The organism is Citrobacter sp. Cpo126 (assembly GCF_030332445.1).
In the GTDB taxonomy this organism is placed as follows: Bacteria; Pseudomonadota; Gammaproteobacteria; order Enterobacterales; family Enterobacteriaceae; genus Citrobacter; species Citrobacter portucalensis.
Map to the genome: position 1 here is coordinate 228,890 of NZ_JAOWHT010000032.1, position 57,671 is coordinate 286,560.

At 53.3% G+C, this 57,671-nt stretch carries 43 protein-coding genes, 2 tRNA genes and 1 other RNA gene (2 of these 46 running past the window's edge); 28 read left to right on the forward strand and 18 right to left on the reverse strand.

Annotation, left to right across the window (positions count from 1 at the left end):
- A protein-coding gene (locus tag OGY17_RS10380; RefSeq protein WP_286607457.1) for an autotransporter outer membrane beta-barrel domain-containing protein crosses the window boundary here: on the forward strand, positions 1–6,788 show its 3' portion. The gene continues 178 nt to the left of window position 1, outside the view; 6,788 of the gene's 6,966 nt are visible here — the last part of the coding sequence; the start codon falls outside the window, past its left edge; it ends in the stop codon at positions 6,786–6,788.
- Positions 6,789–7,007: 219 nt separating this feature from the next.
- On the opposite strand, the gene ychF is transcribed toward OGY17_RS10380, so the two are convergent.
- Positions 7,008–8,102, reverse strand: a complete 1,095-nt coding sequence (gene ychF, locus OGY17_RS10385) for a redox-regulated ATPase YchF (RefSeq protein WP_003020818.1) — start codon at positions 8,100–8,102, stop codon at positions 7,008–7,010.
- Between the two features lie 115 nt (positions 8,103–8,217).
- Positions 8,218–8,802, reverse strand: a complete 585-nt coding sequence (gene pth / locus OGY17_RS10390) for an aminoacyl-tRNA hydrolase (protein WP_003020814.1) — start codon at positions 8,800–8,802, stop codon at positions 8,218–8,220.
- Between the two features lie 274 nt (positions 8,803–9,076).
- Here pth and ychH point away from each other — a divergent pair, with 274 nt between their 5' ends.
- The gene (gene ychH, locus OGY17_RS10395) at positions 9,077–9,358 is read left to right on the forward strand and encodes a stress-induced protein YchH (RefSeq protein WP_003833480.1); all 282 of its coding nucleotides are present in this window, start codon (positions 9,077–9,079) and stop codon (positions 9,356–9,358) included.
- Positions 9,359–9,484: 126 nt separating this feature from the next.
- Here ychH and lysC read toward each other — a convergent pair whose 3' ends face one another.
- The gene (lysC, locus tag OGY17_RS10400) at positions 9,485–10,846 is read right to left on the reverse strand and encodes a lysine-sensitive aspartokinase 3 (protein ID WP_267458767.1); all 1,362 of its coding nucleotides are present in this window, start codon (positions 10,844–10,846) and stop codon (positions 9,485–9,487) included.
- A 608-nt stretch (positions 10,847–11,454) separates the two neighbouring features.
- Here lysC and OGY17_RS10405 point away from each other — a divergent pair.
- Together OGY17_RS10405 and OGY17_RS10410 are read left to right on the forward strand one after the other, a co-directional pair.
- On the forward strand, positions 11,455–12,840 hold the full coding sequence (locus tag OGY17_RS10405; RefSeq protein WP_008784983.1) for a diaminobutyrate--2-oxoglutarate transaminase: 1,386 nt from the start codon (positions 11,455–11,457) through the stop codon (positions 12,838–12,840).
- A gap of 15 nt (positions 12,841–12,855) precedes the next feature.
- Entirely contained in the window at positions 12,856–14,319 is a 1,464-nt protein-coding gene (locus OGY17_RS10410; protein ID WP_502872496.1) for a pyridoxal phosphate-dependent decarboxylase family protein, read from the forward strand.
- A gap of 96 nt (positions 14,320–14,415) precedes the next feature.
- Here the strand turns inward: OGY17_RS10410 and dauA are convergent, their stop codons facing one another.
- From dauA to lolB, 4 genes are all read right to left on the reverse strand, one after another.
- Positions 14,416–16,098 carry a C4-dicarboxylic acid transporter DauA gene (gene dauA, locus OGY17_RS10415; protein ID WP_071692414.1) on the reverse strand — a complete coding sequence of 561 codons (1,683 nt, stop codon included), beginning with the start codon at positions 16,096–16,098 and terminating at the stop codon, positions 14,416–14,418.
- Positions 16,099–16,222: 124 nt separating this feature from the next.
- Positions 16,223–17,170, reverse strand: a complete 948-nt coding sequence (prs, locus tag OGY17_RS10420; RefSeq protein WP_001518537.1) for a ribose-phosphate diphosphokinase — start codon at positions 17,168–17,170, stop codon at positions 16,223–16,225.
- A gap of 269 nt (positions 17,171–17,439) precedes the next feature.
- Complete coding sequence (gene ispE, locus OGY17_RS10425; protein ID WP_286607180.1) at positions 17,440–18,291, reverse strand: 4-(cytidine 5'-diphospho)-2-C-methyl-D-erythritol kinase; 852 nt, start codon at positions 18,289–18,291, stop codon at positions 17,440–17,442.
- Complete coding sequence (gene lolB / locus OGY17_RS10430) at positions 18,288–18,911, reverse strand: lipoprotein insertase outer membrane protein LolB (protein ID WP_079937420.1); 624 nt, start codon at positions 18,909–18,911, stop codon at positions 18,288–18,290. Before lolB ends, ispE begins: the two co-directional genes overlap by 4 nt.
- Before the next feature lie 211 nt (positions 18,912–19,122).
- Here lolB and hemA point away from each other — a divergent pair, with 211 nt between their 5' ends.
- From hemA to kdsA, 6 genes are read left to right on the forward strand one after another with little or no spacing between them, the layout of a single operon-like run.
- Positions 19,123–20,379, forward strand: a complete 1,257-nt coding sequence (hemA, locus tag OGY17_RS10435; RefSeq protein ID WP_003833420.1) for a glutamyl-tRNA reductase — start codon at positions 19,123–19,125, stop codon at positions 20,377–20,379.
- Between the two features lie 41 nt (positions 20,380–20,420).
- Complete coding sequence (prfA, locus tag OGY17_RS10440) at positions 20,421–21,503, forward strand: peptide chain release factor 1 (RefSeq protein WP_003020786.1); 1,083 nt, start codon at positions 20,421–20,423, stop codon at positions 21,501–21,503.
- On the forward strand, positions 21,503–22,336 hold the full coding sequence (gene prmC / locus OGY17_RS10445; protein ID WP_071446250.1) for a peptide chain release factor N(5)-glutamine methyltransferase: 834 nt from the start codon (positions 21,503–21,505) through the stop codon (positions 22,334–22,336). Before prfA ends, prmC begins: the two co-directional genes overlap by 1 nt.
- Positions 22,333–22,725 (forward strand): invasion regulator SirB2, encoded by a 393-nt coding sequence (sirB2, locus tag OGY17_RS10450; RefSeq protein WP_071446252.1) that lies wholly within the window; start codon positions 22,333–22,335, stop codon positions 22,723–22,725. The genes prmC and sirB2 overlap by 4 nt, the downstream gene beginning before the upstream one ends.
- Before the next feature lie 2 nt (positions 22,726–22,727).
- On the forward strand, positions 22,728–23,537 hold the full coding sequence (gene sirB1 / locus OGY17_RS10455; protein WP_003020775.1) for an invasion regulator SirB1: 810 nt from the start codon (positions 22,728–22,730) through the stop codon (positions 23,535–23,537).
- A 35-nt stretch (positions 23,538–23,572) separates the two neighbouring features.
- Entirely contained in the window at positions 23,573–24,427 is an 855-nt protein-coding gene (gene kdsA / locus OGY17_RS10460; RefSeq protein WP_003020772.1) for a 3-deoxy-8-phosphooctulonate synthase, read from the forward strand.
- A 67-nt stretch (positions 24,428–24,494) separates the two neighbouring features.
- Here kdsA and bdcA read toward each other — a convergent pair whose 3' ends face one another.
- On the reverse strand, positions 24,495–25,208 hold the full coding sequence (gene bdcA, locus OGY17_RS10465; RefSeq protein WP_286607182.1) for an SDR family oxidoreductase: 714 nt from the start codon (positions 25,206–25,208) through the stop codon (positions 24,495–24,497).
- 72 nt (positions 25,209–25,280) lie between these two features.
- Here bdcA and OGY17_RS10470 point away from each other — a divergent pair, with 72 nt between their 5' ends.
- The gene (locus OGY17_RS10470) at positions 25,281–25,874 is read left to right on the forward strand and encodes a TetR/AcrR family transcriptional regulator (RefSeq protein WP_286607186.1); all 594 of its coding nucleotides are present in this window, start codon (positions 25,281–25,283) and stop codon (positions 25,872–25,874) included.
- Positions 25,875–25,995: 121 nt separating this feature from the next.
- A complete protein-coding gene (locus tag OGY17_RS10475; protein WP_238937808.1) occupies positions 25,996–26,253 on the forward strand; it encodes an amidohydrolase family protein in 258 nt (85 codons plus the stop codon).
- 92 nt (positions 26,254–26,345) lie between these two features.
- On the opposite strand, the gene chaA is transcribed toward OGY17_RS10475, so the two are convergent.
- Positions 26,346–27,446 (reverse strand): sodium-potassium/proton antiporter ChaA, encoded by a 1,101-nt coding sequence (gene chaA / locus OGY17_RS10480; protein ID WP_003833407.1) that lies wholly within the window; start codon positions 27,444–27,446, stop codon positions 26,346–26,348.
- Between the two features lie 400 nt (positions 27,447–27,846).
- Between chaA and chaB the strand changes: the two genes are divergently transcribed.
- Both chaB and OGY17_RS10490 read left to right on the forward strand, forming a co-directional pair.
- Positions 27,847–28,077, forward strand: a complete 231-nt coding sequence (gene chaB, locus OGY17_RS10485) for a putative cation transport regulator ChaB (protein ID WP_008784971.1) — start codon at positions 27,847–27,849, stop codon at positions 28,075–28,077.
- 196 nt (positions 28,078–28,273) lie between these two features.
- A complete protein-coding gene (locus OGY17_RS10490; protein ID WP_060682116.1) occupies positions 28,274–28,969 on the forward strand; it encodes a gamma-glutamylcyclotransferase in 696 nt (231 codons plus the stop codon).
- Between the two features lie 54 nt (positions 28,970–29,023).
- On the opposite strand, the gene OGY17_RS10495 is transcribed toward OGY17_RS10490, so the two are convergent.
- A complete protein-coding gene (locus OGY17_RS10495; RefSeq protein ID WP_003020763.1) occupies positions 29,024–29,269 on the reverse strand; it encodes a DUF1883 domain-containing protein in 246 nt (81 codons plus the stop codon).
- 262 nt (positions 29,270–29,531) lie between these two features.
- On the reverse strand, positions 29,532–29,885 hold the full coding sequence (locus OGY17_RS10500) for a DsrE/DsrF/TusD sulfur relay family protein (protein WP_003833402.1): 354 nt from the start codon (positions 29,883–29,885) through the stop codon (positions 29,532–29,534).
- A 73-nt stretch (positions 29,886–29,958) separates the two neighbouring features.
- Here OGY17_RS10500 and nasR point away from each other — a divergent pair, with 73 nt between their 5' ends.
- The 7 genes from nasR to OGY17_RS10535 all read left to right on the forward strand — a co-directional run bounded on the left by nasR (position 29,959) and on the right by OGY17_RS10535 (position 42,457).
- Positions 29,959–31,140 (forward strand): nitrate regulatory protein NasR, encoded by a 1,182-nt coding sequence (gene nasR / locus OGY17_RS10505; RefSeq protein WP_252431199.1) that lies wholly within the window; start codon positions 29,959–29,961, stop codon positions 31,138–31,140.
- Between the two features lie 222 nt (positions 31,141–31,362).
- The gene (locus OGY17_RS10510) at positions 31,363–32,622 is read left to right on the forward strand and encodes a CmpA/NrtA family ABC transporter substrate-binding protein (protein WP_057066736.1); all 1,260 of its coding nucleotides are present in this window, start codon (positions 31,363–31,365) and stop codon (positions 32,620–32,622) included.
- Between the two features lies 1 nt (position 32,623).
- Entirely contained in the window at positions 32,624–33,499 is an 876-nt protein-coding gene (ntrB, locus tag OGY17_RS10515; RefSeq protein ID WP_008784966.1) for a nitrate ABC transporter permease, read from the forward strand.
- A gap of 9 nt (positions 33,500–33,508) precedes the next feature.
- The gene (locus tag OGY17_RS10520) at positions 33,509–34,297 is read left to right on the forward strand and encodes an ABC transporter ATP-binding protein (RefSeq protein WP_286607190.1); all 789 of its coding nucleotides are present in this window, start codon (positions 33,509–33,511) and stop codon (positions 34,295–34,297) included.
- A 10-nt stretch (positions 34,298–34,307) separates the two neighbouring features.
- On the forward strand, positions 34,308–38,372 hold the full coding sequence (gene nirB / locus OGY17_RS10525) for a nitrite reductase large subunit NirB (RefSeq protein ID WP_286607192.1): 4,065 nt from the start codon (positions 34,308–34,310) through the stop codon (positions 38,370–38,372).
- On the forward strand, positions 38,369–40,969 hold the full coding sequence (locus OGY17_RS10530; protein WP_286607195.1) for a nitrate reductase: 2,601 nt from the start codon (positions 38,369–38,371) through the stop codon (positions 40,967–40,969). The genes nirB and OGY17_RS10530 overlap by 4 nt, the downstream gene beginning before the upstream one ends.
- A gap of 102 nt (positions 40,970–41,071) precedes the next feature.
- Complete coding sequence (locus OGY17_RS10535) at positions 41,072–42,457, forward strand: YchO/YchP family invasin (protein ID WP_050592539.1); 1,386 nt, start codon at positions 41,072–41,074, stop codon at positions 42,455–42,457.
- Positions 42,458–42,478: 21 nt separating this feature from the next.
- Here OGY17_RS10535 and narL read toward each other — a convergent pair whose 3' ends face one another.
- The gene (gene narL, locus OGY17_RS10540; RefSeq protein WP_003833392.1) at positions 42,479–43,129 is read right to left on the reverse strand and encodes a two-component system response regulator NarL; all 651 of its coding nucleotides are present in this window, start codon (positions 43,127–43,129) and stop codon (positions 42,479–42,481) included.
- A complete protein-coding gene (narX, locus tag OGY17_RS10545; protein WP_003833391.1) occupies positions 43,122–44,918 on the reverse strand; it encodes a nitrate/nitrite two-component system sensor histidine kinase NarX in 1,797 nt (598 codons plus the stop codon). The genes narL and narX overlap by 8 nt, the downstream gene beginning before the upstream one ends.
- A gap of 340 nt (positions 44,919–45,258) precedes the next feature.
- Here narX and OGY17_RS10550 point away from each other — a divergent pair, with 340 nt between their 5' ends.
- From OGY17_RS10550 to narI, 5 genes are all read left to right on the forward strand, one after another.
- Positions 45,259–46,650, forward strand: a complete 1,392-nt coding sequence (locus OGY17_RS10550; RefSeq protein WP_003833390.1) for a NarK family nitrate/nitrite MFS transporter — start codon at positions 45,259–45,261, stop codon at positions 46,648–46,650.
- A gap of 395 nt (positions 46,651–47,045) precedes the next feature.
- Entirely contained in the window at positions 47,046–50,789 is a 3,744-nt protein-coding gene (locus OGY17_RS10555) for a nitrate reductase subunit alpha (protein ID WP_008784960.1), read from the forward strand.
- A complete protein-coding gene (narH, locus tag OGY17_RS10560) occupies positions 50,786–52,324 on the forward strand; it encodes a nitrate reductase subunit beta (RefSeq protein ID WP_003833388.1) in 1,539 nt (512 codons plus the stop codon). Before OGY17_RS10555 ends, narH begins: the two co-directional genes overlap by 4 nt.
- Positions 52,321–53,031: a nitrate reductase molybdenum cofactor assembly chaperone gene (narJ, locus tag OGY17_RS10565; RefSeq protein WP_048216248.1), complete on the forward strand. Its 711-nt coding sequence runs from the start codon at positions 52,321–52,323 to the stop codon at positions 53,029–53,031. The genes narH and narJ overlap by 4 nt, the downstream gene beginning before the upstream one ends.
- Positions 53,031–53,708 carry a respiratory nitrate reductase subunit gamma gene (gene narI / locus OGY17_RS10570; protein WP_003833386.1) on the forward strand — a complete coding sequence of 226 codons (678 nt, stop codon included), beginning with the start codon at positions 53,031–53,033 and terminating at the stop codon, positions 53,706–53,708. Before narJ ends, narI begins: the two co-directional genes overlap by 1 nt.
- Positions 53,709–54,054: 346 nt before the next feature.
- Here narI and OGY17_RS10575 read toward each other — a convergent pair.
- From OGY17_RS10575 to OGY17_RS10595, 5 genes are all read right to left on the reverse strand, one after another.
- A tRNA-Tyr gene (locus OGY17_RS10575) sits at positions 54,055–54,139 on the reverse strand.
- Positions 54,140–54,175: 36 nt separating this feature from the next.
- Positions 54,176–54,260, reverse strand: a tRNA-Tyr gene (locus OGY17_RS10580).
- 28 nt (positions 54,261–54,288) lie between these two features.
- Positions 54,289–54,430, reverse strand: a non-coding RNA gene (locus OGY17_RS10585) — RtT sRNA.
- A 168-nt stretch (positions 54,431–54,598) separates the two neighbouring features.
- Complete coding sequence (gene purU / locus OGY17_RS10590; protein WP_003020737.1) at positions 54,599–55,441, reverse strand: formyltetrahydrofolate deformylase; 843 nt, start codon at positions 55,439–55,441, stop codon at positions 54,599–54,601.
- 55 nt (positions 55,442–55,496) lie between these two features.
- Positions 55,497–55,952 carry a YchJ family protein gene (locus OGY17_RS10595; RefSeq protein WP_008784957.1) on the reverse strand — a complete coding sequence of 152 codons (456 nt, stop codon included), beginning with the start codon at positions 55,950–55,952 and terminating at the stop codon, positions 55,497–55,499.
- Between the two features lie 111 nt (positions 55,953–56,063).
- Between OGY17_RS10595 and rssA the strand changes: the two genes are divergently transcribed.
- Both rssA and rssB read left to right on the forward strand, forming a co-directional pair.
- On the forward strand, positions 56,064–56,975 hold the full coding sequence (gene rssA / locus OGY17_RS10600; RefSeq protein WP_008784956.1) for a patatin-like phospholipase RssA: 912 nt from the start codon (positions 56,064–56,066) through the stop codon (positions 56,973–56,975).
- 90 nt (positions 56,976–57,065) lie between these two features.
- Positions 57,066–57,671 carry the 5' portion of a two-component system response regulator RssB gene (rssB, locus tag OGY17_RS10605; protein WP_032943688.1) on the forward strand. It continues 408 nt past the right edge of the window, so only the first 606 of its 1,014 coding nucleotides appear in the window; the start codon lies at positions 57,066–57,068; its stop codon lies beyond the right edge, outside the window.

The window sequence follows — 57,671 nt, forward strand, 5'->3', positions numbered from 1 at the left end:
TTGCACTTTTTCCAGCGAAATCACAGGCAACAGATTATGTAGTAGACTCCATGACCCCACAAGATGCCATAGAGATAACAGTGAGTGGACGGGATAATACATTGTCAGGTAGCTTTTCGAATGTTTCGTATGGTAATAGTGGTTACACCAATATGACTCTGGGTGAGGCTTATGATAAAGGTCTTCTAGGTACTAATAGTGAGTATGTTAAGAATAACAACATATTTAACATCGGCTCGCAAAGCAAAGTAATTGACTTTATAGATCCAGTTACCGGGAATACGACATCAATAGCGGTCTACGATAATGATGCGATGGTCATTAACTCTCTCGCCGACTTTAATGTTACGATTTCAAATGCCGTGGGTGCTAACGGCCAGTATATAGATCGTAATCTATACAACGTTAATAGTGGAGCCACTCTTGATGTCAATGTTGGAAGTCAGGATGCCAACTGGATTAATGATAGGGAAAACTTATTTAGCGCTGTTTTCAAAAGTTCAAATACGAGTAGCATAAATAAATCATCAGTTTTTAATGTTTCCAGTGAGTCTGGTGACAAAGCAGAGCTTAATTACCATTCTAAAACAATAGCCCAGTTAGGTAATGATTACAACAATCACAGTGGTGGCACGGCTATTGCGTACCCAGTGATTGACGAATTTACAGGTGAGTTCACCAGCAAACTTGGGCCACAAAATGTGACAAATGTGGAGGAGTTTAAAGCTTACAACGCTGCGTTAATCGCAGCGATTGAAAAAGGTGAGCTCTCAATGACCAGTGCAGAGTACAACGCTGAACTGAATTTGGCGCGAACTACCGGGTCTATCCCTATTTATGCGAATGAGGATGGGATTGCGTCTGATGATGCAGTTAGAGGAACGGTTAATCGTGATACCGTCTCCTACATCCACGGAACCGGCAAAGATGCCGTTATTAACATTGATAAAGACGCTAATCTGCAACTTTTTTGGTCTGATGCATCGCTGGTTAACCTGGAAAATGGTGCAACCTTAATCAATGAGGGCACACTAGGGTCGAATAACAATACGCTTCGTGGGGCCTATGTCGTCGCCGTTCACAGTGGTTCTGTATTTGAGAACAACGGGGTTGTTGATGCAGGGACTAACCCTGACATGGCTGAAAAATTGGGTTCGAGCGCAGCATTAGTCGCAGCAGGCCAGCACACGGCTATCCTGGCAAACGGCACATCCACTGTTAATAACAATGCCACTGGCGTGATTAACCTGGCAACGAGCTCTTCTCAATACAGTAATAAAGGTGTCCTACTCTCTTCGTCTGCGGTGCTGACAAATGACGGCACGATAAATGTCGCATCAACCGCGCAGACGAATACCACTGGCACACCGGTCACAACAGGTGTTGAGGCCGGCCAGCAATCAACATTTAACCATAACGGCATGTTGTACATCGGCCGGGAGGCTCAACGTGAGGGGACGGATGCGACTAACGACCTTCGTATTTCGGGAGACTCCATCGGTGTTCTGTTATCAGGCAGTGCGACGTATAACGGCGATAGGGCCTCAAAAATTGTAATTGGTTCTCAGACAACGAACGCAACAGCCATCGTTGTTAAAAATACCGCGACGTTAAATCAAAATGGCACGATAGAGATCAACGGCGATCTGCCCGGCGAATCCTCGATTGCGAACGTGGGGATCAACGTAAAATCAGGTACCGGTGAAAACCGGGTCGTGAACAACGGCGTAATCAATCAAAACGGGCAAAACAGTATCGGTATTGATGTGGAAGCCGGAGGAAAAATCACGCACGCGGGTGTCATTAACGTCAACTCCGGGGTAGATGAGGGGACGCATTACGCGAACTACGGTATCCGGGCGAGTGGTGAGGATGCCCTCGCCGTGGTATCAGGCGACGTCAATCTCAATGGCGATTATGCCATCGGTGTTCAGGCGCGTGATAAAGGCACCATCACCCTGGTGGATGACGGAACGGTGACCTTCAATGAAGGGAGTCACCAGACGGGGTATTACATTTACGGTGCCGGATCGTCAATTATCGATAATGCCACGAGTAATCAAACGGTTTCGACGACAGATTCGACACTTTATCGCGTCGATGGCGGCGCTGCGTTTGATGGTTCTAGTACCAATAAGTCACAAATGAATGCAACGGGTGATAACTCCACCATTATCCTTACGACGGATGCAGGTAGCAGTTTTAACTCCGGCAAGCTGGCGTTAAGCATTATGGGTGAAGGCTCAACTGGCGTTCGTATTGAAGGCGGTGCTACGGGGACAATCACGGCGGATGCCGATATTGTTAAAGTCGCCGGTAAGGGCACAACGGCGGGCATTGTTGACGGAAACTACTATGGCCTGGATGGTGAAGTCGTTGAAGCCAAAAAAGGTGAGTCGGTATTAACCAGCTATGCCACCCTTGAAACGGCCAACACCGCTGACGGCGCTTTCGGCTATATCGCTCGTAATGGTGGTACGCTGAACCATAAAGGCACTATTGATTTTGATCAGTCGGACAGTACCGGAGTGCTGATTTCCGGCGGTACGCTGAACAACGACGGCGATATTCAGGTGAATGGCGTGGCGGTCAATATTCAGGGCGCAGATTCCGTGGTGAACAATAGCGCGACCGTTTCTGCCACCGATGGCACCGCGGCGTATCTGGTCGAGAGCGACGCAACGCTTAACCTGACCGGTGAAGGGCAAACTACCGCTGACGGCACGGCGCACGCCATTCTGTTGGCAAGCGGGGCGAAAGGGCTGGTCGTTGATGGCGCAACCATCACGATGGCCGCGGGCGGCAGCGGTAACGCCATTGAAAACCAGGCTAACCTTGTCGGTATTCAGCTCAAAGAGACCCACATTACCGTCGGCAACGGCATTGGGGTACATACCGGGGCTTCCATGGCGCAGACCAACTCCGGCACCATCAACGTTACCGGTAGTGGAACCGGCATCCTGTTTGAAAGTATGGACGGTTCGCAAACCGATCAGACCCTGGATATGTCCGACTCGCGCGATCTGGTCATCAACGTCCAGCAGGCGGGTGGTAAAGGGATCGTCACCAATTCCTCCGCAGACCTGAAAACAGGTGCCAGCGTCAACGTGCTGGACAGCGATGGCGCAGAGGCGCTGGTTGTCGGCGGGACCACGAAAAATATTGAACAGTCGGGCGAGCTGACGTCAGTTTCCACTTCGCATGCGGTGGTCGATGCAGATAACGGCTCTCTGGAAAGCTTCCTTAATAAAGGGGTGATCCGCGCGCTGGATGCTTCGCAAAAAGCGCTGGAAATCGTTAAAGGGAAGGGCATTGCCTTTACCAATGCCGCGGAAGCCAGCATCACCGGGATGGTAAATTTACTGAGTGGCGATAACACCGTCACGCTGGAGTCCGGCAGTACGGCAACCGATATCACCACCGGTAACGGCAGCGATCTCTTCTTGCTGAAAGACATCAAGGCGACGGAAACCTCGCTCTTCACCAGCCTGAATGGTGGAGAAGGTGAAGACACGCTCCGGTTGCAGAACGCACAGTACACTCTGAACAGTGCCGACGCCATTACCGGCATGGAGCATATCGATCTGACCAGCAACTCCGTGTTTACCGTCAATAACGTCGACTTCGTCCTGGGTGACGCAAAAGATGATGCAGCGAATACGGGTTACAGCATTGATACGAACAGTACGCTGCAACTGAACGCGACCGGCGATATGGCGTTCAACAGCCACCTCTCGGGAACCGGGACCGTGTCTGTGGATGCGTCCGGCAAGGCGTTTGATTTTACCGCCAACAATGCCGCAGACGGTTTCCAGGGCACGCTTGCGCTGCAAAACAGCACCTTTGAACTGGCCGGGTTAAATATTCAGGCCCTGGCTAAAGCGACGCTGAGCGCGGGTGAAGGCAGCCTCACGCATGTCGGCAAGGGCGAACAGAATATCGGCGGGCTGGCGTTTAACGGGGGCACGGTGAGTTTCGACGGTGTTACGCCGGGCAAAACGCAAGCGGATGGTACGATCCATGCGGGTAAAATGGATCTGAGTGGTCGCGGGACCGTTCAGGTGGATACCGGCAGCGTCAGCAATGATCGTCCACAGGCGGATACGACGCTCTCCCTGCTTGAGCAGGACGACGCACAGGAGTTGATCAAACTGGCCACCTCTGACTCCGCTGTGCAGGGTGGCGCGGGCAACCTGACGTTAACCGACAAAGACGGCAACGTCATCAGCGATGGCGTGGTGGCCGACATCGAGCAGAATGATGAAGTGGTGGCCAAAGGCACTTATGACTACCGCCTGACCGGTGGAGAAAACGACGACGGGTTGTATATCAGCTACGGGCTGACGCAGGTTGAACTGCTAGCGTCCGGCAGTAACGCGCTGGTGCTGGATGCCAACGATAAAACAGGTAATGCCGCTGACCTCAGCGCCCGCGTCACTGGCACCGGCGACCTGGCATTCGACAGCGCCAAAGGCCAGACCGTGTCACTTTCCAATATGGATAACGACTACACCGGCATCACCGATGTGCGTAGCGGCAACCTGCTGATGAATAACAACGACGTGCTGGGGCAGACCAGCGAACTGCGTCTGGCATCTGACACTGGTTTTGATATGAACGGCTACAGCCAGACGGTCGGTAAACTGACGGCCGCTGTCGATTCTTTGCTGAATATCCATGGTGGCAGCCTGACGATTGCGGATGGCGGTGAGGCGAACGGCACCTTAACAGGTAGCGGCGCGCTCAACCTGAACGGAGGAACGCTGACTGTCACGGGTGAAAACAGCACTATGACCGCGAAAACCACGATTGCCGAAGGGGCCACGGCGTTGCTGAACTCTACGCTGGGCCTCGGTACTGGTGACATCGTGGCGGCCGGTACGCTGGCGTTAAGTAATGCCGCAGGCGTGCTGTACAACGCCATCAGCGATAACGGCAGTGTCGAACTGACCGACAGCGATGTGGTGCTGGCCGGTAACAACAGCGAGTTTACCGGAACCTTTGACATTGATGGTGGATCGCAGCTTACCGCGTCCGTGGCTGAACATCTGGGCGATGCGGCGGTGAAAAACGCCGGTTCCCTGGTGCTCAACAGCGCCAGTAGCTGGGAGCTGAACAACAGCATTACCGGCGCAGGCAGTGTCACCAAACTCGGCAGCGGCACCATCACCGTGGGCGACAATGCCGCGTGGACCGGTAGCACACACATTGAGCAGGGCGGACTGCAACTGGGCAGCGAGAGCGCTTCAGTGGTGCTGAGCAGCACGCAGGTCACTATCGCAGATCAGGGGAAATTATCCGGGTTCGGCGGCGTGACGGGTGATATCGACAACGCCGGTCTGCTTCAGGTTGGCACCGCTGAAAGCACAGGCACTCACACCTTTATGGTGGGTGGAAACGTCACTAACAGCGGCACGATGGCTACCGGGGTTTCCGGGAAGCAGGCCGGAAACCAGCTGGTGATTAAGGGTAACTATGCGGGTAACGACGGGCTGCTTTCGCTTAACACCGCGCTCGGCGACGATAAATCCGTCACCGATAAGCTGGTGGTGGAAGGCGATACCTCCGGCAACACGTATGTCACGGTGACAAACGCCGGGGGCAAAGGGGCGGCGACCATCAACGGTATTGAAGTTATGACCGTTGAGGGGGCGTCCGACGGTGATTTCACCCAGAAAGGCCGTATTGTTGCCGGGGCGTATGACTACACCCTGAACCGCGGTACCGGTGAAAACAGCAGTAACTGGTATCTGAACAGCAGCAAAACGGACCCGGGCACGGATCCGGGTGATAAAGAAACGCCGGATCTGCGTCCGGAAGGCGGCAGCTACACCGCAAACCTGGCGGCGGCTAACACCCTGTTTGTGACCCGTCTGCACGATCGCCTGGGTGAAACACAGTTCATCGACGCGTTAACCGGCGAGCAAAAAGTCACCAGCATGTGGATGCGTCACGTGGGCGGCCACAACAACTGGCGTGATGGCAGCGGGCAGCTCAAAACGCAGAGCAACCGTTACGCCGTTCAACTGGGCGGTGATGTGGCGCAGTGGAGCCAGAGTGGTCTTGACCGCTGGCATCTTGGTCTGATGGCCGGTTACGGCAACGACCACAGCAATACCCACACGTCACGTACGCAGTATGGTTCGAAAGGGTCTGTGAACGGCTATTCCGCCGGGGTTTACTCAACCTGGTATGCCAACGACGAGACGCACAGCGGGCTGTATGTCGATACCTGGGCACAGTACAACTGGTTTAACAACAGCGTGAAGGGTGAAGGTCTGCAGGGCGAATCCTATAAATCGAAAGGGGTGAACGCCTCGGTGGAAACCGGCTACACCTGGAAAATGGGGGAATACCAGACGCGTGAAGGTTCGACCAACGAATGGTATATCCAGCCGCAGGCACAGGCCGTGTGGATGGGCGTGAAAGCCGACGATCACCGTGAAAGCAACGGCACCCGCATCACCAGCAGCGGTGACGGTAATGTGCAAACGCGTCTTGGTGTGAAAACCTGGATCAAAGGCCACAGCCAGCTCGATAACGGTAAAGCGCGTGAGTTCCAGCCGTTTGCCGAAGTTAATTGGCTGCACAATACCCGTGATTTCAGCACCCGGATGGACGGCGTTAACGTCAGCCAGGCCGGAACGAAAAACCTAGGTGAGGTGAAAGTGGGTGTCGAAGGGCAGGTCAGCCCACGTTTCAACCTGTGGGGCAATGTCGGCGTGCAGGTGGGTGATAAAGGCTATAATGACAGTGCGGCAATGATCGGCGCGAAATGGAACTTCTGATAATCGTCTCCTGACCTTTTTGCCAGGCAACCAGTGGTTTGCCTGGCAATCCTGCTGGTTGGACTGACCCCACGCTCGTAGACAAATTCTTTCCTCACGACGGGGCCTGTTCAATAAGTTGAGACATTATGAAACGAAAAATCCACGCAATTGCGTGGATTTTATAGGTTTTGTCATTCTCATGAGATTCGTTGAAACCTCACGAGACAGTAGATTTTATTAGACGTTGAACAGGAAGTTCATGATATCGCCATCTTTGACGATATAGTCCTTACCTTCGGCACGCATTTTCCCAGCTTCTTTCGCACCTTGCTCACCTTTATAGGTGATGAAATCTTCAAACGCGATGGTTTGTGCGCGGATAAAGCCTTTCTCGAAGTCGGTATGGATTTTACCGGCTGCCTGCGGAGCCGTGGCACCGACAGGAATGGTCCATGCCCGGACTTCTTTCACGCCAGCGGTGAAGTAGGTCTGCAGGTTCAGCAATTCGTAGCCAGCACGGATAACGCGGTTCAGACCCGGCTCTTCCAGACCCATTTCAGCCATGAATTCTTCACGGTCAGCATCATCAAGTTCTGCGATGTCAGCTTCAACGGCAGCGCAAACGGCAACCACAACAGAACCTTCGGCAGCCGCGATTTCGCGCACTTTATCGAGGTACGGGTTATTTTCAAAACCGTCTTCGTTGACGTTAGCGATGTACATTGTTGGCTTCAGCGTCAGGAAACTCAGGTATTTGATGGCTGCTTTGTCTTCGTCAGTCAGCGTTTTCAGCGCACGCAGCATGCCAGCGTTTTCCAGCTGTGGCAGGCATTTTTCCAGCGCAGCCAGTTCTGCTTTAGCGTCTTTGTCGCCGCCTTTGGCCTTCTTCTGCACGCGATGGATAGCGCGCTCACAGGTGTCGAGGTCGGACAACGCCAGCTCGGTATTGATAACTTCAATGTCGTCAGCCGGATCCACTTTGTTATTAACGTGGATGATGTTGTCGTTTTCAAAGCAACGCACCACGTGGCCGATAGCTTCGGTTTCACGGATGTTGGTCAGGAACTGGTTACCCAGGCCTTCACCTTTAGACGCGCCTTTTACCAGACCGGCGATGTCGACGAATTCCATCGTTGTTGGCAGGATACGCTGCGGTTTGACGATTTCGGCCAGCTGATCCAGACGCGGATCGGGCATCGGGACAACACCGGTGTTCGGCTCGATAGTACAGAACGGGAAGTTTGCCGCTTCAATACCCGCTTTTGTGAGCGCGTTGAACAGGGTGGATTTGCCTACGTTTGGCAAACCGACGATACCGCATTTGAATCCCATGTTTAAATCACCTTAATCTTTTGATATTCAACCTGTTATGGAAAACAGATTGTAGAAATGTAAATAACTTTGCCTATTATACACAGCACGCGAGAAAAATGCCGCACATCGCTGCTTATTGCGCTTTAAAGGTGTGTAACCGGCTCGTCGCTTTGGTCAGGCCGTCTTTGAACAAAATCTCGGTACAACGTGCCGCTTCGTCAATTGCTTCATCAATTAACTTCTGTTCTGAAACAGGCGGTTTGCCTAAAACAAATCCGACAACTTTGTTTTTATCGCCCGGATGGCCAATTCCAACGCGTAAACGATGAAAGTTGGGGTTATTACCTAACTTACTAATGATGTCTTTCAGGCCATTATGTCCGCCATGACCGCCGCCAAGCTTAAATTTGGCCACGCCAGGGGGCAGGTCTAACTCATCGTGTGCGACCAAAATTTCATCGGGGTTAATACGATAAAAACTGGCCATCGCACCGACAGCCTTGCCGCTCAGATTCATAAATGTGGTTGGCACCAGCAGACGGACGTCTTCACCTTCAAGCGTAACTCTGGAGGTGTAGCCGAAGAATTTCGGCTCATCGCGCAGGGGAGCGCGTAATCTTTCTGCCAGCAGATCGACATACCATGCGCCTGCATTGTGTCGCGTTGCCGCATACTCTGCGCCGGGGTTTGCCAGGCCGACAATCAATTTAATCGCCACGTGTTTTGTCCTGAGTGTTTCGATAAACGACGTGTAGTTTACTGTCTGACGCTGCTGTTGACAAAAAACTGCGTGCTTATCGCCAAAAGCTGAATAATTGCACAAATGGACTATTAGAAAATGAGTGTGTTCAGTGGCTTATTTGTAAAGTTTTGTTGCATGAGTGTTTGTAATTGTGATCGCTCCCGCACTTGCGAACGGCAGTGTTGTCTATACTTTACACATAAGGATTAGGGGTATTCCCTGTAACAACCCAAAGTTCCGGAGGTGACACATGAAACGCAAAAACGCTTCGTTACTCGGTAACGTGCTCATGGCTTTAGGGTTGGTGGTGATGGTGGGTGGTGTTGGTTACTCTATTTTAAACCAACTGCCGCAATTTAATCTGCCACAGTTTTTCGCACATGGTGCCGTGCTCAGTATTTTTGTTGGTGGAGTCCTCTGGTTGGCCGGTGCCAGAGTGGGGGGGCACGAACAAATCAGCGATCGTTACTGGTGGGTGCGCCACTATGACAAACGCTGCCGTCGCGGTGATACCAATCATCGGCATAACTAAATAGCTCTCCCAACTCGGAGTGCAGTTGTTTGAACACAAAGTCCTGGTTTAAAAACCAGGGCTCTGCTTGTTCGTCAGTACTGGATTAAACGACTTCTACCCTTGGTGGCATACTACAAAGAAGCGTTATTCGAATAACCGATAATGTAACGCTTTGATCGCGCTGTCTGCATTGTCAGCCGGCAACAGGATACTCAGGTTGTCGTTTGACGCCCCATGGCAAATCATTCGTACCGTATGTTCTTCAAGCCAGGCAAAAACGTCTTTGCAAACTCCCGCAGCCTGTGTGAGTTGATTCCCCACCAAAGTGACCAGTGCCAGCCCGGTTTCCACTTCCACCCGACAGTGGGAGGACAAGGCGGTAAACAATGCGGTGGTCAACACATGGTCTTCACCTGAGGTTGCATGAGTGGCGTCCAGCGCCAGCGCAATACTATTCTCTGAGGTTGTAACCAAATCCACCGTGACCGCATGGCGAGCTAAAATGGCGAAGGACTGCGCCAGGAAAGAACAGGAAGGTTGCTTCTCCAGACTGTGTAACCGCAACAGCGTCTGTTTACGACGCACGGCGAGCGCGCGATAGCGAGGTGGATTATCGGTGGTGTTGTGCACCAGCGTACCTCCGGCGGCAGTATCCTTACTTGAGCCAACAAAGACCGGAATGCTTTTACGCATTGCCGGGAGCAGTGTCGCCGGGTGGAGGACCTTCGCACCGTAGGCGGCCATATCGCTGGCCTCGGAAAATGAGATATGGTCGATTCGTTTGGCCCGCGGCGCAATGCGTGGGTCGGTGGTGTAGATCCCTGCGACGTCGGTCCAGATGTCAACGCGTGTGGCGTGAAGCGCCTCACCGAGAAGCGTAGCCGTGTAATCACTACCGCCGCGTCCAAGCGTTGTGGTGTGTCCTGTGGCATCACGCCCGATAAATCCCTGAGTCACCATAATCGCTTGCTCAAGACGAGGGCGCAGGTGAGTCTCCACCTGGTGGTGCAGTGTGCCAAGCTCGGGTTCGGCGCAGCCGAAGTTCGAGTTAGTACGCATCACGCTGCGGGCGTCAAACCACCCGGCCTCGGCATGCCGTTCACGTAAGACTTCAGTAAACAGTAGCGAGGACATCAGCTCGCCATGGCTGACTAACTCATCGCTTAACGCATCAGACGGCGAAACCATCGCCGTTTGTGCAAGACGACGGATATTGTTTAGAAGATTATCGATTTCCGTGCTGATAACGGACGGCTGCTTCAGGCGGGAAATAATGTTGTATTGGATGGCGCGTAAAGTCTCAATCTTATCTAATTGTTGATGTGTTTCCAGACCTTCAGAAAGCTCAACCAGTAAGTTTGTCACGCCTGCTGAAGCAGACAAAACGACTAAACGGACATCTTGATCAGCAAGGACAATGCTGGCGCTGCGGTTCATCGCATCAAAATCAGCGACGCTGGTGCCGCCAAATTTGGCAACGACGGATGGTGGATAAATGCGAGTCATAACAATCTCATATCAGGGCGCCATAAAAGTATGGCTAGAAAATTTTCATTCTCGGCATAAGGGAACGACGTTCGCCTTACGAAATGTCCGCCCGCGAACATTTCTGCTGACAACCCAGGGAATACCTGTTGTCGATAACGCGTGTCGCCTGTACGCGTTATCGGGTGCTGCGCATTAATTTTATCTACATAGCCTGCAAATAAGCGCGCCATACTAAGTGATTTATATTTAGGGATCGACTTTTTTATTCGATTTATCGACAAATAAGTGAAAAATCATGTCATCACAAGATGTCGCGAGCATCATTAATGGTAAAAACGTGTAAAAAAATAATAAAAACACGAAAATCCCATGGTTTTTATTAGATTGTCTGCGTTGCAATTAGCTACAACATTGTTAATTAAATAGATATATTTCTTTAGGATTTAGTAATGCTAAATAGTTATTACGCTTTGAATTTAAAGGAGAAAGTTGTTATTTTTAATGCCGAAAAATAAATGATTGAGTCCTAAGCTAAAACAACATATATTAGCCGCGCTTTTTTACAGGTAATCCTTATAACCATTTATTCAATCAGGCGTTAATCTACACCTGGTTGTAGGAGTGATATGATGACGGATAAAGTCCGTATTGATACTTTAAGTGCTAATTCATTACCACAGAGCAATGATACCTTTTTAGCAAGACAGGCTGAGTTTGAATCTAATGTCCGCAGCTATCCACGTAAACTGCCATTAGCGATCGCTAAAGCGCAGGGCGTCTGGATTACTGATGTAGAAAATAATCAATATCTTGATTGCCTGGCAGGTGCCGGAACCCTGGCGCTTGGTCATAACCATCCTGAAGTGCTGCAGAGCATTCAAAGTGTCATCACAAGCGGCTTACCGTTACATACGCTTGACCTTACCACGCCGTTAAAAGATGAATTCTCATCATATTTACTTTCTTTATTACCGGGTCAGGGCAAAGAATATTGCCTGCAGTTCACCGGTCCGTCCGGCGCAGATGCTGTTGAAGCGGCACTGAAGCTGGCGAAGAAAGTCACCGGCCGTTCCAGCATCATCAGTTTCTCCGGTGGATACCACGGGATGACCCACGGCGCGCTGTCCGTGACCGGCAACCTGTCGCCGAAAGAAGCGGTCAGCAACATGATGGCGGAAGTGCAGTTTATGCCGTATCCGCATCAATACCGTTGCCCGCTGGGTATCGGCGGCGACGCTGGCGTTAAAGCATTAACCTACTACTTCGAAAACCTGATCAACGACGTTGAAAGCGGCGTGCGTAAACCGGCTGCCGTGATCCTTGAAGCGGTGCAGGGTGAAGGTGGCGTGAATCCGGCTCCGGTCGAGTGGCTGCAACGCATTCGTAAAGTGACGCAGGAACATGGCATTCTGCTGATCATCGATGAAGTTCAGGCGGGCTTTGCACGTACCGGTAAACTGTTCGCCTTCGAACATGCCGGTATTGAGCCAGATATCATCGTGATGTCCAAAGCGGTTGGCGGCGGTCTGCCACTGGCGGTACTGGGCATTAAAAAGCAGTTCGATGCGTGGGCTCCGGGCCACCACACTGGTACTTTCCGCGGCAACCAGTTGGCGATGGCGACCGGTCTGACAACGCTGAAGATCCTCAAAGATGACAAGATTGCCGATAAAGTTGCTGCCCAGGGCGAGTGGCTGAAAGGCAAACTGGCTGACCTGCAGAAACGCTACCCGGTTATCGGCCAGGTGCGCGGTCTGGGTCTGATGATCGGCCTGGAAATCGTGAAGCCGAATGAAGCGCAGGATCACATGGGCTGCTACCCGGCCGATGGCGAGCTGTCCGCGTTGCTGCAGAAAAAATGCTTCGAAAATGGGCTGATTCTGGAGCGTGGTGGCCGCAACGGGTGCGTGCTGCGCCTGCTGCCGTCACTGCTGATCACCAACGCTGAGCTGGAAATCTTCCTCGATAAATTCGAAAACGCCCTGCTGGGCGCTGGCGTGAAGCCGGTTTAAACGGAGTTGGATCGAATGTCAGACGTAAACCCGATTCTGTCCGGCTCGGCGCAAAGCATTGCAGCTTATCAGGACGCTATCGAGCAGAGTACGCAAGCGGTCGTTGAATGGTTGAAGCAGCCTGAGATGTATCAGGGTAAAACCGTTGAGCAACTGCGTGAACGTATCAACCTGAATTTTACGTCTCAGGGCCTGGGCAACCAGGCCGCTATTGAGCGTGCGGTTGAATACTTTCTCAAAGACAGCTTGTTGGTTCACCATGCGCAGTGCGTGGCGCATCTGCACTGCCCGAGCCTGGTAATTAGCCAGGCGGCGGAAGTGCTGATCAACGCCACCAACCAGAGTATGGACTCCTGGGACCAGAGCCCGTCGGCCACCATCATTGAGATCAAGCTGATCGAGTGGTTGCGTGAGCAGGTTGGATACCCGACAGGCGATGCGGGCGTATTCACCAGCGGCGGTACGCAGAGTAACCTGATGGGCCTGATGCTTGCGCGTGATGCTTTCTTCGCTCGCCAGGGGCACTCCATTCAGCAGGATGGTCTGACCGGTGATCTGAGTAAAATCAAAGTGTTCTGCTCTGAAAGCGCGCACTTCTCCGTGCAGAAGAACATGGCGCTGATGGGGCTGGGCTACCGTTCCGTCACCCAGGTGAAGACCGATGCGTTTTCACGCATGGATCTGGCTGACCTGAAAGACAAGCTGGCCCAGGCGAAAGCCAACGGTGAGCAGGTGATGGCAATCGTCGCCACTGCCGGTACTACCGATGCGGGCGCAATCGATCCGTTAGCGGATATTGCAGCGCTGGCTGCAGAACATCAGATCTGGATGCACGTGGATGCGGCATGGGGCGGGGCGTTACTGCTTTCTGATAAGTACCGTGACTTCCTGAACGGCCTTGAACTGGCAGATTCCGTGACGCTGGATTTCCACAAGCAGTTCTTCCAGACCATCAGCTGCGGTGCGTTCCTGTTAAAAGATGCGCGCCACTACGAGCTGATGCGTTACCAGGCGGCGTACCTGAACTCTGATTTCGATGAAGAGGCTGGCGTACCAAACCTGGTATCGAAGTCGCTGCAGACCACGCGTCGTTTCGATGCGCTGAAGCTGTGGATGGGCCTCGAAGCGCTGGGCAAAAAGCAGTATGCCGAGATCATTGATAACGGTGTGACGCTGGCGCGTGATGTTGCTGAGTTTGTCAAAACCCAGCCGCGTCTTGAACTGGTGATGGAGCCGCAGCTGGCAAGCGTGCTGTTCCGCTTCCGCCCGCAAAGTGACGACGTGGCATTTGTCGCGCTGCTGAACCAGCGTATTGGCGACGTTCTTCTGGCTTCAGGTAGCGCCAACGTCGGCGTGACCGAAGCAGATGGTGTCACCTGCCTGAAGCTAACGCTGCTCAATCCGACGGTATGTCTGGAGGATGTTAAAGTCCTGCTGGCAAGCGTGAAGGCAACGGCTGAGCAACTGCTGAACGCGTAAGCAATAAGCTTGTTATAAAAATGGCTCCACGTACGGGAGCCATTTTTTTGTCTGTCATTTGTAATCCGGCGTCGTTTCGCCTGGCCGGGCTACACGTCAGCGGATATCTGCTAGCGCAGCATCTTTATTCGGGAAGAACGTCAGGCGCCCGGCAATCGGCTGAATACCCGCGCGCGCCATGGTGCGTAGCGGCTGGAATTCCAGATTACTGATGCGTAATTCACAACCTTCCGGCAGACGTTTTACAAAGCGCTGGAAAGCGTCCAGACCACCGGCATCCAGTACCGGGACCGCGTCCCACTTCAAGACTACGATGCGTTTACCTTCAATACGTGACTCGAGATCGGTAAATAATCCTTCCGCCGCGGCAAAGAACAGCGGACCAATAACGCGCAGCACCAGTACATCGTCCGGTACGTCTACGTTGACCGGCGCCAGGCGAGTCATGCGCGCAATACGACGCATAAACAGCAGAGAGGCGAGAACGATACCGACGCTGATGGCAATAACCATGTCGAACAGTACCGTCAGCGACATACACATCAGCATGACAATGATGTCGTCTTTCGGTGCATGGCGCAGCAAATCCACGACTTTATGCGCTTCACTCATGTTCCATGCCACCATCAGCAGCAGGGCGGCCATGGCGGAAAGCGGTAACCAGGAAAGCAGCGGCGCAAGTACCAGCAGGGCAAGGATCACCAGAATCGCGTGGATAACCGCAGAGATTGGCGAGGTCGCCCCGGCGCGGACGTTTGCCGCAGAGCGGGCAATTGCCGCTGTGGCGGTGATACCGCCAAAGAACGGTGCCACGATGTTACCCAGCCCCTGGCCAATCAACTCGCTGTTAGCTTTATGCTTGGTGCCGGTCATCCCATCGAGTACGACGGCGCACAGCAGAGATTCAATTGCCCCCAGCATCGCCATCGAGAAGGCTGCCGGTAACAGCGCCTGTAACGAGCTCCAGCTCAGGGTAAAGTTTGATTCCGGCATATTCCACGGCAGGACCAGCTGCGGCAGCAACTGCGGGATACCATTACCCTGTGAGCCGTCAGCCAGAATGTAGTGGAACTGAGAACCAATAGTGGCGACATGGCCGCCGGTCAGGTTCACGATACCCATTACCGCACAGCCTGCCAGCAGTGCGGGAAGGTGACCCGGCAGTCGGATCCCCAGGCGCGGCCAGAAAATCAGGATCCCCAGCGTCACTACGCCAATGGCGGCATCGCCGAAATTGATGGTCGGCAAGGCCATAAACAACGCACCAACCTTCTGCAGATAGTGCTCCGGGACATGGGCCATCTGCAGGCCAAGAAAATCTTTAATCTGCATGGTACCGATGGTGATACCAATACCCGATGTAAAACCTAACGTTACCGACACGGGGATATATTCGATCAGGCGGCCAAAACGAGCGAGGCCGAAAAGGATCAGGAATATCCCGGACATGAGCGTGGCAACCAGCAGGCCTGCCAGCCCAAACTGTTGCGACACCGGATACAGAATCACCACGAAGGCGGCGGTTGGGCCAGATACGCTAAAGCGCGATCCCCCGGTAAGGGCGATAACAATCCCAGCGACGGCTGAGGTATACAGGCCGTACTGCGGCGCAACGCCACTGCCTATTGCCAGGGCCATTGCCAGCGGAATGGCGATGATCCCAACGGTTATCCCGGCGATCAGGTCACGGGTAAAGCGAGAGGCAGTATATTTTTCTTTCCAACAAGCGTCGATGAGGGCGCGGAAAGGCATCACATGTGAGGAAAATAATCTGTTCACAATAATGTTTCATCCATGAGCGCATCATCTGTCAACTAAATGGCAGGTGAAGGAGGCATAAGTCATACAAATAAGTATTGCAGATAAAAAAACCCGCCGCAGCGGGTTTTTGAGCCGGGCTCGATTAATGCTCGAACATAGCAGAGATGGATTCTTCGTTGCTGATACGACGAATCGCTTCGGCCAGCATACCCGACAGGGTCAATGTACGCACGTTTGGCAGCGCTTTGATTTCGTCAGTCAGTGGAATAGTGTCACAGACAACGACTTCATCAATCACTGAGTTGCGCAGGTTGTTTGCCGCATTACCTGAGAAGATCGGGTGAGTGGCGTACGCAAATACGCGTTTAGCACCACGTTCTTTCAGTGCTTCTGCTGCTTTGCACAGCGTACCGCCGGTATCGATCATGTCATCAACCAGAACACAGTCACGACCTGCAACGTCACCAATAATGTGCATCACCTGAGAAACGTTCGCACGCGGGCGACGTTTGTCGATGATAGCCATGTCGGTATCGTTCAGCAGTTTAGCGATAGCGCGGGCACGCACGACGCCACCGATATCCGGAGAAACCACAATCGGGTTGTCCAGGTTCAGCTGCAGCATGTCTTCTAACAGGATCGGGCTACCGAATACGTTATCAACCGGTACGTCAAAGAAGCCCTGGATCTGTTCAGCATGCAGGTCAACGGTGAGGACGCGGTCAACGCCAACGCTGGACAGGAAATCAGCGACGACTTTAGCGGTAATCGGTACACGAGCGGAACGTACGCGACGATCCTGACGTGCATAGCCGAAGTAAGGAATAACGGCGGTGATACGGCCTGCGGAAGCACGGCGCAGCGCATCAACCATAACGACCAATTCCATCAGGTTGTCGTTAGTAGGGGCACAAGTGGACTGGATGATGAAAATATCACCACCGCGTACATTTTCATTAATTTGTACGCTGACTTCGCCGTCGCTAAAGCGACCTACAGCGGCGTCGCCGAGTGAAGTGTACAGGCGGTTGGCAATACGTTGTGCTAGTTCCGGGGTGGCGTTACCAGCAAAAAGCTTCATATCAGGCACGAGAAGAACCTCAGGCATGCGTCCATTGGTGGAAAGAATCTGCCGAAAACTGTGCGGGCCAGGCAGTATCCTCTCCATGCGGTGTATTAAAGAGCGCGATGCAACGTCTGGAACAGGGTGACGTTGTCACCGCAACTCAGCTTGCCCGGCTTACTCTTTATCTTTCGCGTTTCATTTGCGCTGGCATCAATTCCTCACACCAGTTACATACTGAAGTTGTATGCACCTGGCGATTCGTCATTTCGCCATCTTCCTGAAATCCGAAGGATTTAGAGTAACGCTCTGTGCAATGGGGAGAGGTTGACGCCTTTCGCCACAAAGCCATTGAGCCATTCCGGGGCTTGCTCAAGCACCTGGCGAGCACGAGACTCAGTGTCAAATTCAGCAAAGACACAAGCCCCTGTACCAGTCAGGCGCGACGGCGCGTATTCTAACAGCCAGGAAAGCGCCGCATCAACCTCGCGAAAACGTTTTCTTGCGATAACCTCGCAATCATTGCCGAATTCACATTTTAGTAACGTTTTTATTGACCTTTTTGGCGTGTTGCGCGGGAGGTCGGGATCGTTAAAAATCACCGGTGTCGGAATACTGACTCCCGGATGAGCAACCAGATACCACTTTTCCTCAGGCTCGACCGGCGTCAGAATTTCGCCAACGCCTTCGGCAAAGGCCGCATGGCCGCGCACGAATACGGGAACATCCGCCCCCAGCGTTAAGCCGAGTGCCGCCAGTTCATCAACTGAAAGTCCGCACTGCCAGAGATGGTTCAGCGCCACCAGAACGGTTGCCGCATTAGACGAACCTCCGCCAAGACCGCCGCCCATCGGCAGGCGTTTATCGATACTGATGTCCGCACCGCTCCCTTTGGGAAGGCGATTGCTTTCAGATGCCGCTTTCATCAGCAAACGTGCCGCACGGACGATCAGATTGTCTTCATGCGCAACGCCTTCCACTGGGGTTAACAGGTGAATTTCGCCGTCGCTACGCGGTGCAATATCTATCGTGTCGCCATAATCAAGAAACTGAAATAAGGTCTGCAGCGTGTGGTAACCGTCCGCACGCTGTCCGGTGATGTATAAAAACAAATTCAGTTTTGCCGGAGAGGGCCAATGGGTCATCATTTCACAATCCAGTTATCCATTTTCAGCTTAATACGCTGGGAGCCGTCGGACAGCTCCATGTTTGCTGGCATCGCTGGCTGGGTTTTGCTGTCGTAGGCGCTATAGACCACTTTCCAGTTTTTACCGTCTTTGCTGTAGTTCACTTCACTCAGACGATATTGGTCGTCGAGCTTATAATCGGTGGCGTCACCTGGCAGTCCAAGGATCCACTGGCGCAGGCTGTTTAATGGGATAGGCATGCCGGTCAGTTTGCCGATCATCTCTTCAGCGTCGTCGGCGTTGTAATGCTTGCCTTTGTTATCGACCAGTTCGACGTTGCCAGGCTGCGCATTAAGTTCCAGTTCCGTGCTGCCCAGTGGGTTGGTCAGCAGGAGACGATAGCGATCCTGACCGGTTTGCTGCCAGAAAAAGCGGGCATACACTTTCTGTTGATCGGAAATATAGGCAAACGCACCACGCGTCTGATACTGGTTCAGGGCGCGAACTTCCTGTTGGTGCTGGCGCCACTGCGGAGAATCGGGGCTTTTACCGGGACCTTTAGGCGCGTTGAGCGTACAGGCAGTAAGAACCAGGGCCGCCAGCGGCAGCAGGCGAATCAGGCGAAAATCAGGCAGGGTCATAATGATGACAAATCCTTGAGATACGTTGCAGTTATAACTCTTAATGCTAGCGCCGCCATCAGACATCGTCTACGTTCAAGTTATCTTAAATCGCTTAAATTTGTGCACTAAGCTATTACTCCAAAAGGGGGCAGTCTCTTTTATTGACCGCACGCATCCTGTATGATGCACCCAGTCTAACCTTATCAACGCTGGTACTATTCCCGCACACATGACCCTTTTAGCGCTTGGTATTAACCATAAAACGGCACCTGTATCGCTGCGAGAACGCGTAACGTTTTCGCCGGATACGCTCGATCAGGCGCTGGACAGCCTGCTCGCGCAGCCAATGGTGCAGGGCGGGGTAGTGCTGTCGACGTGTAACCGCACGGAGCTGTATCTCAGCGTTGAAGAGCAGGATAACCTGCAAGAAGCGCTGGTTCGCTGGTTGTGTGAATACCATAACCTCAATGAAGAAGATCTGCGCAACAGCTTGTACTGGCACCAGGACAACGACGCGGTCAGTCATTTGATGCGTGTTGCCAGCGGTCTGGATTCACTGGTGCTCGGTGAACCGCAAATTCTGGGGCAGGTGAAAAAAGCGTTTGCGGATTCGCAAAAAGGTCACCTGAACGCCAGTGCGCTGGAACGCATGTTCCAGAAATCATTTTCTGTCGCAAAACGTGTACGTACAGAAACTGACATCGGCGCCAGCGCCGTGTCGGTGGCGTTTGCCGCCTGTACCCTGGCGCGGCAGATATTTGAATCGCTCTCCACGGTAACCGTGCTGTTAGTCGGTGCGGGCGAAACCATTGAGCTGGTTGCGCGACATCTGCGCGAGCACAAAGTGAAGAAAATGATCATCGCCAACCGCACTCGCGAGCGTGCGCAGGTGCTGGCGGATGAAGTCGGCGCCGAGGTGATTTCACTGAGTGATATAGACGCGCGTTTACAGGATGCCGATATCATTATCAGTTCTACCGCCAGTCCGCTGCCGATTATCGGCAAAGGAATGGTGGAACGTGCGCTTAAAAACCGCCGCAATCAGCCTATGTTGCTGGTGGATATCGCCGTACCGCGCGATGTCGAGCCGGAAGTGGGTAAATTGTCTAACGCCTATCTGTACAGTGTTGATGACCTGCAAAGCATCATTTCGCATAACCTGGCCCAGCGCAAAGCGGCGGCGGTGGAAGCCGAAACGATAGTGGAGCAGGAAGCCAGCGAGTTTATGGCCTGGCTACGCGCCCAGGGCGCAAGCGACACTATCCGCGAGTATCGCAGTCAGTCAGAACAGATCCGTGATGAACTGACCGCCAAAGCGTTGGCCGCTCTTCAACAGGGCGGTGATGCGCAAGCCATTATGCAGGATCTGGCCTGGAAACTGACCAATCGCCTGATTCATGCACCAACCAAATCACTTCAACAGGCCGCCCGTGACGGGGATAGTGAACGCCTGAATATTCTGCGCGACAGCCTCGGGCTGGAGTAGCAGCACACCAATCTTATTTTTTACAGGGTGCATTTACGCCTATGAAGCCTTCTATCGTTGCCAAACTGGAAGCCCTGCATGAACGCCATGAAGAAGTTCAGGCGCTGCTCGGTGATGCGGGTACTATCGCAGACCAGGATCGCTTTCGTGCGCTGTCGCGCGAATATGCGCAATTAAGCGATGTATCTCGCTGTTTTACGGACTGGCAACAGGTTCAGGAAGATATCGAGACGGCTCAGATGATGCTCGACGATCCTGAAATGCGTGAAATGGCGCAGGATGAACTGCGCGAAGCAAAAGAGAAATGTGAGCAGCTGGAACAGCATCTGCAGGTCCTGCTATTACCTAAAGATCCCGATGACGAACGTAACGCCTTCCTCGAAGTGCGCGCGGGAACCGGTGGTGATGAAGCGGCGCTGTTTGCCGGCGATCTGTTCCGCATGTACAGCCGTTACGCTGAATCGCGTCGCTGGCGGGTTGAGATCATGAGCGCCAGCGAAGGCGAGCATGGCGGGTTTAAAGAAGTCATTGCCAAGATTAGCGGCGAAGGCGTTTACGGGCGACTGAAGTTTGAGTCTGGCGGCCATCGCGTGCAGCGCGTACCTGCGACGGAATCGCAGGGGCGTATTCATACCTCGGCCTGTACGGTCGCGGTTATGCCGGAACTGCCGGATGCCGAACTGCCGGACATCAACCCGGCCGATCTGCGTATTGACACCTTCCGTTCATCAGGCGCGGGCGGTCAGCACGTTAACACCACCGACTCCGCAATCCGTATTACCCACTTACCGACCGGTATCGTAGTGGAATGCCAGGACGAACGTTCACAGCATAAAAACAAAGCTAAAGCGATGTCGGTGCTGGGGGCGCGAATTCGTGCCGCAGAAGTGGCAAGACGTCAACAGGCGGAAGCCTCTGAACGCCGCAACCTGTTGGGCAGTGGCGATCGCAGCGATCGTAACCGTACCTATAACTTCCCGCAGGGGCGTGTGACCGATCACCGCATTAACCTGACGCTCTACCGTCTGGATGAAGCGATGGAAGGCAAACTGGATATGCTCATTGAGCCGATTGTCCAGGAATACCAGGCCGATCAACTGGCGGCATTGTCCGAGCAGGATTAATGGATTATCAGCACTGGCTGCGTGAAGCGATAAGCCAATTACAGGCAAGCGAAAGCCCGCGCCGTGACGCCGAGATTTTACTCGAGTTCGTTACTGGCAAAGGGCGCACCTTTATTCTGGCTTTCGGCGAAACGGAGTTAACCGAGGCGCAGCGTCAACAGCTTGATACGCTACTGGAGCGGCGTCAGCGGGGAGAGCCGGTGGCGCACTTAACCGGCGTGCGTGAGTTCTGGTCGTTGCCGCTGTTTGTGTCTCCAGCCACGCTTATTCCGCGTCCGGATACCGAGTGTCTGGTGGAGCAGGCGCTGGCTCGCCTGCCGGCCTCAGCGTGTCGTATTCTCGATTTGGGAACCGGCACGGGTGCCATTGCGCTGGCGCTGGCAACCGAGCGTCCGGATTGTGCAGTGACAGCTGTAGACCGCATGCCTGATGCCGTGGCACTGGCCATTCGCAACAAGCAGCAACTGGGCATCGACAATGTTTGTGTGCTGCAAAGTAACTGGTTCAGCGCATTGCAGGGACAGCAGTTTGACATGATTGTCAGCAATCCGCCGTATATCGACGAACAGGATCCGCACCTGGCGCAAGGCGACGTTCGCTTTGAACCGCTGTCGGCGCTGGTGGCGGGCGCTCAGGGGCTGGCGGATATCGTGCATATCATCGACCAGTCTCAGCGCATGTTAACGCCCGGCGGCTATCTGTTGCTGGAACATGGTTGGCAGCAGGGCGAGGCCGTCCGTGATGCCTTTACTCGTGCGGGTTACGTGGCAGTTGAAACCTGTCGTGACTATGGCGGCAACGAGCGAATTACGCTTGGACGCATCCCATCATGAGTACCTTCGGTGTGTTACTCAACGTCCATCTCATCAGCATTGCGCTTTCGGTTGGTTTGCTGATCCTGCGATTTTGGTGGCGTTACACCGACTCGCGCCTTGCCTGCGCGCGCTGGACGCGCATCGTGCCGCCGGTTGTCGATACCGTTTTATTACTCAGCGGCGTAGCGTTAATGGTTAAAGCGCACATCCTGCCATTCACTGAGCACGGGACATGGCTGACTGAAAAGCTGTTTGGGGTTATCATTTACATCGTTTTGGGTTTTATTGCGCTCGATTATCGTCGGGCGCGCAGTCAGCAGGCGCGATTAATCGCTTTTCCGCTGGCGCTGGTGGTGCTGTACATCATCATTAAACTCGCCACCACAAAAATACCGTTACTGGGGTAAGCATGAGGTCGTTAGCTGATTTCGAATTTAATAAAGCGCCATTGTGTGATGGGATGATCCTGGCGTCGGAGTCTATCCGTCTGGATTTTCCGACACAAACTGTCTATGACGAACTGGAACGTCTGGTCAGTCTGGCGCAAGAAGAAATTAGCCAGCTCCTGTCTCAGGATGAGCAACTGGAAAAACTGCTGGCACTTTTTTACGGCGAATGGGGGTTTACGGATACCCACGGCGTCTATCGTCTTTCTGATGCACTATGGCTTGATCAGGTACTGAAAAATCGTCAGGGCAGCGCCGTATCCCTGGGTGCGATCTTATTGTGGATTGCCAACCGACTGGAGCTGCCACTGGTGCCGGTGATTTTCCCGACACAACTCATCCTGCGTATTGAATCGCTCGATGGCGAAATGTGGCTAATCAATCCGTTCAATGGCGAAACGTTAAATGAGCACACGCTGGAAGTGTGGCTGAAGGGGAATATCAGCCCGGTCGCGGAGCTGTTTAACGAAGACCTGGATGAGGCGGATAATGCAGAAGTAATTCGTAAACTGCTCGACACGCTGAAATCATCGCTGATGGAAGAGCGGCAAATGGAGCTGGCGCTGCGTGCCAGCGAAGCATTATTACAGTTTAATCCTGAAGATCCGTATGAAATACGCGATCGTGGATTAATTTACGCGCAACTGGAATGTGAACATGTTGCGCTGACAGATTTAAGTTATTTCGTTGAACAGTGTCCGGAAGACCCGATCAGCGAAATGATTCGTGCGCAGATTAATACTATTTCGCACAAGCAAATTGTATTGCATTGATTAATGACACTTTACCTACCGTTTAAGGCGATCCTATGAAACAAAAAGTGGTTAGCATTGGCGACATCAACGTGGCAAATGACCTGCCGTTCGTGCTGTTTGGCGGAATGAACGTGCTGGAATCCCGCGATCTGGCGATGCGCATTTGTGAGCACTACGTAACCGTTACTCAAAAGCTGGGTATCCCTTACGTGTTCAAAGCCTCCTTTGATAAAGCCAACCGTTCTTCCATCCACTCTTACCGTGGACCGGGCCTTGAAGAAGGGATGAAAATCTTCCAGGAACTGAAGCAGACTTTTGGCGTAAAAGTGATCACCGATGTTCACGAAGCCAGCCAGGCTCAGCCTGTTGCTGACGTGGTGGATGTGATTCAGCTGCCGGCCTTCCTCGCTCGTCAGACCGATCTGGTGGAAGCGATGGCGAAAACCGGTGCCGTTATCAACGTGAAAAAACCGCAGTTCGTAAGCCCGGGCCAGATGGGCAATATCGTGGACAAATTCCATGAAGGCGGCAACGACAAAGTAATTCTGTGCGACCGTGGCGCGAACTTTGGTTATGACAACCTGGTTGTGGATATGCTGGGCTTCAGCGTGATGAAGAAAGTTTCTGGCAACTCGCCGGTGATTTTTGACGTTACCCATGCGCTGCAATGCCGTGACCCGTTTGGCGCAGCAAGCGGCGGTCGTCGTGCGCAGGTTACCGAACTGGCGCGCGCAGGTATGGCGGTAGGTCTGGCCGGTCTGTTTATTGAAGCGCATCCGGATCCAGCCAATGCGAAATGCGATGGTCCATCCGCGCTGCCGCTGGCGAAACTGGAACAGTTCCTGACTCAGATTAAAGCGATTGATGACCTGGTTAAAAGCTTCGACGAGCTGGATACCGAGAACTAAGAAAGTATTGCAGTCCGGAGAGATATCTCTTCGGACTGCTGTTTGAGAAAAGTGTTAAGGGTGGCCGTCAGGCGCCAAATGCACCGTCAATTGTATGCATTGCCCCCGTCACAAACCCAGCCTCAGGGCCTGCAAGCCAGGCAACCATTCCCGCAACTTCCTCTGGACGGCCATGTCGTTTTAGCGCCATAAAACTGTGCATCACCTCTTTCAGTGGGCCATCTTCCGGGTTGGCATCGGTATCAATAGGACCCGGTTGAACCACGTTGACCGTAATGCCCCGCGGTCCAAAATCACGTGCCAGCCCCCGGGCCAGCCCTTGCAGCGCTGATTTGCTCACCGCATAAGAGGCCAGGCCAGCAAGAGGCATACGGTCGCCATTCACAGAACCAATAATGATAATGCGTCCGCCGTCAGGCATCTGTCGTGCCGCTTCCACGGCCGCATAGTATGGGGAGTGAATGTTAATCCGGAACAGGCGCTCCACGTCAGCCGGATCCTGCTCCAGCGCATCACCAAACAGAATAATGCCTGCATTAACTACCAGCACGTCCAGCGGGCCGCTTTCGCGTACCCGGTTGATGACGGCGTTACGGTCGGCGCTATCGGTTTGCGCTGTCTGGGTACCCGTCTCATCAGCAAGCGCTTTGGCAGCGTCAGGGGAGCCTGAATAGGTAAAGATAACCGATGCGCCATCCGCGGCAAAACGGCGCACGATAGCCGCGCCAATCCCACGACTGCCGCCAAGAACCAGAACTGACTTGCCGTTAAAAGAAGACATGAGGTGCTCCTTGAACAATTATGTAGTGATCGATATATAATAGGTGCACTGTTTTCTGTCAATGGATTTGTAATGAGCACTACAAAATGCACTCGTGCACCTGGACGCCCACGTAATTTTGATCCAGAAATGGCCGTTGCCAAAGTACAACCCTTGTTTCACGCACATGGCTATGACGCGGTTAGCGTGGCGGATGTCACCGCGGCGTTGTCGATCAAGCCCCCCAGTTTCTATGCTGCTTTTGGGAATAAAATCGGTCTTTATAAACGTGTTCTTGACCGCTACGTACAAACTGAGGCGATCCCTTTTGATGACATTCTTCGCCCCGATAAACCCGTTTCTGCATGTCTTACCGATCTGCTTGAAGAGGCGGCGCGACGTTATGCCGCAGATCCGCATGCGCCGGGATGTTTGGTCCTGGAGGGCACGCACAGTAACGATCCGCAGGCGCGGAAGGTCGCGCGGAATTTCTACTCGGCTACCGAACATAAAATTCACGACTTTATCGCACAGCGGCATCCTAAGGAGGCTGACAGCCTGACTGATTACGTCAGTACCACAATGCTTGGCCTGTCGGGAAAAGCGCGTTGCGGGCATTCGTTCGAACGTCTGCTAGCCAGCGCGCGAATCGCCAGCGTAGCGGTGCGGCATCAGCTTTCCAGATGATCATCACAAGATAAGGTAGATAAATATGATGGGGAAAATGGGAACTTAATCAGGCGGTGCCTCATATCAACCCGCATCAGAGCAGGGGGGTATCGTTGTAGGTGGTACGGATGCGACGCGGATTGGCGTTGCAGGAGTATGGCATGCCATTGAATATCATGTAACAGGTAAAGCGCTCGACGGCACGGTACGCCATGATGCGTGCCAGTTAAGCCGAGAAGATGCATTAAAAATGTATACCCTCAATGCCGCCTGGATAGCTTTTGCAGAACAGCAGAGGGGAAGTTTGCAGGCAGGTAAGCTCGCCGTTTTGCGGTGCTTAATCAGGATATTATGGCTATTCCGGCAGACAAATTGCACCAAACGGAGTCGTTATTAACGTTTGTCGATGGTCAACAGGTTTATCCGGAGCTGTGAGCGGTAAAAGAAAACGGCCCTGAGAAGGGCCGTGGGTTCTATCAGAAAGACTAATCAGGCAAATATCGTCATCAGATAGGCGATAAACAGCGCCAGATGCGCCGCACCGTTAAGCACGTTGGTGCGTCCGGTGGAGAAAGAGATGTGACACAGTACCAGTGATGAAACCATCACAATCATCTCTGGTGCGCCCAGCGCAAAGACCAAATCATTCCCGGTTGCCCATGCGATCAGGGTCACTACCGGAACGGTCAGTGAAATGGTGGCTAATACTGAACCGAAGAACAAATTCATCGCCCGCTGTACCTGATTACTCAGAACCGCTTTCAGCGCACCTAGCCCTTCAGGGGAGAGGATCAGCAATGCGACCAGGAAACCGGTAAAGGCGACCGGCGCATTCAGTTCAGTCAGCAATGTTTCCAGCGGGCTGGCGTTCATTTTGGTCACGGCAATAACAGCGATCAGATGAATGATAAGCCAAGCGGCATGCCACATATTGCTGTGGGCTGACGGTTTACCGTGATGCGGATCGTCGTCGTCACCCTCGTCTTCATGCTCATAAATGAACAGGCTCTGATGCGTTTTAGTTTGTATCAGCAAAAATACGCCGTACATCGCCGCAGAAATTAATGCCACTAATAGCGCCTGGGCGGTAGTGAAATTTGCACCCGGTAAAGCCATCGGGAACACCAGTACAATAATGGCCAGCGGAAACAGGGCGATTAAATACTGCTTAATACCAAACAGATTCATATACTGAGTGGCAAATTTACGGCCACCTAACAGTAATGAAAAACCGACCAGGCCGCCGGTTACGATCATAATGATTGAATATAGCGTATCGCGCATGAGCGTAGGCGCTGCATCGCCGGTCGCCATTAATGCGGAGATTAAGCTGACTTCAAGAATAACAACGGACAGGCTGAGGATCAGCGACCCGTAGGGTTCGCCAAGTCGATGTGCTAATACATCAGCATGACGGACAACGCTGAATGCGCTGCTTAATATACCAATAAGGGCCAGCGCATTAATACCGATGACCACTGGTAGTGACTGACTGCTCCCCCAGAAGAACAGTACTACCAGCGCCAAAATCGGGAAGACGAGAGAGGTCTCCTTGTGGCGGGTTTTTACCGCCTCATGTACGTGTGTCATTGAATTAATTCTCCGTCTCTGCAGGTATTTATACCCGTCATACTTCAAGTTGCTTATGCGTTGGCTACGTTCGCTCACTCCAGTCACATAGTTATCTATGCTCCTGGGGATTCACTCCCTTGCCGCCTTTAAGCAACTCGAATTATTTAGGGTATATAATTATAAAAAGTATTAAAGAATGTAAAAAATAACAGAAAACTTGGTTTTGTAGGTGACATTTTACGAAATTTTACTACATCGCTTATTTTTCCTCTCAAAGCGGTCAAAAACAAAATTATTGTTTATAGACTGTTTAATTAACAGAAGGTTAGATGAAGAAATTTTCTATAAATGTCCATTATTGGCGCATCGCCGCATTGTTAACCACACTTAAGGTTTAGCCTAAAAAGAGGAGTTCACAATGCCATATAAATCCAAAAGCGATCTGCCTGAAAGCGTGCAGCATGTTCTGCCAGCCCATGCTCAGGACATCTACAAAGAAGCTTTCAACAGCGCCTGGGAACAGTATAAAGATAAATCTGACCGTCGTGATGATGCTACCCGTGAAGAGACAGCACACAAGGTGGCGTGGGCCGCGGTCAAAAATGATTATCAAAAAGGTGATGATGATAAATGGCATAAAAAGGCGTAACAGTATCAATTATAATGCCTTTATGAACTAGCCAGCATCAGGCGTTAGCGAATCGTGCTACGCCGCGCCGTTGCTGGCTTGCAAGCGAGCGGTGAATTGCCTATTGTCCAGCTATTGGTTTCAAAATGAGCAGTAAAAAAGCCCGGAAGGCGTCAAAAAAGTTGTCGCAGGGAAGCTGCAGTGGCGGAGGTGTAAGGTGTTAACGCGTGATTTTTTATTGAATGCCGACTGTAAGACGGCATTTGGTGCTATTGAAGAATCACTACTCTGGTCAGCGGAACAACGTGCAGCCTCACTGGCCGCCACGCTCGCTTGCCGACCAGATGATGGACCGGTGTGGATCTTCGGTTATGGATCGTTGATGTGGAACCCGGCCTTAGAGTTTGAAGAGTCCTGTACCGGGACGTTAGTCGGCTGGCACCGTGCTTTCTGTCTGCGCCTGACGGCGGGGCGAGGAACGGCGTGTCAGCCAGGACGTATGCTGGCCCTGAAAGAAGGGGGACGCACCACCGGTGTGGCCTACCGCTTGCCGGAGGCATCCCTGGAACAAGAGCTTTCGCTGCTGTGGAAGCGAGAAATGATCACCGGCTGTTATCTGCCGACCTGGTGTCAGTTGGCGCTTGATGACGGCAGGACGGTGAACGCACTGGTCTTTATTATGGATCCGCGTCATCCGCTGTTTGAGTCAGACACGCGCGCGCAGGTGATTGCGCCGCTTATCGCCGCGGCGAGCGGACCTTTAGGTACCAACGCCCAGTATCTGTTCTCACTGGAACAAGAGCTGGTCAAGTTGGGGATGCAGGATGATTGTCTTAACGATCTGGTGATCACGGTTAAACGATTGTTGGGAGAGAACCTGCCGGAAGGCGTTATGCGGCCTGGGTTTGCCTGAACCCAGCCTGGAACTGAATGCCCGAAAGCCAGGCGCTTTTCGGGCAATTAACGCTTAGGCTGCAATATAACTTATTGAATGCTCTAGCGACTGGCTGTGGCTGTCAATCAGCACATTCCAGATGCCGGTATAGGGCACGGTCAACCATGCGTTATCACGATCCTGCACGCTTAAGATGTCGGACTGCGTGTCTTTGACGTGATTTTTCTCGCTCATCAGATGGATGTGACAACGCTCGGAACAGCGCACAACCACCGTATCGCCACCAAATAACTTTAAACTCGCCTTCACTAATGCCATTTTTCACCCCGTTCTTGAAAACAACGTACTTTCTGTCGAAAGTGCTGCGTGATGTTGTTCACATTTCACTCATTGCATAACACCAAAGGGGGAGCAACGGGATGCTGATTTTGATCAAAAAATGGCATAACGATTAAACAAAAGTGACAAAATTCCTTAAAAGGGTTGAAAGGGCGTGCTAACGTTCAACGAAACCGCGCCCATCTACGATTAAATCCGGAAATTATCGACACTTTCAGTGTGCTTGCCTGAAAACGGTGTATCAGAAGGTCAGCACTTTATCTGCAGCCAGCGTCCATTGAGCCAGTTCAACCAGCGTGCCGACGGCCACTCCGTCAATTAACGGCAGCGTCGTGATCCCACGGCCATCGGTGCAGGTTTTGCACAGTTTGACCGGCACATTTTGCGCCGTCAGGATCTCCAGCATTTGCTGAATATTGTATCCTTCTGCAGGTTTCTGACCTCGTAATCCCGCGGTTACCGCGTCCGACATTAAAAACAGACGCAGGTCGAGATCCGCTTCCTGTTCGCGCAGGGCGATTGCCAGACGCAGGCTGTTAAATAACGATTCGCTTCCATAGGCCGCACCGTTCGCGACGATCACTATCTTTTGCATTTTTACTCCTGTTGTCAGGGGGGCATGGATATTGCTTGTCCTCAGGGATAACCCGTTATCGGTGAGGGCAGAGATGATGACAAATGCACAAAATTCCGGCGCGACGCAATGGTTTCGCCATGCCCGCCAGCTTGAGAACACCCAGCTTCGCCAACTGGCACAGTCCGGTAAGTTGGTAATGCGTATTAGCCATCTGGTGCATATGCTACAGTGCGAACGCGGTGCATCCAATATCTGGTTGTGTTCTCAAGGTACGCTTTATGAGCGGGAGGTCCGTGCCAGTCGGGCGCTGGTGGATGAAGAGTGTCGGCAACTGCATATCCTTTTCCAGCACATTATGCCGGTGGCGGGCAGTGCGTTGTGCCACCGCATTGCTGGCACCGTCTGGTGCCTCGATCAGCTAACGACGCTGCGTGAGTCTGTCAGCGGGCAGACTATCGATGCTCAGCAGGCGATGGAGCAGTACAGCCGGACGTTACGCCATCTGCTGGGTATTGTGCCGCAGCTTAACGACAGCATCGATTATCCCCATGTCGCAGGTGGGCTGGTGGCGCTATACAGTTTTATGCAGGGTAAAGAGCTGGTAGGACAAGAGCGGGCGTTAGGGGCCATTGGTTTTACCCGGGGCGAGTTTAACCCTCAAATGCGCCAGGAGCTGGTGGACAGAATAGACGGGCAGCAGCCGTGCTTTGATACCTTTATCTCCCTAGCTTCGCCTGTACTGGTGCAGCATTTTCGTCAGCAATGCGAGGCATCGGGCGCCATCGAACAACTGCGGCGCCAGGCCTGTACGCGACAATCTCAACTCGATAACGGTGAACACGCGCTACGCTGGTTTACCCTACAGACGCAGCGCCTTGAACAATTACGCCATCTCGAAGAGATGTTGATTACCGAATTGCTGAACGCCGTGGCGCGTCGGCTGGCGGAAGAAACCTACGCCTTGCCGCTCGACAACTGGCTTGACGACCGTGCTGACGAACCCCTCTCGCTGCGCCGGGATAAACAATTATTGTGGGTTGTTCGCCAGCAGGCTCGCCAGCTGGAGCAAATGAGCACCCAACTTGCCTCATTGCAGGATGCCTTAGAGGAGCGCAAGGTGATTGATAAAGCAAAAAGCATCCTGATGAATTACCAGCAGGTCAGCGAAGAACAGGCGTGGCAGCTATTGCGAAAAATGGCGATGGATAAAAACCAACGGATGGTCGATATCGCCCGGGCATTGCTTACCGTTAAATCCCTGATGCAGGGATAGCGACTGCACAACAGGCGGGCAGTGTCTGCCATATTTGGGTGCACCGCGGCGTCTGGTACGCGTCGAACCCGCTAAAACCGCCAGTGTAATTCTGGCATCTGAATTGCATTCACTCATACAGACAATTTAGCAGCAGGCCAACGGCGGTCTGACTGTTTTGAGGATAAAGGCGTCCCGCAATGCTTCGGCATTGTTGGACGCCTTTTTTTATGGGGAGCATGTATGGGTGACAGAACAGTTTCGTTAACGCGGCGGCGGTTTTTACAGGCAAGTGCCGTGATGGGGGCCAGCTCGCTGATTCCAGGACTGATGTCTTCGGTCTGGGCGGCAGGGTCTGATGCGCCGGAGATGACTACCGTTCGGGTCGGTTTTATTCCGCTAACCGACTGCGCGCCGCTGGTTATCGCCACGTTGAAAGGTTTTGATAAAAAATACGGCATTACGCTGGTGCCGACCAAAGAGGCCAGTTGGGCTGCAGTGCGTGACAAACTGGTCTCTGGAGAGCTGGATGCGGCTCATGTTCTGTACGGCCTGTTGTATGGCCTGGAACTGGGTATTGCCAGTAAAGCGCAGCCCATGGCCAATCTGATGACGCTCAATCAGAACGGGCAAGCGATCACGCTCTCCGCAACGCTGCTGGAGCAGGGGATTACCGATGCGTCTGCGCTGAAGAAACTGATCGTCTCGCAGGCGCCTGGAACCTATACCTTCGCGCACACCTTTCCCACTGGCACACATGCCATGTGGCTCTATTACTGGCTGGCCAGCGCTGACATCAATCCTTTCACCGATGTTCGCACCGTTGTGGTACCGCCTCCGCAAATGGTGATGAACATGCGCATTGGCAATATGAGTGGCTTCTGCGTCGGCGAACCGTGGAATGCGCGGGCGATCAATGACCGCATCGGTTTTACCGCGGCGACGTCCCAGGATATCTGGCCCGACCATCCGGAAAAAGTACTCGGTACGCGCCGGGAGTGGGTAGAAAAATATCCACATACTGCCCGGGCACTGGTTAGCGCGCTGCTTGAGGCATCGCGCTGGATAGACGCCAGTGAAGCCAATAAACGCGAAACAGCACAAATTCTGGCGCGCCGGGCCTGGCTCAATACCAAAGAAGGCTATCTGACGGCGAGAATGCTGGGCGAGTACGACAACGGTGCCGGTCGTCGCTGGCAGGATCCGCATGCCATTCGCTTTTTTCGCGACGGCGAGGTGAGTTTCCCCTGGCATTCCGATGGCATGTGGTTTCTGACCCAGTTCCGCCGTTGGGGATTGTTGAAGCAGCAACCGGATTATGCAGCCATTGCCGCGCGCATCAACCGGACCGACATCTGGCGCGATGCGGCAGCGGCGGTTGGAGGGATAACACCTCCTGCGAAATTGCTACGAACCAGTACGCTGATGGACGGTTCCGTATGGGATGGCCGCAATCCAGAAGCCTATGCCAACAGTTTTACCCTCCACCGTACAGGAGCCTGAGATGAAACAAAATACGCAGCTTAAATCCCCTGAGCCGGTAGTCGGTGAGGTCATCACGCTATCAACGATGAAGGTCAGAAAGCGCAAAATGCCATGGTCAATGTGGCTTAGTACATGGCTAAGACGCGCCGTACCCGCTCTGTTGGGGATTGCCTTGCTGGTGGTGTGCTGGCAACTGGCCGCCATCAACAGCAAAGGCTTTCCGACGCCGCTGAGCACCCTGGATTCAGCCCTGACGTTGTTTGCCGATCCGTTCTATAACGGCGGGCCGAATGATATGGGTATCGGCTGGAACGTGCTGGCGTCGTTGCAACGGGTCGCGATCGGTTTCGGATTAGCGGCGCTGGTGGGGATCCCGCTGGGCTTTCTGATTGGGCGTTTCACCTTCTTTTCGCACATGTTTTCGCCGCTGATTGCGCTGTTGCGCCCGGTCAGTCCGCTGGCCTGGCTGCCGATTGGACTGCTGTTGTTTCAAAAAGCGGAACCCGCATCGAGTTGGACCATCTTTATCTGCTCTATATGGCCGATGGTGATCAACACCGCCGAAGGGGTGCGGAGAATCCCTGACGATTACCTCAACGTTGCTCGCGTACTGCAACTCTCTGAGTGGACGGTGATGCGGCGGATACTTTTCCCCGCCGTGCTGCCGGCGATCCTCACTGGCGTACGCCTGTCGATCGGCATCGCCTGGTTGGTGATTGTGGCAGCAGAAATGCTCACCGGCGGGTTGGGGATTGGTTTTTGGATCTGGAATGAGTGGAACAACCTTAATGTCGAAAACATTCTCATCGCTATCGTCATCATCGGCGTTGTCGGTCTGCTGCTTGAGCAGGGGCTAATGCTGGTGGCGCGTCGTTATAGCTGGCAGGAAAAATAAGGAGACAACATGAAACCCATTATTCAGGTCCAGGCGGTCAGCCAACGTTTTTCGACCGCCAGCGGTGAGTTCCTCGCGCTACACAATGTTTCTTTTGATATCCATGAAGGGGAGACCGTGAGTTTGATTGGTCACTCCGGTTGCGGAAAGTCGACGCTTTTGAATCTGATTGCCGGCATTACGCTGCCTACTGAAGGTGGCCTGATTTGCGATAACCGCGAAATCGCCGGGCCGGGGCCTGAGCGGGCGGTCGTTTTCCAAAACCATTCGCTGCTGCCGTGGCTGACCTGTTTCGACAACGTAGCCCTGGCCGTCGATCAGGTCTTTCGCCACACCATGAGTAAAGCCGAGCGACGTGAGTGGATCGAACACAACCTGCACCGCGTCCAGATGGGCCACGCGATGCACAAACACCCCGGTGAAGTCTCTGGTGGGATGAAGCAACGCGTGGGCATTGCCCGGGCGCTGGCGATGAAACCCACAGTTCTGCTTATGGATGAACCGTTTGGCGCACTGGATGCGCTCACTAGGGCGCATTTGCAGGATACGGTGATGCACATCCAGAAGTCGCTGAATACCACCATTGTGCTGATCACTCACGACGTTGATGAAGCGGTGCTGCTTTCCGACCGGGTTCTGATGATGACCAACGGGCCAGCGGCGACGGTGGGCGAGATCTTGACGGTTGATTTACCGCGCCCACGCAATCGGGTCCAGCTTGCCGATGACAGCCGATACCACCACCTGCGACAACGCATTCTCCATTTTCTGTATGAGAAACAGCCGAAGGCGGCGTAAGGAGGGGAAGATGACGCGACTGGTCATTGTGGGTCATGGCATGGCGGCAACTCGTCTGATTGAGGCGCTTGTTATGTACAAAAACGGCGGCATTTCCGTCACCGTTATTGGTGAAGAGCCGCAGCTTGCCTACAACCGGATCCAACTTTCCCCGGTGCTGGGGGGAGAAAAGCCCTTTGCGCAAACTTTGCTTCATCCGGCGCAGTGGTATCTCGATCACGGCGTGACGGTTCTGAGCGATGAAGCTGTGTTGGCCGTTGATGCCACCAGCCGCAGCCTGACCACCACAAAACGGCTTTTGTTCTGGGATGAGCTGGTATTTGCCACCGGATCGTATCCGTTTATTCCGCCCATTCCCGGCGTCCAACAACCGCATGTTCATGCTTTTCGCACGATGCAGGATGTCGAGGCGATTCTCCAACGGTCTGGGCCAAAGGTGGTGTTGGGTGGTGGCGTTCTCGGCGTGGAGGCCGCGGCAGCCTTACGTCTTCACGGTGACGATGTCACGTTGATTCATCGCGCGGGAAGGCTGATGGAACAACAGCTTGATCAACAGGCCAGCGATCTGTTGCAGGCACAACTAACAGGACGCGGTATTCGCTGCGAGCTTAGTTCCGGGCTCGTCAGTATCGAAGCCGACTGCGTAACGTTGCTCGATGGCCAGCGTATTGCGGCGAATGGTGTGGTGATTGCCACGGGGGTCAAACCCAATATCACCCTGGCGCAGGCGTGCGGTGTTGTTTGTCAGCAGGGGATCGTGGTGGATGAACAGCTTCGCACCTCAATGCCCGGCATTAGCGCCGTTGGGGAATGCTGCGAGATTAACGGCCAGACGTGGGGACTGGTTGCGCCGTGCCTGAAACAGGCTGAGGTGTTGGCTGCGCGACTGGCGGGTTTTACCGGTGCCGGATTTGGTTGGCAGGCGAGTGGAACGCGCCTCAAGGTGACGGGAATTGATCTGTTTAGTGCAGGCGTAACGGACACGACGGCGACGGATGCCACCCTGAGCACATACGATCCGCTCAGCGGGCACTATCGCCGCTTGCTGACGCGTGATGGAAAACTCCATGGTGTGCTGCTGATGGGCGATTGCCATAGCGCAGCGCCATTAACCGATTTGCTGGCACAGGGGGCGACAGCACACTCCGACTGGCTCTTCGACCGCTTTGATACGCAGCCATCGGCTGCAGGACAGATGACGATGACAAAACCGACGCTGGCTGTTGTGGGACACGGTATGGTTGGCTACCATTTTCTTGAGCAATGCGTAAGCCGTAATCTGCATTTGCATTATCACATTGTGGTGTTTGGCGAAGAACGTTATGCCGCCTATGACCGGGTGCATCTGTCAGAGTATTTCGCCGGGCGCAGCGCGCAATCACTTTCGCTTGTCGCTGATGATTTCTTTGCCCGTAGTGGCATAGAGCTACGTTTGGGGCAATGCGTGACCGAGATCGATCGTGAGATGCGCGTCATCCGCAACGCCGACGGACATGAAACCCACTGGGATTCGCTGGTGCTTGCCACCGGATCGTATCCGTTTGTCCCCCCTGTGAAAGGTGGGGACTCACCCGCCTGCTTTGTTTATCGTACGTTGGACGATTTGGATGCCATTGCAGCGAAAGCGAAAAGTGCGCGCCGCGGGGTGGTGATCGGCGGTGGCCTGCTTGGTCTGGAGGCTGCGAACGCGCTGCGTCAGCTTGGGCTGGAAACGCATGTTGTTGAGTTTGCCGCTAATCTGATGGCGGTGCAGCTGGATAACGCCGGTGCCGCGATGTTACGAGAAAAGATAGAGGCGCTCGGCGTTGGCGTCCACACCGCAAAATCGACCACGGAAATTGAAAGCACCACTGACGGACTGGTACTGCACTTTGCCGACGGCGAAAAGCTGGAAACCGAAATGGTGGTTTTTTCTGCGGGTATTCGTCCGCAGGATGCGCTGGCGCGTCGCAGCGGTTTAGATATTGGCGAACGCGGTGGGATTTGTATCGATAGCCACTGTCGCACGTCAGATGACGCCATTTTTGCGATCGGCGAATGTGCGCTGTGGGAAGGGCGAGTCTTTGGCCTTGTCGCGCCGGGATATCAAATGGCGCGGGTAGTCGCCGCACAGCTGGCCGGAGAAGATGTCAGTTTTAGCGGTGCGGATATGAGCACCAAGCTCAAGCTGCTGGGCGTTGATGTCGCTTCTTTTGGCGATGCGCATGCCCGTACGCCGGGCGCGAAAAGCTATCAATGGACGCATGGTCCCGAGCAGATCTACAAAAAGATCGTCGTCAGTGCAGAGGGCAAAACGCTGTTGGGCGGAGTGCTGGTTGGCGATGCTGGCGATTACGCCACGCTATTGCAAATGATGTTGAATGGGATGCCGCTTCCTGGTCAGCCGGAATCGCTGATCCTGCCCGCGCTGGCGGGCGGTGCGCCAAAAGCGCTTGGGGTTGCGGCATTGCCCGATACAGCGCAAATCTGCTCTTGTCATAACGTCAGTAAGGCCGATATATGCCGGGCGGTAAGTGCTGGTGCGACGGACATTGGCGCCATCAAACAGTGCACTAAAGCGGCGACCGGTTGTGGCGGATGCAGCGCGCTGGTGAAACAGGTGATGGAGCACCAACTTGCGGCCCAGGGCGTTGAGGTCAAAAAGGATATCTGTGAACATTTTCCCTGGTCGCGCCAGGAGATTTATCACCTTGTACGGGTGAACCATATCCATACTTTCGAACAGTTGATTAGCCGTTACGGCCAGGGTCACGGCTGCGAAATCTGTAAACCTCTGGTGGGGTCAGTGCTGGCGTCCTGCTGGAATGAGTATCTGCTTAAACCAGCGCACTTACCGCTGCAGGACACGAACGATCGCTATTTTGCCAATATTCAAAAAGACGGTTCCTATTCTGTGGTCCCGCGTATGCCTGCGGGAGAGGTCACACCGGACGGCCTGATCGCCATAGGACAGATTGCGAAACGTTATCAGCTGTACAGCAAAATCACCGGCGGGCAACGGGTGGATCTTTTCGGCGCGCGTCTGGAACAGTTACCCGATATCTGGCGCGAACTGGTGGCTGCGGGATTTGAAACAGGACATGCGTACGGGAAGTCGTTGCGAACGGTGAAGTCCTGCGTTGGATCGACCTGGTGTCGCTACGGCGTACAGGATTCAACGGCAATGGCGGTGATGCTTGAAAATCGCTACAAAGGGTTGCGTGCACCACACAAAATTAAAATGGCGGTGTCCGGTTGTACCCGGGAATGTGCCGAGGCACAGAGTAAGGATGTGGGCGTCATTGCGACGGATAAAGGCTGGAATCTCTATCTGTGCGGCAATGGAGGAATGAAACCACGCCATGCCGATTTGTTTGCCAGTGATTTAGATGATATCGCGCTAATGCGCACTATCGACCGTTTCCTGATGTTCTACATTCGCACCGCGGATCGTCTGCAACGTACCAGCACCTGGATGGATAACCTGGAAGGGGGCATTGCGTATTTGCGTGAAGTGATCCTTGACGACAGTTTAGGGATTGCCAGTGAACTGGAACAAGAGATGGCGCGGGTTGTGGAAAGCTACCAGTGCGAATGGCAAACCACGCTCAGTAGCCCGCAGCGTCTGGCGCTGTTTCGTTCATATATCAATAGTGATGAGGCGGATGAGACGGTTGCCCGTGCGCCTTTACGCGGGCAACCGCAGTTGGCTAAACCTGCATCCAGGGGCCGTGAGTCATTACCGACAAAACCCTGGCAGGAGATATGCGCCCTTGATGCTATCCCTGAGCAGGCGGGTATTGGCGCACGTCTGGGAGATGTGCAAATTGCATTATTCCGCTTTGGGCAGACGATTTATGCCCTTGATAACCTTGAACCCGGTAGCGCTGCGCAGGTGTTATCGCGCGGTATTCTGGGGGATGTGCAGGGTGAGCCGATTGTTATCTCGCCGCTGTATAAACAACGTATTCGTCTGCTCGATGGCCGCCAGTATGACAGCGGAGAACAGGCGGTACGCGCCTGGCCGGTGAAAGTGGAGGCGGGCAAAGTGTGGGTGGGAACTCAGGCGTTGATCCTGCGGGCGGAGGCATCATGAGTGAGACTCGTACAACGTGCCCGTACTGTGGCGTTGGCTGCGGCGTGATTGCGCAGGTAGACGATAATGGCGTCACCGTCAGAGGCGACCCAGAACATCCGGCAAACTTTGGCCGCTTGTGCGTCAAAGGCGCGGCGCTGGCTGAAACCACAGGACTTAGCGGCAGGTTGTTGCAACCGATGGTGGATGGCGAAACGGCGAGTTGGTCGCAGGCGCTGGACACCGCCGGTGAACGTCTGCGCGCTATCATCGCTCAGCATGGACCGCATGCCGTGGCCTTTTATGCCTCTGGGCAACTGCTGACGGAGGATTACTATGCGGCGAATAAGCTGATGAAAGGCTTCATTGGCGCGGCCAATATTGATACCAATTCGCGGCTTTGTATGTCGTCTGCGGTGACCGGATACAAGCGGGCGCTGGGAGCGGATGTCGTGCCCTGCAGTTATGAGGACATCGAACGCAGTGATTTGGTGGTATTGGTGGGATCGAATGCAGCATGGACGCATCCGGTGCTGTATCAGCGTCTGGTGCAGGCGCGTAATGCTAATCCGTCGATGAAAGTCGTGGTTATCGATCCTCGTCGCACCGCAACCTGTGATATCGCCGATCTGCATCTTTCCCTGCTGCCCGGTAGCGATGCTGGGCTGTTTGTCGGATTACTGAACACGATTGTGGCTGAGGGTAATGCGCAAAGTGAATTTGATGACGCTGTAGAAACGTTTGCTATCGCGCACGACTGGAGCCTCGCGCGTGTGGCGCAGTTTTGCGGGCTGGATGTTGCCGATGTTGTCACCTTCTATGACTGGTTTATGCGCGCGCCAACAGCCATCACGTTATACACCATGGGCATTAACCAGTCTGCCAGCGGTAGCGATAAGTGTAATGCGATTATTAACGTGCATTTGGCCAGCGGTAAGTTTGGTCGACAGGGGTGCGGTCCATTTTCGCTGACCGGGCAACCCAATGCGATGGGCGGCCGGGAAGTTGGCGGGTTGGCGACGCAGCTGGCGGCGCATATGAATTTTGAACCCCAGGATCTTGCCCGCCTTTCCCGCTTCTGGGGGACTGAAAGGTTGGCGCAGACGCCTGGTTTGATGGCCGTGGATTTGTTTGAGGCTATCGGTAAAGGCGACGTTAAAGCGGTATGGATCATGGGGACAAACCCGGCGGTGTCATTACCGGACAGCCATGCCGTGTGCCAGGCGTTGGCAGCCTGTCCACTGGTGATCGTCTCTGAAGTCGTGGCAGACACGGATACCAGCCGCTACGCGCATATTCGGTTTCCGGCGCAGGCCTGGGGCGAAAAAAACGGTACGGTGACGAACTCAGAACGACGGATCTCGCGCCAGCGTGCATTTTTACCTGCGCCGGGTGAGACGAGGGCGGACTGGTGGATCGTTGCGCAAATGGCGAAACAGTTGGGTTTTGCCCATGCGTTTGGCTGGCAAAGCGCATGGGAGGTATTTTGTGAACATGCGGCGCTTTCCGGTTATGAAAACAGGGGGGAACGTGCATTTGATATCGGCGCGTTAGCGGAGCTGACGCATCAACAGTGGGATGAGATGACGCCGGTTCGCTGGCCAGTGAGTACCGGCTCATCAACGCTAAATTTTTGGCAGGGGTGGCGTGGTAACCAACGTTTACGCCTGGTATCTGTTACACCACAGGGGATGAAAACGGCCTGTGATGCCCTCTATCCATTGGTGCTAAACAGCGGTCGCATTCGCGATCAGTGGCACACTATGACGCGAACGGGGACGATTTCACGCCTGATGCAGCACATCAATGAACCGCTGGTAGAAATTGCACCAGAGGATGCCTATCGCTTCAAGCTGAATGAAGGTGCGCTATGCCGGGTTAACTCCCCGCTCGGCGTAATGGTTGGTAGGGTGACCATTCACCGTGGACAGCGGCCAGGGAGCGTCTTCACTTCAATGCATTGGAATAATCATTTTGCCCGTCAAGGGCGGGTAAATGCATTGGTGGCGCCGATTTGTGATCCTGACTCTGGACAGCCGGAAAGCAAACAGACAGCGGTGCGCATTATGGCATGGCAGCCCCGGTGGCTGGGAGAGCTGTTTTGTCGCTCCGCGCTGACGTTTCCGGGGTTCGTTCACTGGTGGCGCAAAAGTGCTGACAATGCCTTGCGTTATACGCTGGCGGGCGACAGCGATATTTCTACGTGGCTGCAACAATATTGTGTGACGCAAAGCTGGCAACTTCAGCAGGCGAAATGGGAGAAGGGACTGAATCTGTTGGCCTGGCATGAAGGAAAGCTGATGCTTGGGCTCTGGTCAGCGGCAACGCTGCCGCAGATTGATGATGCGGCGATCCTCAGCGCATTCGTGCAAACGCCGGAAAATGCTCAGACTCGTCACGCACTGTTGGGCGGGAAACCCGGTGGTATTACGGCTGATAAGGGCGCGACTATTTGTAGTTGTTATAGCGTAGGAGAAAAGGCCATTACCCAGGCTATCGCTAACGGTTGTGATACGGTTCAGGCATTGGGAAAAGTGTTACGTTGCGGGAGTAATTGCGGATCGTGTATTCCGGAACTGAAGACATTACTGGCACAAAAAATCACACTCAATGATTAAGGATATTCCTGAAAATTTGAGAAAAAGCTGCAAAGGGGACGTCGGACAGGTAGGATTTACGCTGTGGTCCCCAAATTCAATGATATAAAAGCCAGTAACGATTTGAGTCGTTTTGTTTGCTGCAGATTTTCTCTTCTCCTACTCTTGCCGCTGGCAGGCGGTATTGCCAGCGCGCAGCCATCTTTTGTGCACCAGGCTGAAAACCCTTTCGATAACAATAGTGATGGCTTGCCCGATCTCGGTATGGCGCCGGAGTCGCGGGCAGGCGAAAAGCACTTTGCCGAAATGGTCAAAGCGTTTGGTGAAGCCAGCATGACCGATAACGGGCTTGATACGGGTGAACAGGCGAGGCAGTTCGCGTTTGGTCAGGTGCGTGACACGGTCAGCGAACAGGTTAATCAGCAACTGGAATCCTGGCTCTCTCCCTGGGGAAACGCCAGCGTTGGATTGCAGGTGGATAACGAAGGCAGCTTTACCGGAAGTCGGGGAAGTTGGTTTATCCCATGGCAGGACAATCAACGATATTTAACCTGGAGCCAGTTGGGGCTGACGCAACAAGACGAAGGTTTAGTCAGCAATGCGGGGATTGGGCAGCGCTGGGTACGCGACGGCTGGTTTCTGGGTTACAACACTTTCTATGACAACCTGTTGGATGAAAATCTGCCCCGGGGAGGCCTTGGCGCCGAGGCGTGGGGCGAATACTTGCGCTTATCCGCTAACTATTACCAACCGTTGTCCTCCTGGCAGGAGCGTTCCGCAACCCAGGAACAACGGATGGCCCGCGGCTACGACCTGACTGCGCAAATGCGCATGCCGTTCTATCAACACCTCAATACCAGCGTCAGCGTGGAACAGTATTTTGGCGACCGGGTGGATTTGTTTCATTCCGGAACCGGGTACCACAATCCTGTGGCGGTGAATCTGGGATTGAGCTATACGCCGGTGCCATTGATTACCGTGACGGCACAACATAAGCAGGGCGAAAGCGGAGTCAGCCAGAATAACCTTGGCTTAACGCTGAATTACCGCTTTGGCGTGCCGCTAAAAAAACAACTGATGGTCAGCGAGGTGGCAAACAGCCGATCGCTGCGCGGCAGTCGTTATGACGATCCGCAGCGTAACAATCTGCCGACGCTGGAATATCGCCAGCGTAAAACATTGTCGGTATTTTTGGCCACGCCGCCCTGGGATCTCAAGTCTGGTGAGACGGTGGCGCTGAAGCTGCAGGTGCGTAGTTTGCATGGGATCCGCCATTTGACCTGGCAGGGTGATACCCAGGCGTTGAGTTTAACGGCAGGTAGCGATAACCGAAGCGCGCAAGGCTGGACGATTATTATGCCGAAGTGGGACAGCAGCGAAGGCGCGACAAACCGCTGGCGGTTGTCTGTGGTGGTAGAAGATGAGCAGGGTCAGCGTGTCTCTTCCAATGAGATCACGCTATCACTGACCGAACCGTTTATTACCGTTTCGGAAAATGATCCTCGTTAGCAATGAAGCATCAACGCGTTATCAGAAAATGCGTTCCTGATGTACCCATACCGCGGCTTCGACGCGTGATTTGAGCTTCATTTTCTTCAACATATGCTTCACATGGACTTTTACCGTACTTTCAGTGATGTCCAGACGACGGGCGATCATCTTGTTCGGCAGCCCCTGGGCAATGAGCTTGAGAATGTCGCGCTCACGCGGTGTCAGTTGGGTGACATCACGGTCCGACGTTGCACGATTAGCACGCAGGCTGGCGGCCAGAACCGGCGTTAAGGCTTCACTCAGCACCATTTCACCGGCCGCTGATTGCTGTAAGGCTTTGAGTAAATCTTCAGGCTCCATATCTTTCAGCAGATAACCATCAGCGCCGCGTTTCAGTGCGGTAACTACGTCTTCTTCATGATTGGATACGCTAAACACAACGATACGGCCCGACAGTGACTTTTCACGCAGCTTATCGAGAGTTTCCAGGCCGTTCATGCCGGGCATGTTGAGATCAAGCAGGATCAGATCGGGATCAAGGGATTCAGCCAGCTCGATACCCTGCTCACCATTGCTGGCTTCGCCGACAACGGTAATATCGGGCGCCATGCTGACAAGCTGTTTTACACCGGTTCGCAGCATCGGATGATCGTCGATCAACAGGATGGTTGCCGGTTCCAGATTACTCATGGGTATCTCCTTGGACTTCTGTGAAGTTTGTTTCGGGAATAAAAGTGACAGCAACTTCAGTACCGCCCGTCTCGCGACGGCGTACGCGGCAATCGCCGCGCAAGCTCTGCGCACGATCGCGCATTATAATCATGCCGTAGTGGTTACTGCGTTCGGCGTTTTCCGGTACGCCGCAGCCGTTATCTTGCACTGTTAGTTTGACCTGCTTGCCATTTTGCACCACCGTCACGACCACTTCATTGGCCTGAGAGTGTTTAAGTGCATTACTCAGGGCTTCGCGCGCAATTTGTAGCAGGTGAATCGCCTGATGCGAAGGGACCAGGCGTGGCGGTAGCTGATAATCCAGCTTAACCGTAAATCCAAAACGGGCGCTGTACTCCTGACAGCTGGCCTCCAGCGCCGGCCGTAATCCTGGTTCCGTGAGCTGTAAACGGAAGGTGGTTAACAGCTCACGCAGTTGTGCCCATGAAGCATTCAGCTCGTTACGAATCTGGCTGAGCAACTCGCGACAGTTATCTGAAAGCGCATCGCCCTGCATCTGCAAACAGCTAACCTGCATCTTCATACAAGAGAGCGATTGTGCAATAGAATCATGAAGTTCGCGTGCAATGGTGGCACGCTCTTCCATCACGATCAACTGCTGTTGACGCTCCTGATGTCTGTCGAGCGCGAGCGTTGCGGTCAGTTGCTCAACCAGGGTATCAACCAGCTGTTGCTGATCGTGGCTGAGATGGCGTCCGTTCGGCAAGGTGGCGAGCAGAATACCATATTGGGTATGCGCATCGGTCAGCCGCCATTTCAATGTGATCCCGCCGTCAATCGCGGGCAGCGTGCCGCGAGGACACAGATGGCAACCTTTTTCATCACAGCTGGCATTTGACTGACAGGTAAATTCCTGATGATTGTCTTCATCTTCCAGGTCGTAAACCCGGAGTTCAATATCATGTAGCAAGGTTAAATTTTGCAGACCGTTCAGTACCGGAGAGAGGCGTTCGCACAACGGCACCTGAGAGTGCAGGCGGCGGTTGGCTTGCCACAGAAAAGAGAGGATCTGGTTTTTATGCTCCAGTCCCGCTGTTTTTTCCTGCACCCGCTGTTCCAGCACGGCATAACTTTCGGCCAGTTCTTCCGACATATTATTCAGTGCCGAGCCCAGAGCGGCCATCTCATTACGCCCGCTGATACGCGCGCGTTGGGTAAAATCACGTTGGCTGACGGCTCGCGCCATCGCCAGCAGCTGCTTCCACGGCTCTAACAGGCGCACGCGCAGCCAGATAATGGTGAAAACCAGCAGCAATGCCATAAATATGGCCATCAGGCGATGCAGCAGGACGACGCGTTCAATGCGTAATTCGGTGGTATGGTCAAAGGCGGTAACCAGCTTATCCAGACCGCCTACAAAGCGCGTTACATCCTGCGCTACCGCATCAGGCGTTTGCGCATGCGCAAGCCCCGGCGCCAGTTCAGTGTGCCAGTAATCCTGTAGTGCTTTTAACTGCGCCTGTTGTCCGTCTCGCTTTGCGGCACGCGTCAACTCCGGGCTAAACGCCGTTTTCTCCATTTCATCCAGAAGCGGTTGATCGCTAGCGTCCAGCGGTACGGCTGCCAGCAGGCGATAACTCTGCATGCGCAGCGATCCCGCTTTGTTGATTGCATGGGCGCTACCCTGAACGCCCTGAACCAGCCAGCCGGAGACAGCCATACCAGCCACGCCGATGGCTGTGGACAATAAAACAATCAGCGCCACCTGGTTGACCAGCGTAAGCGGGGAGAGACAACGTTTAAACATGGTGACTTGTTCCTTCGGGTTTTCGTCGAACAGAAAACCTTATTGAATGACGATTCTGCTGCAGGCAGTGGCGTTATTCTCGGCGATACACTGGAGTATACCCATACCTCAAACGGGCTACCTCTTAATTGCCAGTGGAGGGAGAGATCCCAGGCGAGGGGGAGTAGGGGACGACAGAAGCGTGAAAAACCACATCTTTTTTACCGAAGTTATGTACTCATTTAGGGTAATGATAAATTTTAGGCATGAATAATGACACCTTTTCCTTTGATTTATATCAACTTACCTCCAGCTGTAAACCCTAATGTTGCAGGCATCGAAACAAGTATCAGAGGTGTCTATGAGTCACTCATCTGCCCCGGAAAGGGCATCTGGAGCTGTAATTACCGAATGGCGGCCGGAAGATCCCGCCTTCTGGCAGCAGCGTGGTCAACGAATCGCCAGCCGTAACCTGTGGATTTCCGTCCCTTGCTTGCTGCTGGCGTTTTGCGTGTGGATGTTATTTAGCGCTGTGGCGGTGAACTTACCGAAAGTCGGATTTGATTTCACCACTGAACAGCTGTTCATGCTGACGGCATTACCTTCGGTGTCCGGCGCGCTGCTGCGTGTTCCGTACTCCTTTATGGTTCCCCTGTTTGGTGGACGTCGCTGGACAGCGTTTAGCACCGGTATCCTGATCATTCCTTGCGTATGGTTAGGTTTTGCGGTGCAGGATACCTCCACGCCGTTTAGTACCTTTATTATTATCTCTCTGTTGTGCGGTTTCGCCGGTGCGAACTTTGCGTCCAGCATGGCAAACATCAGTTTCTTCTTTCCAAAACAGAAACAGGGTGGTGCGCTGGGTCTGAACGGTGGCCTGGGCAACATGGGCGTCAGCGTGATGCAGTTGGTTGCGCCGCTGGTGGTTTCACTGTCAATCTTTGCCGCATTTGGTAGCCACGGGGTTGAACAACCTGATGGTACGCAGCTGTATCTGGCAAACGCCGCATGGATTTGGGTACCGTTCCTTGCGGTGTTAACGCTGGCTGCATGGTTTGGTATGAATGAACTGGCAACCTCAAAAGCGTCGCTGAAAGAGCAATTGCCGGTGCTGAAACGTGGGCATCTGTGGATTATGAGCCTGCTGTATCTGGCAACCTTCGGTTCATTCATCGGTTTCTCTGCCGGTTTTGCCATGTTGTCAAAAACGCAGTTTCCTGAGGTACAGATCCTGCATTACGCCTTCTTTGGACCGTTGATTGGCGCGCTGGCTCGTTCAGCGGGTGGCGCAATCTCTGACCGTCTGGGCGGAACCCGTGTAACGCTGGTGAACTTCGTGCTGATGGCTATTTTCAGTGCCTTACTGTTCCTGACGCTGCCATCAAACGGTGTCGGTGGCAACTTTATCGCCTTCTTCGCGGTGTTCCTGGCATTGTTCCTGACGGCTGGTCTTGGGAGTGGTTCAACCTTCCAGATGATCTCCGTTATCTTCCGCAAGCTGACGATGGACAGAGTGAAAGCTGAAGGCGGCTCAGAAGAGAAAGCAATGCGCGAAGCAGCAACCGACACTGCGGCAGCGTTGGGCTTTATCTCAGCCATTGGTGCGATTGGCGGCTTCTTTATCCCGAAAGCATTTGGTACGTCTCTGGCGTTAACTGGTTCGCCGGTCGATGCGATGAAAGTATTTCTGATCTTCTATGTCGCTTGTGTGGTTATCACCTGGGCGGTATACGGACGTCATTCTAAAAAGTAAAAAAGTAGTAGCAGTTGATTATCCATTGCGCGGTGTTAGACCGCGCTTTTTTTTGCTCTAAATTAGTTACAACATACTTATATGTGAGCTCATGACGAAAGTCTGCGAAAACGGTGCTGGTAATATGCTAAGCAGGGGGGATACCCCTTAATACCCACTTATAAAGAATTTAACATTTGTATGATAAGTGAATTATTTAAAATCTTTTAAATTCAAAATATTACGTTAAAAAACATTATCCCACTTTGGGGGTATGTAAAAACCAACCTCCATTTTTCATCCCTGCATGCCTTGATCGTTATCAATTCTCACGCCCTTTCAGAGCGTTACCTTCGCTCTCAATCAAGCAATGTCGATTTATCAGAGAGCCGTCAGGCTCCTACAGGAGAAAACCGATGAGTAAATTCCTGGACCGGTTTCGCTACTTCAAGCAGAAGGGCGAAACCTTTGCCGATGGGCATGGCCAGCTTCTCAATACCAACAGGGACTGGGAGGACGGATACCGCCAGCGTTGGCAGCATGACAAAATCGTGCGTTCAACCCACGGGGTAAACTGCACGGGCTCATGCAGCTGGAAAATCTATGTGAAAAATGGTCTGGTGACCTGGGAGACCCAGCAAACTGACTACCCACGCACGCGTCCAGATATGCCTAACCACGAGCCTCGCGGCTGCCCACGTGGTGCAAGCTATTCCTGGTATCTGTACAGCGCTAACCGTCTGAAATACCCGCTGATGCGCAAACGTCTGATGAAAATGTGGCGTGAAGCAAAAAGACTGCACAGCGATCCGGTAGACGCATGGGCATCCATCATCGAAGACGCCGACAAAGCAAAAAGCTTCAAACAAGCGCGTGGTCGTGGTGGATTTGTTCGTTCTTCCTGGCAGGAAGTGAATGAACTGATTGCTGCATCTAACGTTTACACCATCAAAACCTATGGCCCTGACCGCGTTGCAGGCTTCTCTCCGATTCCGGCGATGTCGATGGTTTCTTATGCTTCCGGCGCACGCTATATGTCGCTGATTGGTGGTACCTGCCTGAGCTTCTACGACTGGTACTGTGACCTGCCGCCGGCTTCCCCGCAAACCTGGGGCGAGCAAACCGACGTACCGGAATCTGCCGACTGGTATAACTCCAGCTACATTCTTGCATGGGGCTCTAACGTACCGCAGACCCGTACTCCGGATGCGCACTTCTTTACTGAAGTTCGCTATAAAGGAACTAAAACGGTAGCGATTACTCCGGACTACGCAGAAATCGCCAAACTTTGCGACCTGTGGCTGGCACCGAAGCAGGGAACCGATGCGGCGATGGCAATGGCGATGGGCCATGTCATGCTGCGCGAGTTCCACCTCGATAACCCGAGCCAGTACTTCACCGACTACGTTCGTCGTTATACCGACATGCCAATGCTGGTGATGCTCGAAGAGCGTGACGGCTACTATGCTGCTGGTCGTATGCTGCGTGCGGCGGATCTGGTCGACTCTCTGGGCCAGGAAAATAACCCGGAATGGAAAACCGTCGCTATCAACAGCAACGGCGAAATGGTTGCGCCAAACGGTTCAATAGGTTTCCGTTGGGGCGAAAAGGGCAAATGGAACCTTGAGCAACGCGACGGTACGTCCGGTGATGAAACCGAACTGCAACTCAGCCTGCTGGGTAGCCAGGACGATATCGCTGAAGTGGGCTTCCCGTATTTTGGCGGCGAAGGTACCGAGCACTTCAGTAAAGTAGAGCTGGAAAATATTCTGCTGCACAAACTGCCGGTTAAACGCCTGCAGTTGGCCGATGGCTCTACCGCGCTGGTGACCACCGTTTACGACCTGACCATGGCTAACTATGGCCTGGAACGTGGTCTGAACGACGAAAACTGCGCGACCAGCTACGATGACGTGAAAGCGTACACGCCGGCATGGGCAGAAAAAATCACTGGCGTATCACGTTCTCAGATCGTGCGCATTGCCCGTGAATTTGCGGATAACGCCGATAAAACACACGGTCGTTCGATGATCATCGTCGGTGCGGGCCTGAACCACTGGTACCACCTCGATATGAACTATCGTGGCCTGATCAATATGCTGGTGTTCTGCGGTTGTATCGGTCAGAGCGGCGGCGGTTGGGCCCACTACGTCGGCCAGGAAAAACTGCGTCCGCAAACCGGCTGGCAGCCGCTGGCGTTTGCTCTTGACTGGCAGCGTCCGCCTCGTCATATGAACAGCACTTCCTACTTCTATAACCACTCCAGCCAATGGCGCTATGAGACGGTTACTGCGCAGGAACTGCTTTCCCCGATGGCAGACAAATCCCGCTACAGCGGTCATTTGATTGATTTTAACGTTCGCGCTGAACGTATGGGCTGGTTGCCATCTGCGCCGCAGTTAGGGACTAACCCACTGCGTATCGCCGAAGAAGCGCAGAAAGCAGGTATGACGCCGGTGGATTACACCGTTAAATCCCTGAAAGAAGGTTCTATTCGCTTTGCGGCAGAGCAGCCGGAAAACGGTAAAAACCATCCGCGCAACCTGTTTATCTGGCGTTCTAACCTGCTCGGTTCTTCCGGTAAAGGCCACGAGTACATGCTCAAGTATCTGCTGGGTACTGAACATGGTATTCAGGGCAAAGATCTCGGCCAGCAGAGCGGCGTGAAGCCTGAAGAAGTGGAATGGCAGGATAACGGCCTGGACGGCAAACTGGATCTGGTTGTCACGCTGGACTTCCGCCTGTCGAGCACCTGCCTGTATTCCGACATCGTGCTGCCGACCGCAACCTGGTATGAAAAAGACGATATGAATACCTCGGACATGCATCCGTTTATTCATCCTCTGTCTGCGGCCGTTGACCCGGCCTGGGAATCGAAGAGCGACTGGGAAATCTACAAAGCCATCGCCAAGAAATTCTCTGAAGTTTGCGTGGGTCATCTCGGTAAAGAAACCGACGTCGTTACGCTGCCAATTCAGCACGACTCTGCCGCAGAACTGGCACAACCGCTGGACGTGAAGGACTGGAAAAAAGGTGAATGTGACCTGATTCCTGGTGTTACCGCACCGCACATCATGACCGTTGAGCGTGATTATCCGGCAACCTACGAGCGTTTCACCTCCATCGGCCCGCTGATGGAAAAAATCGGTAACGGTGGTAAAGGGATTGCCTGGAATACCCAGAGCGAAATGGATCTGCTGCGTAAGCTCAATTACACCAAGGCTGAAGGTCCGGCAAAAGGCCAGCCTTGGCTTAATACCGCAATTGATGCAGCCGAGATGATCCTGACGCTGGCTCCGGAAACTAACGGTCAGGTAGCCGTTAAAGCCTGGGCTGCGCTGAGTGAATTTACCGGTCGTGACCATACGCATCTGGCGCTGAATAAAGAAGACGAAAAAATTCGCTTCCGCGATATTCAGGCGCAGCCGCGCAAAATTATCTCCAGCCCGACCTGGTCAGGACTGGAAGATGAACACGTGTCTTATAACGCCGGCTATACCAACGTTCACGAGCTGATCCCATGGCGTACGCTGTCTGGTCGCCAGCAGTTGTATCAGGATCATCAGTGGATGCGTGACTTTGGTGAAAGCCTGCTGGTTTACCGTCCGCCAATCGACACCCGTTCGGTGAAAGCGGTGATCGGCGAGAAATCTAATGGTAACCCGGAAAAAGCGCTCAACTTCCTGACGCCGCACCAGAAATGGGGTATCCACTCCACTTACAGCGACAACTTGCTGATGCTGACGCTGTCACGCGGTGGCCCGATTGTGTGGATGAGCGAAGTCGATGCGAAGGATCTGGGAATCGAAGATAACGACTGGATCGAAGTCTTCAACAGCAACGGTGCGCTGACGGCACGTGCAGTTGTCAGCCAGCGTGTACCGGCCGGGATGACCATGATGTACCACGCGCAGGAACGTATCGTTAACCTGCCGGGTTCAGAAATCACCCAGCAGCGCGGTGGGATCCACAACTCGGTGACCCGTATTACACCGAAACCGACCCATATGATCGGCGGCTATGCGCAGCTGGCCTACGGCTTTAACTACTACGGCACCGTCGGTTCAAACCGTGATGAGTTCGTAGTTGTACGTAAGATGAAGAACATTAACTGGTTGGATGGCGAAGGCAATGACCAGGTACAGGAGAGCGTAAAATGAAAATTCGTTCACAAGTCGGCATGGTGCTGAATCTCGATAAGTGCATCGGCTGCCACACCTGTTCAGTGACCTGTAAAAACGTCTGGACCAGCCGTGAAGGTATGGAGTACGCCTGGTTCAACAACGTCGAAAGTAAGCCTGGCGTTGGCTTCCCGAACGACTGGGAAAACCAGGAAAAATGGAAGGGCGGTTGGATCCGTAAAATCAACGGCAAACTGCAGCCGCGCATGGGTAACAAAGCGCTGCTGTTGGGTAAAATATTTGCTAACCCGCATCTGCCGGGCATGGATGATTACTACGAGCCGTTTGATTTTGACTACCAGACGTTGCATAACGCCCCGGCAGACAGCAAAGCGCAGCCGATTGCTCGTCCACGCTCGCTGATCACCGGTCAGCGAATGGATAAAATCACCAGCGGTCCGAACTGGGAAGAAATTCTGGGCGGCGAGTTCGAAAAACGCGCCAAAGATCAGAACTTCGAAAACATGCAGAAGGCGATGTACGGTCAGTTCGAAAATACCTTCATGATGTACCTGCCGCGTCTGTGTGAGCACTGCCTTAATCCGGCGTGTGTGGCGACCTGTCCGAGCGGCGCTATCTACAAGCGTGAAGAAGATGGCATCGTGCTGATCGACCAGGACAAGTGCCGCGGCTGGCGTATGTGTATCACCGGCTGCCCGTACAAGAAGATCTACTTCAACTGGAAAAGCGGGAAATCTGAGAAGTGCATTTTCTGCTACCCGCGTATCGAAGCTGGTCAGCCGACCGTTTGCTCCGAAACCTGTGTAGGTCGTATCCGTTACCTCGGCGTACTGCTGTATGACGCAGATGCGATCGAAAGTGCAGCAAGCACCGAGCACGAGAAAGATCTGTACCAGCGTCAGCTGGACGTGTTCCTCGATCCGAACGATCCGGCTGTTATTGAACAGGCGCTGAAAGATGGTATTCCGCTGAGCGTCATTGATGCCGCACAGCAGTCTCCGGTTTACAAAATGGCGATGGACTGGAAGCTGGCGCTGCCGCTGCATCCGGAATACCGCACACTGCCGATGGTCTGGTACGTGCCGCCATTGTCACCGATTCAGTCAGCTGCTGATGCGGGCGAGCTGGGCAGCAACGGTATTCTGCCGGATGTTGACAGCCTGCGTATTCCGGTTCAGTACCTGGCGAACCTGCTGACTGCAGGTGACACCCAGCCGGTACTGTTGGCGCTGAAACGTATGCTGGCGATGCGTCACTACAAACGTGCGGAAACTGTTGACGGCAAAGTTGATACCCGTGCGCTGGAAGAGGTGGGCTTAAGCGAAGCGCAGGCACAGGAAATGTATCGTTACCTGGCGATCGCAAACTACGAAGATCGTTTCGTGGTACCGAGCAGCCATCGTGAACTGGCACGTGACGCGTTCCCGGAGAAAAGCGGTTGTGGCTTTACCTTCGGCGACGGTTGCCACGGTTCTGATACTAAATTCAATCTGTTCAACAGTCGCCGCATCGACGCTGTCGATGTGACCAGCAAAACGGAGCCGCACCAATGATTGAACTCGTCATTGTTTCGCGTCTGCTCGAGTACCCGGATGCTGCCTTGTGGCAGCATCAGCAGGAACTTTTCGATGCACTCGCGTCATCTGAGAACCTGGATAAAGAGGATGCCCAGACTCTGGGCGTTTTCCTGCGCGATCTAACTGCGCAGGACATGCTGGATGTGCAGGCCGCCTACAGCGAACTGTTTGACCGTGGCCGCGCGACATCGCTGCTGCTGTTTGAACATGTTCACGGTGAATCCCGCGATCGCGGTCAGGCTATGGTTGACCTGATGGCACAGTATGAGCAGCACGGTTTGCAGCTCGACAGCCGCGAACTTCCCGATCATCTGCCGCTGTATCTGGAATACCTTGCGCAACTGCCGAAAAGCGAAGCGCTAGGTGGCTTACAGGATATTGCGCCGATTCTGGCGCTGCTTAGCGCTCGTTTGCAACAGCGTGAAAGCCGTTATGCGGTGCTGTTCGATTTGCTGTTAAAACTGGCGAATACCGTTATCGACAGCGATAAAGTGGCTGAAAAAATTGCGGATGAAGCCCGTGACGATACTCCACAAGCGCTGGATGCGGTCTGGGAAGAAGAGCAGGTGAAATTCTTCGCCGATCAGGGGTGTGGCGAGTCGGAAATCTCCGCTCACCAGCGTCGTTTTGCCGGGGCCGTTGCGCCGCAGTATCTGAATATCACCACCGGAGGACAGCACTAATGCACTTCCTGAATACGTTCTTCTTTGACATCTATCCGTACATCGCGGGTTCTGTCTTTCTGATCGGCAGCTGGCTGCGTTATGACTATGGGCAATATACATGGCGTGCGGCTTCCAGTCAGATGCTGGATCGCAAAGGGATGAACCTGGCGTCAAACCTGTTTCACATCGGGATCCTGGGTATCTTTGCTGGGCACTTCCTTGGCATGTTGACGCCGCACTGGATGTATGAAGCCTGGCTACCGCTTGAAGTGAAACAAAAGATGGCAATGTTTGCGGGCGGTGCCAGTGGCCTGATGTGTCTGATTGGTGGTGTACTGCTGCTGAAACGTCGTCTGTTCAGCCCGCGCGTGCGGGCCACCACCACCGGGGCGGATATTCTGATCCTCTCACTGCTGGTGATCCAGTGTGCGCTGGGCCTGCTGACCATTCCGTTTTCCGCCCAGCATATGGACGGTAGCGAGATGATGAAGCTGGTGAACTGGGCGCAGACAGTGGTGACCTTCCAGGGCGGAGCGTCTCAATATCTCGATGGTGTTGCGTTCATTTTCCGTATGCACCTGGTGCTGGGTATGACGCTGTTCCTGTTGTTCCCATTCTCTCGTCTGGTACACATCTGGAGCGTCCCGGTCGAATATCTGACACGCAAATACCAGATTGTTCGCGCGCGTCACTAATCGTATATTTGAGAGTGACAAAACCCTGCTTCGGCGGGGTTTTTTTATGCCTGTTTGCCGGATGGCGGCGCAAGCGCCTTATCCGGCCTACGAAGGTATCAGCGAGCGCTGTAGGCCTGATAAGTGCAACGCATCAGACGAATAGCGGGCACGTATCGAGTTCGTAGGCCAGATAAGTGCAGCGCATCAGACAAATAGCGGGCACGTATCGAGTTCGTAGGCCTGATAAGCGCAGCGCAGCAGACAAATTACGGGCACATGTCGAGTTCGTAGGCCTGATAAGCGCAGCGCATCAGGCAAATAAAAGGCATTGCTGAGGAATTGAGTGTGTTGCTTTATGAAGTGATGGTGGTGGGGGAAGGATTCGAACCTTCGAAGTCGATGACGGCAGATTTACAGTCTGCTCCCTTTGGCCGCTCGGGAACCCCACCAGGGGTATACTAATTTTATGAATCTACAGGAATGAATGGTGGTGGGGGAAGGATTCGAACCTTCGAAGTCGATGACGGCAGATTTACAGTCTGCTCCCTTTGGCCGCTCGGGAACCCCACCACAGGGTAAATTCATTATGCTGCTTGCATTCTATAGCGGGAAGGATTATTCGGAGCTAAAGCTCCTCACCCTTCGGGCCGTTGCCTGCGGCAACGTTCTCTCACTATCGCTCGAGTCGAACCTTGAAGTCGATGACGGCAGATTTGCAGTCAGCTCCCTTATGATCGCTCGGGAACCCCACCACGGGGTAATGCTAATTACTGGCCTGCTTCCGTTGGAAGCGGGGCGCATCATATCAAATGATGCGCCCCTGTAAAGCATTCCGTTGATAAAAAAGAACTGGTTGCCTGATTTTTACACGTAAAGATGTAAAGGTAACCAATTAACTTATCAATCGATTACAGAATAATCGTTCGGTTACCGTAAACAAAGACGCGTTGAGCCAGAACCTGATACAGCGCACGGCTTAATACATTTTTTTCAACGTCGCGACCCGCGCGCATCATATCTTCGGCGGTGTAGGTGTGATCAACATGGATCACGTCCTGCATAATGATTGGGCCTTCATCGAGGTTATCATTCACGTAGTGGGCCGTCGCGCCGATGATCTTCACGCCGCGTTCATAAGCTTGATGGTACGGACGAGCACCAATGAATGCTGGCAGGAATGAATGGTGAATATTGATAATTTTATTCGGAAAGCGTGAAACAAATGTCGGGGTCAGAACGCGCATGTATTTAGCCAGCACGACATAGTCCGGCTGGTGGGCGTCGATAGCATCAGCCATTTTCTGATCATGTTCGTCACGTGTTAAACCTTCATGGCTCACCAGCTCAAACGGAATATCAAACCGTTCAACCAGAGGACGCAAGGTCTCGTGATTGCCGATCACCGCGGCGATTTCAACATCCAGCCCGCCATAATTGGCCTTCATTAATAAATCGCCCAGGCAATGCGCTTCCTTGGTGACCAAAATGACGATACGGCGGCGGCCTGCTGGGGTTAATTCACGAATCGAGCCTTCAGGTAAGGCGCTGTCCAGATCGGCAAGCAGCGTGACGTCGTTAAAAATGCCCTCCAGTTCGGTGCGCATAAAAAAGCGTCCGGTACGGTGGTCCACAAACTCATTGTTCTGCACGATGTTCAGTTCATGCTTGTAACAGATATTTGTAATGCGCGCGATCAGACCTTTTTGGTCCGGGCAAATAGTACGCAGCACTTTTCGTTGTAATGAATGCATTTGCAGCGGTGATCCTGTTGAGAATGTTTGCAAAATTGATACTGTCGGGCGTTGATTAGCCGCAGCACTTTTTAAATTTTTTACCGGAGCCACAAGGGCAGGTATCGTTTCGTCCAATTTGAGGGCGTGTACCGTCTATATAGTACCACTGACCGTTTTCTTTTAAAAAACGAGAGCGCTCGATAATTGCACCTGTTTTACCTTGTTCAGAAAACCGTGCGACAAAACTGACATAGCCGATATTTTCTGTGTCTGCCGTCTCTTGTTCAAAAACGGTCAGTCCAAGCCATTCGGTATGAGTAAATCCTGCGATAATGTCGTCGCGAAACTCGGCCGCATGACAATCCGGATGCCAGGTCCTGATAAGGTAATCTGCGTCTTTCATCACAAAAGCACAGTAACGAGAACGCATGAGGTGTGACGGCGTAGGTGCTACTTGCGCGCCGGACACATAACGGTAGCAACATAGGCTATACTCGACAGCGCTACCACAGGGACAAAGCTGAGACACAAAGTACTCCCTGGAATATAAAAACGGCGTAAAAACGCCAGAGTGGCACTATGTTAACTGAGCGGTAGCGATGTTGCTACGTCTGCAAGCCAGGGGAAGTTTGTACGTATAATGAGAAAGATAAAAATTGGGCTGGCGCTAGGTTCCGGCGCGGCGCGAGGTTGGTCGCATATTGGCGTTATTAAAGCCCTTAAGCATATGGGCATTGATGTTGATATCGTAGCAGGGTGCTCCATCGGTTCGTTGGTTGGCGCTGCCTACGCCTGCAATAAGCTGCCTGCTCTCGAAAAGTGGGTCTGTTCTTTCAGCTATTGGGATGTTTTACGGTTGATGGATCTCTCGTGGCGCAGGGGAGGTTTACTGCGCGGTGAACGGGTATTCAATCAGTACCGTAATGTGATGCCGGTAGAAGCAATTGAGCAATGTACTCGCCGTTTCGCAACAGTGGCCACCAATCTGAGTACGGGTCGGGAACTTTGGTTCACCGAAGGTGATTTACATCTGGCTGTCCGGGCCTCCTGCAGTATTCCTGGCCTGATGTCACCTGTGGCGCACAATGGTTACTGGCTGGTCGATGGTGCGGTGGTGAATCCTGTCCCTGTCTCCCTGACTCGCGCGTTGGGGGCCGATATTGTTATAGCGGTCGACCTGCAACACGATGCGCATCTCATGCAACAAGATTTACTCTCCTTCAACGTCAATAGCGATGCCGAATCGGGTGATGATGCTGACGAACTCTCATGGCATGCCCGTCTGAAAGAACGCTTGAGCAACATTACTGCCAGGCGTGCAGTAACTGCGCCCACGGCGATGGAGATTATGACGACGTCTATTCAGGTTCTGGAAAACCGACTGAAACGTAACCGCATGGCCGGTGACCCTCCAGACATTCTGATTCAGCCGTTTTGTCCACAAATATCCACGCTGGATTTTCACCGCGCCAGTGCGGCAATTGCTGCCGGGCAGTTAGCGGTCGAGAAGAAAATGGATGAGCTTCTACCCCTGGTGAAAACCAACGTCTAACGCATTTTTTATCAACACTTAAGCTAATTCTGACAGGCGTGAGTGGCAATAGCATGCCACTATTTATTAAAGCCAGTCAGGGGGGAGAATATGACGCAGCCATTGGTCGGAAAACAGATTCTTATCGTTGAGGATGAGCCGGTATTTCGCTCACTCATGGACTCATGGTTTTCCTCTTTGGGAGCGACAACGGCGGTAGCTGGTGACGGACTTGAAGCACTGGACTTGCTTGGGCATTTTAAACCCGACCTGATGATCTGCGACCTGGCTATGCCAAGAATGAACGGTCTCAAACTGGTTGAGTATTTACGCAATCGTGGCGATCAGACCCCGATACTGGTGATTTCTGCGACGGAAAACATGTCCGACATAGCCAAAGCGTTACGACTCGGTGTGGATGACGTCCTGTTGAAGCCGGTGAAAGACCTTAATCGCTTGCGAGAAACCGTCTTTGCATGTCTTTATCCCAACATGTTTAATTCACGCGTGGAAGAAGAAGAGCGGCTATTTCGCGACTGGGATGCGATGGTGGACGATCCTGCCGCCGCCGCGAAGCTGCTAAAAGAATTACAGCCTCCAGTGTCGCAAGTGATTTCGCACTGTCGCATTAACTATCGACAATTGGTGGCAGCCGACCAACCGGGGCTGGTGCTGGATATTGCGCCGCTGTCGGATCATGACCTTGCATTCTATTGC

Bases quoted from the DNA above. Each gene is read 5' to 3' on its own strand.
- ychF (WP_003020818.1), bottom strand. From the start codon at position 8,102: ATGGGATTCAAATGCGGTATCGTCGGTTTGCCAAACGTAGGCAAATCC.
- ychH (WP_003833480.1), top strand. From the start codon at position 9,077: ATGAAACGCAAAAACGCTTCGTTACTCGGTAACGTGCTCATGGCTTTA.
- lysC (WP_267458767.1), bottom strand. From the start codon at position 10,846: ATGACTCGCATTTATCCACCATCCGTCGTTGCCAAATTTGGCGGCACC.
- OGY17_RS10405 (WP_008784983.1), top strand. From the start codon at position 11,455: ATGATGACGGATAAAGTCCGTATTGATACTTTAAGTGCTAATTCATTA.
- OGY17_RS10410 (WP_502872496.1), top strand. From the start codon at position 12,856: ATGTCAGACGTAAACCCGATTCTGTCCGGCTCGGCGCAAAGCATTGCA.
- ispE (WP_286607180.1), bottom strand. From the start codon at position 18,291: ATGATGACCCATTGGCCCTCTCCGGCAAAACTGAATTTGTTTTTATAC.
- lolB (WP_079937420.1), bottom strand. From the start codon at position 18,911: ATGACCCTGCCTGATTTTCGCCTGATTCGCCTGCTGCCGCTGGCGGCC.
- hemA (WP_003833420.1), top strand. From the start codon at position 19,123: ATGACCCTTTTAGCGCTTGGTATTAACCATAAAACGGCACCTGTATCG.
- prfA (WP_003020786.1), top strand. From the start codon at position 20,421: ATGAAGCCTTCTATCGTTGCCAAACTGGAAGCCCTGCATGAACGCCAT.
- prmC (WP_071446250.1), top strand. From the start codon at position 21,503: ATGGATTATCAGCACTGGCTGCGTGAAGCGATAAGCCAATTACAGGCA.
- sirB2 (WP_071446252.1), top strand. From the start codon at position 22,333: ATGAGTACCTTCGGTGTGTTACTCAACGTCCATCTCATCAGCATTGCG.
- sirB1 (WP_003020775.1), top strand. From the start codon at position 22,728: ATGAGGTCGTTAGCTGATTTCGAATTTAATAAAGCGCCATTGTGTGAT.
- kdsA (WP_003020772.1), top strand. From the start codon at position 23,573: ATGAAACAAAAAGTGGTTAGCATTGGCGACATCAACGTGGCAAATGAC.
- bdcA (WP_286607182.1), bottom strand. From the start codon at position 25,208: ATGTCTTCTTTTAACGGCAAGTCAGTTCTGGTTCTTGGCGGCAGTCGT.
- OGY17_RS10470 (WP_286607186.1), top strand. From the start codon at position 25,281: ATGAGCACTACAAAATGCACTCGTGCACCTGGACGCCCACGTAATTTT.
- chaA (WP_003833407.1), bottom strand. From the start codon at position 27,446: ATGACACACGTACATGAGGCGGTAAAAACCCGCCACAAGGAGACCTCT.
- chaB (WP_008784971.1), top strand. From the start codon at position 27,847: ATGCCATATAAATCCAAAAGCGATCTGCCTGAAAGCGTGCAGCATGTT.
- OGY17_RS10495 (WP_003020763.1), bottom strand. From the start codon at position 29,269: ATGGCATTAGTGAAGGCGAGTTTAAAGTTATTTGGTGGCGATACGGTG.
- OGY17_RS10500 (WP_003833402.1), bottom strand. From the start codon at position 29,885: ATGCAAAAGATAGTGATCGTCGCGAACGGTGCGGCCTATGGAAGCGAA.
- nasR (WP_252431199.1), top strand. From the start codon at position 29,959: ATGATGACAAATGCACAAAATTCCGGCGCGACGCAATGGTTTCGCCAT.
- OGY17_RS10510 (WP_057066736.1), top strand. From the start codon at position 31,363: ATGGGTGACAGAACAGTTTCGTTAACGCGGCGGCGGTTTTTACAGGCA.
- ntrB (WP_008784966.1), top strand. From the start codon at position 32,624: ATGAAACAAAATACGCAGCTTAAATCCCCTGAGCCGGTAGTCGGTGAG.
- OGY17_RS10520 (WP_286607190.1), top strand. From the start codon at position 33,509: ATGAAACCCATTATTCAGGTCCAGGCGGTCAGCCAACGTTTTTCGACC.
- nirB (WP_286607192.1), top strand. From the start codon at position 34,308: ATGACGCGACTGGTCATTGTGGGTCATGGCATGGCGGCAACTCGTCTG.
- OGY17_RS10530 (WP_286607195.1), top strand. From the start codon at position 38,369: ATGAGTGAGACTCGTACAACGTGCCCGTACTGTGGCGTTGGCTGCGGC.
- narL (WP_003833392.1), bottom strand. From the start codon at position 43,129: ATGAGTAATCTGGAACCGGCAACCATCCTGTTGATCGACGATCATCCG.
- narX (WP_003833391.1), bottom strand. From the start codon at position 44,918: ATGTTTAAACGTTGTCTCTCCCCGCTTACGCTGGTCAACCAGGTGGCG.
- OGY17_RS10550 (WP_003833390.1), top strand. From the start codon at position 45,259: ATGAGTCACTCATCTGCCCCGGAAAGGGCATCTGGAGCTGTAATTACC.
- OGY17_RS10555 (WP_008784960.1), top strand. From the start codon at position 47,046: ATGAGTAAATTCCTGGACCGGTTTCGCTACTTCAAGCAGAAGGGCGAA.
- narH (WP_003833388.1), top strand. From the start codon at position 50,786: ATGAAAATTCGTTCACAAGTCGGCATGGTGCTGAATCTCGATAAGTGC.
- narJ (WP_048216248.1), top strand. From the start codon at position 52,321: ATGATTGAACTCGTCATTGTTTCGCGTCTGCTCGAGTACCCGGATGCT.
- narI (WP_003833386.1), top strand. From the start codon at position 53,031: ATGCACTTCCTGAATACGTTCTTCTTTGACATCTATCCGTACATCGCG.
- purU (WP_003020737.1), bottom strand. From the start codon at position 55,441: ATGCATTCATTACAACGAAAAGTGCTGCGTACTATTTGCCCGGACCAA.
- rssA (WP_008784956.1), top strand. From the start codon at position 56,064: ATGAGAAAGATAAAAATTGGGCTGGCGCTAGGTTCCGGCGCGGCGCGA.